51 protein-coding genes, 1 rRNA gene and 2 pseudogenes (1 of these 54 running past the window's edge) are annotated in these 51,535 nt (G+C 35.4%); 11 read left to right on the top strand and 43 right to left on the bottom strand.

The genetic code is table 11. The annotated features are described in order from the left end of the window. Positions 1–128 (bottom strand): 16S ribosomal RNA (locus tag C1724_RS19140); the annotation flags it as partial. Between the two features lie 1,635 nt (positions 129–1,763). Between C1724_RS19140 and C1724_RS19135 the strand changes: the two genes are divergently transcribed. Next, on the top strand, positions 1,764–2,255 hold the full coding sequence (locus C1724_RS19135) for a competence protein ComK (protein ID WP_102348348.1): 492 nt from the start codon (positions 1,764–1,766) through the stop codon (positions 2,253–2,255). 217 nt (positions 2,256–2,472) lie between these two features. Next, on the top strand, positions 2,473–2,742 hold the full coding sequence (locus C1724_RS19130; protein WP_102348347.1) for a helix-turn-helix transcriptional regulator: 270 nt from the start codon (positions 2,473–2,475) through the stop codon (positions 2,740–2,742). 61 nt (positions 2,743–2,803) lie between these two features. On the opposite strand, the gene C1724_RS19125 is transcribed toward C1724_RS19130, so the two are convergent. The 3 genes and pseudogenes from C1724_RS19125 to C1724_RS19120 all read right to left on the bottom strand — a co-directional run bounded on the left by C1724_RS19125 (position 2,804) and on the right by C1724_RS19120 (position 5,124). Continuing rightward, positions 2,804–3,985 (bottom strand): ATP-binding protein, encoded by a 1,182-nt coding sequence (locus tag C1724_RS19125; RefSeq protein ID WP_441296784.1) that lies wholly within the window; start codon positions 3,983–3,985, stop codon positions 2,804–2,806. A 93-nt stretch (positions 3,986–4,078) separates the two neighbouring features. Further along, a pseudogene (locus tag C1724_RS26510) lies at positions 4,079–4,552 on the bottom strand (magnesium chelatase domain-containing protein); the annotation flags it as partial. After that, positions 4,549–5,124: a transposase gene (locus C1724_RS19120; protein WP_102348345.1), complete on the bottom strand. Its 576-nt coding sequence runs from the start codon at positions 5,122–5,124 to the stop codon at positions 4,549–4,551. The gene C1724_RS19120 and the pseudogene C1724_RS26510, both read right to left, overlap by 4 nt. 513 nt (positions 5,125–5,637) lie before the next feature. On the opposite strand from C1724_RS19120, the pseudogene C1724_RS26180 reads away from it, so the two are divergent. Then, positions 5,638–6,065 (top strand): annotated as a pseudogene (locus C1724_RS26180) (transposase); the annotation flags it as partial. 72 nt (positions 6,066–6,137) lie between these two features. Here C1724_RS26180 and C1724_RS19105 read toward each other — a convergent pair. Further along, positions 6,138–6,536: a hypothetical protein gene (locus C1724_RS19105; RefSeq protein ID WP_102348342.1), complete on the bottom strand. Its 399-nt coding sequence runs from the start codon at positions 6,534–6,536 to the stop codon at positions 6,138–6,140. 221 nt (positions 6,537–6,757) lie between these two features. Between C1724_RS19105 and C1724_RS19100 the strand changes: the two genes are divergently transcribed. Further along, entirely contained in the window at positions 6,758–7,519 is a 762-nt protein-coding gene (locus tag C1724_RS19100) for a GIY-YIG nuclease family protein (RefSeq protein WP_180994337.1), read from the top strand. A 509-nt stretch (positions 7,520–8,028) separates the two neighbouring features. Here the strand turns inward: C1724_RS19100 and C1724_RS26465 are convergent. From C1724_RS26465 to C1724_RS19085, 4 genes are read right to left on the bottom strand one after another with little or no spacing between them, the layout of a single operon-like run. Continuing rightward, positions 8,029–8,157 (bottom strand): ATP-binding protein, encoded by a 129-nt coding sequence (locus C1724_RS26465; protein ID WP_102348381.1) that lies wholly within the window; start codon positions 8,155–8,157, stop codon positions 8,029–8,031. A 57-nt stretch (positions 8,158–8,214) separates the two neighbouring features. Then, on the bottom strand, positions 8,215–8,631 hold the full coding sequence (locus C1724_RS19090; RefSeq protein WP_102348340.1) for a magnesium chelatase domain-containing protein: 417 nt from the start codon (positions 8,629–8,631) through the stop codon (positions 8,215–8,217). Next, positions 8,592–8,717 (bottom strand): hypothetical protein, encoded by a 126-nt coding sequence (locus C1724_RS26175; RefSeq protein WP_258000461.1) that lies wholly within the window; start codon positions 8,715–8,717, stop codon positions 8,592–8,594. The genes C1724_RS19090 and C1724_RS26175 overlap by 40 nt, the downstream gene beginning before the upstream one ends. Further along, positions 8,699–9,229, bottom strand: coding sequence for a transposase (locus C1724_RS19085; protein ID WP_258000465.1), 531 nt, complete (start codon positions 9,227–9,229; stop codon positions 8,699–8,701). Before C1724_RS19085 ends, C1724_RS26175 begins: the two co-directional genes overlap by 19 nt. 776 nt (positions 9,230–10,005) lie before the next feature. Here C1724_RS19085 and C1724_RS19080 point away from each other — a divergent pair. Beyond that, positions 10,006–10,236 (top strand): hypothetical protein, encoded by a 231-nt coding sequence (locus C1724_RS19080; RefSeq protein WP_102348338.1) that lies wholly within the window; start codon positions 10,006–10,008, stop codon positions 10,234–10,236. Positions 10,237–10,872: 636 nt separating this feature from the next. Here C1724_RS19080 and C1724_RS19075 read toward each other — a convergent pair. From C1724_RS19075 to C1724_RS19040, 9 genes are all read right to left on the bottom strand, one after another. Next, a complete protein-coding gene (locus tag C1724_RS19075; RefSeq protein WP_258000460.1) occupies positions 10,873–12,975 on the bottom strand; it encodes a virulence-associated E family protein in 2,103 nt (700 codons plus the stop codon). Further along, entirely contained in the window at positions 12,959–13,138 is a 180-nt protein-coding gene (locus C1724_RS19070) for a hypothetical protein (RefSeq protein ID WP_102348337.1), read from the bottom strand. Before C1724_RS19070 ends, C1724_RS19075 begins: the two co-directional genes overlap by 17 nt. Before the next feature lie 23 nt (positions 13,139–13,161). Then, complete coding sequence (locus C1724_RS19065; protein WP_102348336.1) at positions 13,162–15,114, bottom strand: DNA polymerase; 1,953 nt, start codon at positions 15,112–15,114, stop codon at positions 13,162–13,164. Between the two features lie 5 nt (positions 15,115–15,119). Continuing rightward, on the bottom strand, positions 15,120–15,668 hold the full coding sequence (locus tag C1724_RS19060; RefSeq protein WP_102348335.1) for a DUF2815 family protein: 549 nt from the start codon (positions 15,666–15,668) through the stop codon (positions 15,120–15,122). 17 nt (positions 15,669–15,685) lie between these two features. After that, on the bottom strand, positions 15,686–16,873 hold the full coding sequence (locus C1724_RS19055; protein ID WP_102348334.1) for a DUF2800 domain-containing protein: 1,188 nt from the start codon (positions 16,871–16,873) through the stop codon (positions 15,686–15,688). Next, positions 16,870–17,214 (bottom strand): rRNA biogenesis protein rrp5, encoded by a 345-nt coding sequence (locus C1724_RS19050; protein ID WP_102348333.1) that lies wholly within the window; start codon positions 17,212–17,214, stop codon positions 16,870–16,872. The genes C1724_RS19055 and C1724_RS19050 overlap by 4 nt, the downstream gene beginning before the upstream one ends. Further along, positions 17,207–17,365: a hypothetical protein gene (locus C1724_RS25750; RefSeq protein WP_180994336.1), complete on the bottom strand. Its 159-nt coding sequence runs from the start codon at positions 17,363–17,365 to the stop codon at positions 17,207–17,209. Before C1724_RS25750 ends, C1724_RS19050 begins: the two co-directional genes overlap by 8 nt. A gap of 72 nt (positions 17,366–17,437) precedes the next feature. Continuing rightward, complete coding sequence (locus C1724_RS19045; RefSeq protein WP_102348332.1) at positions 17,438–17,875, bottom strand: sigma-70 family RNA polymerase sigma factor; 438 nt, start codon at positions 17,873–17,875, stop codon at positions 17,438–17,440. Between the two features lie 346 nt (positions 17,876–18,221). After that, entirely contained in the window at positions 18,222–18,428 is a 207-nt protein-coding gene (locus C1724_RS19040; protein ID WP_102348331.1) for a hypothetical protein, read from the bottom strand. A gap of 334 nt (positions 18,429–18,762) precedes the next feature. On the opposite strand from C1724_RS19040, the gene C1724_RS19035 reads away from it, so the two are divergent. After that, positions 18,763–19,443, top strand: coding sequence for a helix-turn-helix domain-containing protein (locus tag C1724_RS19035; protein WP_219723279.1), 681 nt, complete (start codon positions 18,763–18,765; stop codon positions 19,441–19,443). Positions 19,444–19,503: 60 nt separating this feature from the next. Here the strand turns inward: C1724_RS19035 and C1724_RS19030 are convergent, their stop codons facing one another. The 23 genes from C1724_RS19030 to C1724_RS18920 all read right to left on the bottom strand — a co-directional run bounded on the left by C1724_RS19030 (position 19,504) and on the right by C1724_RS18920 (position 43,729). After that, positions 19,504–20,532, bottom strand: coding sequence for a GDP-mannose 4,6-dehydratase (locus C1724_RS19030; protein WP_102348330.1), 1,029 nt, complete (start codon positions 20,530–20,532; stop codon positions 19,504–19,506). Further along, complete coding sequence (locus C1724_RS19025) at positions 20,513–21,883, bottom strand: UDP-glucose dehydrogenase family protein (protein WP_102348329.1); 1,371 nt, start codon at positions 21,881–21,883, stop codon at positions 20,513–20,515. Before C1724_RS19025 ends, C1724_RS19030 begins: the two co-directional genes overlap by 20 nt. Positions 21,884–21,913: 30 nt before the next feature. Further along, positions 21,914–22,933 carry a dTDP-glucose 4,6-dehydratase gene (rfbB, locus tag C1724_RS19020; RefSeq protein WP_102348328.1) on the bottom strand — a complete coding sequence of 340 codons (1,020 nt, stop codon included), beginning with the start codon at positions 22,931–22,933 and terminating at the stop codon, positions 21,914–21,916. Beyond that, positions 22,934–23,788: a dTDP-4-dehydrorhamnose reductase gene (gene rfbD, locus C1724_RS19015; RefSeq protein WP_102348327.1), complete on the bottom strand. Its 855-nt coding sequence runs from the start codon at positions 23,786–23,788 to the stop codon at positions 22,934–22,936. 4 nt (positions 23,789–23,792) lie between these two features. Next, positions 23,793–24,353, bottom strand: coding sequence for a dTDP-4-dehydrorhamnose 3,5-epimerase (gene rfbC, locus C1724_RS19010; RefSeq protein ID WP_102348326.1), 561 nt, complete (start codon positions 24,351–24,353; stop codon positions 23,793–23,795). Beyond that, a complete protein-coding gene (rfbA, locus tag C1724_RS19005) occupies positions 24,350–25,252 on the bottom strand; it encodes a glucose-1-phosphate thymidylyltransferase RfbA (protein WP_102348325.1) in 903 nt (300 codons plus the stop codon). Before rfbA ends, rfbC begins: the two co-directional genes overlap by 4 nt. Positions 25,253–25,326: 74 nt before the next feature. After that, positions 25,327–25,773: an adenylyltransferase/cytidyltransferase family protein gene (locus C1724_RS19000; RefSeq protein ID WP_102348324.1), complete on the bottom strand. Its 447-nt coding sequence runs from the start codon at positions 25,771–25,773 to the stop codon at positions 25,327–25,329. A 19-nt stretch (positions 25,774–25,792) separates the two neighbouring features. Beyond that, complete coding sequence (locus C1724_RS18995; RefSeq protein ID WP_102348323.1) at positions 25,793–26,230, bottom strand: HIT family protein; 438 nt, start codon at positions 26,228–26,230, stop codon at positions 25,793–25,795. A 130-nt stretch (positions 26,231–26,360) separates the two neighbouring features. Beyond that, on the bottom strand, positions 26,361–27,779 hold the full coding sequence (locus C1724_RS18990) for a hypothetical protein (protein ID WP_102348322.1): 1,419 nt from the start codon (positions 27,777–27,779) through the stop codon (positions 26,361–26,363). Between the two features lie 239 nt (positions 27,780–28,018). Further along, the gene (locus C1724_RS18985; RefSeq protein WP_102348321.1) at positions 28,019–28,828 is read right to left on the bottom strand and encodes a glycosyltransferase family 2 protein; all 810 of its coding nucleotides are present in this window, start codon (positions 28,826–28,828) and stop codon (positions 28,019–28,021) included. Positions 28,829–28,923: 95 nt separating this feature from the next. Beyond that, entirely contained in the window at positions 28,924–30,048 is a 1,125-nt protein-coding gene (locus C1724_RS18980; RefSeq protein WP_102348320.1) for a CapA family protein, read from the bottom strand. A 15-nt stretch (positions 30,049–30,063) separates the two neighbouring features. Continuing rightward, entirely contained in the window at positions 30,064–30,933 is an 870-nt protein-coding gene (locus tag C1724_RS18975; RefSeq protein ID WP_102348319.1) for an ATP-grasp fold amidoligase family protein, read from the bottom strand. 5 nt (positions 30,934–30,938) lie between these two features. Further along, entirely contained in the window at positions 30,939–32,168 is a 1,230-nt protein-coding gene (locus tag C1724_RS18970; protein WP_102348318.1) for an O-antigen ligase family protein, read from the bottom strand. Between the two features lie 15 nt (positions 32,169–32,183). Next, positions 32,184–33,281, bottom strand: a complete 1,098-nt coding sequence (locus C1724_RS18965) for a glycosyltransferase (protein WP_180994335.1) — start codon at positions 33,279–33,281, stop codon at positions 32,184–32,186. An 86-nt stretch (positions 33,282–33,367) separates the two neighbouring features. Continuing rightward, positions 33,368–34,189, bottom strand: a complete 822-nt coding sequence (locus tag C1724_RS18960) for a LicD family protein (protein WP_102348316.1) — start codon at positions 34,187–34,189, stop codon at positions 33,368–33,370. A 43-nt stretch (positions 34,190–34,232) separates the two neighbouring features. Beyond that, on the bottom strand, positions 34,233–35,066 hold the full coding sequence (locus C1724_RS18955; protein WP_102348315.1) for a hypothetical protein: 834 nt from the start codon (positions 35,064–35,066) through the stop codon (positions 34,233–34,235). Between the two features lie 74 nt (positions 35,067–35,140). Next, a complete protein-coding gene (locus C1724_RS18950; protein ID WP_102348314.1) occupies positions 35,141–36,001 on the bottom strand; it encodes a glycosyltransferase in 861 nt (286 codons plus the stop codon). Positions 36,002–36,018: 17 nt separating this feature from the next. After that, positions 36,019–36,765 (bottom strand): sugar transferase, encoded by a 747-nt coding sequence (locus C1724_RS18945; RefSeq protein WP_308410514.1) that lies wholly within the window; start codon positions 36,763–36,765, stop codon positions 36,019–36,021. A 156-nt stretch (positions 36,766–36,921) separates the two neighbouring features. Then, on the bottom strand, positions 36,922–37,812 hold the full coding sequence (locus C1724_RS18940; protein ID WP_180994334.1) for a beta-1,6-N-acetylglucosaminyltransferase: 891 nt from the start codon (positions 37,810–37,812) through the stop codon (positions 36,922–36,924). 60 nt (positions 37,813–37,872) lie between these two features. Further along, positions 37,873–38,988 (bottom strand): DegT/DnrJ/EryC1/StrS family aminotransferase, encoded by a 1,116-nt coding sequence (locus C1724_RS18935; protein WP_102348378.1) that lies wholly within the window; start codon positions 38,986–38,988, stop codon positions 37,873–37,875. A gap of 926 nt (positions 38,989–39,914) precedes the next feature. Next, entirely contained in the window at positions 39,915–40,370 is a 456-nt protein-coding gene (locus C1724_RS18930) for a type II secretion system protein (RefSeq protein ID WP_258000459.1), read from the bottom strand. Positions 40,371–40,650: 280 nt separating this feature from the next. Beyond that, positions 40,651–41,544, bottom strand: coding sequence for a UTP--glucose-1-phosphate uridylyltransferase GalU (gene galU, locus C1724_RS18925; protein WP_102348312.1), 894 nt, complete (start codon positions 41,542–41,544; stop codon positions 40,651–40,653). A 319-nt stretch (positions 41,545–41,863) separates the two neighbouring features. Beyond that, positions 41,864–43,729 carry a polysaccharide biosynthesis protein gene (locus C1724_RS18920; protein ID WP_102348311.1) on the bottom strand — a complete coding sequence of 622 codons (1,866 nt, stop codon included), beginning with the start codon at positions 43,727–43,729 and terminating at the stop codon, positions 41,864–41,866. Positions 43,730–44,370: 641 nt separating this feature from the next. Here C1724_RS18920 and C1724_RS18915 point away from each other — a divergent pair. From C1724_RS18915 to C1724_RS18900, 4 genes are all read left to right on the top strand, one after another. Then, on the top strand, positions 44,371–45,126 hold the full coding sequence (locus tag C1724_RS18915; protein WP_374703474.1) for a YveK family protein: 756 nt from the start codon (positions 44,371–44,373) through the stop codon (positions 45,124–45,126). Continuing rightward, positions 45,113–45,826: a CpsD/CapB family tyrosine-protein kinase gene (locus C1724_RS18910; protein ID WP_102348310.1), complete on the top strand. Its 714-nt coding sequence runs from the start codon at positions 45,113–45,115 to the stop codon at positions 45,824–45,826. The genes C1724_RS18915 and C1724_RS18910 overlap by 14 nt, the downstream gene beginning before the upstream one ends. A gap of 104 nt (positions 45,827–45,930) precedes the next feature. Continuing rightward, entirely contained in the window at positions 45,931–46,695 is a 765-nt protein-coding gene (locus C1724_RS18905) for a tyrosine-protein phosphatase (protein ID WP_102348309.1), read from the top strand. Between the two features lie 188 nt (positions 46,696–46,883). Beyond that, positions 46,884–49,241: an S-layer homology domain-containing protein gene (locus C1724_RS18900; protein WP_180994333.1), complete on the top strand. Its 2,358-nt coding sequence runs from the start codon at positions 46,884–46,886 to the stop codon at positions 49,239–49,241. Between the two features lie 232 nt (positions 49,242–49,473). On the opposite strand, the gene C1724_RS18895 is transcribed toward C1724_RS18900, so the two are convergent. Beyond that, on the bottom strand, positions 49,474–50,169 hold the full coding sequence (locus tag C1724_RS18895) for a hypothetical protein (protein ID WP_102348307.1): 696 nt from the start codon (positions 50,167–50,169) through the stop codon (positions 49,474–49,476). Positions 50,170–50,625: 456 nt separating this feature from the next. Between C1724_RS18895 and C1724_RS18890 the strand changes: the two genes are divergently transcribed. Then, a complete protein-coding gene (locus tag C1724_RS18890) occupies positions 50,626–51,075 on the top strand; it encodes a hypothetical protein (RefSeq protein ID WP_102348306.1) in 450 nt (149 codons plus the stop codon). A 360-nt stretch (positions 51,076–51,435) separates the two neighbouring features. Here the strand turns inward: C1724_RS18890 and C1724_RS18885 are convergent, their stop codons facing one another. Then, on the bottom strand, positions 51,436–51,535 hold the final stretch of the coding sequence (locus C1724_RS18885) for a DUF4347 domain-containing protein (RefSeq protein WP_102348305.1). Its footprint extends 6,875 nt past the window's final position; 100 of the gene's 6,975 nt are visible here — the last part of the coding sequence; its start codon lies off the right edge, out of view; its stop codon occupies positions 51,436–51,438.

Here is a 51,535-nt window from a genome sequence, read left to right as displayed (position 1 = left end):
GTTGCCCACGTGTTACTCACCCGTCCGCCGCTGAATCAGAGGAGCAAGCTCCTCGTCATCCGCTCGACTTGCATGTATTAGGCACGCCGCCAGCGTTCGTCCTGAGCCAGGATCAAACTCTCCGAAAGAGGTTTGATTGCTCAAACTAATAAACTGACTTGATTGTTGAACTGAGTTCAACTTGTTTTGCACGCTTGACATTTTGTTTAGTTTTCAAAGAACATCATTTTCTTAATCGCTTGTTTCAGCGACAAGAGTTAGTATAACATATCGTTTTCATAGAAGTCAACATCTTTTTTATTTTAAAAAATAGAAGTAATAAAATCGATGCTACCATAAAAAATCCGCATAAGTCATTACACTTATTAAACTAGACCTTGCGAAGCGATGAACTAATCATACAATCTATTTTCGTAGAAGTCAATAGTTTTTATTGATGACTAGATCCCGGTTTTTCAAGGCCGGAATTTGATAATATCAATTATTAACCAATAAAGCAATGTTTTTTTACAGAAATTCATATTATATTCACCTGACTATTACCGAACCTTCCCTCAACCACGTCCTCTCAATCGTTCAAGAACACTTATATCCCTTTAGTGCGCTGTATCTTTTTCTACTAATAATTCATTTATCTCATTTAATTTCTTAGCATGTACTTCATTTTATTTTTCAGAGATTAAATTCCGTATTAGTATTAAATTACTTTGACTAATAGGTACTTTAAATGTTTGAAGATGTTGTTCCTTTAATAGATCCAATTGCTCCAATTCTTCTTTTGTGACCCGCAACGTAATGGTCTTATATAGTATGTCACACCCATGCCGGGCACACATATAAAACCCCTGCCTTATGGCAGGGGAATAATAAAAATGTTGAATCAACCGTCCATCCGCTTTAAGTAGTTGCTAAATTTGTAGCAATCCTCCGTCTAGTAGTCTATGGAAATCATAAGCCACTTATGGTTTCTTTAAAAAGATTTGCATTTATTGTTAGCCTTTAAGTCCACTATAACTTAACTCAAATGTGCTGACGTTGAACTGACACCCATGCCTCTCATAAGCAGCAATTACTTCTTATAACAACGAATAACAAGAAACTCGAGTTAGTTACAGTGCAAAGTATATCATCCTCCAAATTGAAATAGCATGTTCACTGCAACGTATGTCACCTTATCAAACACCCCTCTCTTAATAAGAGTTTCAACAGCTCATCTGTATTATGTAGTTGATAAATTAAGGTAGCCATTCTTGTTCTGCTAGTCTATGAAAATGAAAAGACAAGAGCGATATATAGCACGGTACCCCATTACCCATTCAGGTCAATGGACCTGTCCCTCTGGTTCTCTGACCTACCCATATTCCTAAATCTGCCACAATTTACGTCCTATAGGACGTCTTATGTATTGCTTTTATATATGATAATTGTCGTAGATAGAGTTAAATATTCTATACCCCACAACCAGTTTTCCATGTTCTTTCTAATCCACTTCTATGAGATTTACGTAGTGTAACCAAAACTACTTTCAACTAAGCTTTTTCACAGCTGCTATAAAACTAATTATATTACTAGTTCTGTATCCATTCATTCAGTCTGCTAAGTCCTGTTATTCCAAGACAATTTCCTTTAGACAATACCAATTTATATAACTGAAAGGAGGGGAATGTCTCAATCTACGCCGAAGCGACCTTGTACAGTATACAGCCGTTTAGTTTTTTCACTAGCTGCAATTCATTTATCCAATCCAAGGAGTGTATTTGTCTATGAAAGAAGTTTTAGGTCATTATGAAATTAATAAGAATACAATGGCTTTACTATCTGTTGCACACATAGACTATTCTACAATTGTAATTGAAGTGGAACGTCAATTATTTGTCCGTCAAAGGCCAACTAAAATTGTAAAGGCTGCCTGTCTAGATGGCGGGGCGTCGTTTGACGGGAGACGAGTAGCCGTGACACACCTTACCGGTACAAAGCAAAAAGTTCCGATTCCAATTAAACCGAATGAAAATATCTATGCCTTTCCAACCGTCTCACCTACCGCTTTTGATTGTAACTGGATTTTTTTCAATCATATCAAATACATAAGAACGTTAACCTCTCAAGATAAAACAACACAATCCATGATTGTATTTCAAGATGGACAACACATTACCTTGCACGAATCGGATTATGTATTAAGAAAACAAATGCATCGGACCGCTATGTGTATCCATTGTTTTAATCCTAGTCCGCAGGAGCTTAATAGGTATTAATAGTAACAAAACCAAAATTGATAAGTTCAGCAATCTGTTTCTTTTTTAATAAGATACAGGTTGCTTTATTAATAGAATCCGCTTATTAATTTAGGGATATCTTCTAATTAATAAAATAAATCTAACTGCATTTACAATATATACCATAATGTGTCTTACAGGACGTTTTGCCCTTTTTTAAACGATTAGATAATGGCTTTAAAAAGGGGACTATCACATGAATGACAAGGACTTGTTTAAGGAGATTCTAGGTAAACACTTACATAATATAAGAGTTTCAAAGGGGTTCACACAAGAAGGCCTTGCCAAAGAAGCGGACGCGGATAGTAAAAATATTGGTAGAAATGAACGTGGTGAAAAATTACCGAATAGTTATACTCTATATAAACTACAACACAGTTTAGACTTTAGTGTCGATAAACTCTTTAAAGATATCAAGTTAGAAATGGAATCTATTAAACAAGAAAAATCCGATGATGAGGAATAACCAGTGCGGTTCTCTTGCTCACACCTCGTGCTAATTTCAAGCAGGAGAACCATCCCCCTGCTCACTCCCTTACCCCATGTTTCCTCGTTTCTATTCGATTATCATCTACCGTTCTGTTCATAGACATCGCTTCCCAGACGGCTTCTTCTGTTATGCTTTTACCTCCCTTCAAATCTGATATTGTTCGTGCTAATCGGATAATTTTGATTTGAACACGGTTGCTCCATTTCCTTTTCAGTGTCATTTGATTAAGCGTTTGTTTTATTTTTTCTGAGAGCATGATTGTATTTCTTAACGTCTCATATGAAACTCTACCATTACAGATTTCATGGCCATATCTTTCATATTGACGATTTCTGGCTGCTACTACCCGCTTTCTAATTTCGAGAGACGATTCTCCAGTGTATTGACTATTTTTTTCAAGGTTTACAGATTGTAATGATAGTGAAATATCAAATCGATCACGAATCGGGCCGGATAAGCGGTTTTGATAGGCTTGGATTTGGTTAGGTGAACAACGACAGTAATGGGTATTGGAGCCTGAATATCCACATGGACAAGGATTCATCGCACCTATCAACAAGAAAGCCGCTGGATAGGTTACAGTCGAGCGCACTCGACTGATCGTAACATAGCCGGTTTCAATAGGCTGTCTCAGCATATCTAATGTCTTTTTGGAGAACTCGGCCATTTCATCTAAAAACAAGACCCCATGATGTGCTAACGATATTTCGCCGGGCTTAGGATTTTGCCCACCTCCAATGATCGATACACTTGATGCTGAATGATGGGGACTTCTGAAGGAAGGCATGGAGAGCGTTTCATAATCGATGCCAGCCAATTGATATAAGCTAACCTTTTCTAGCTGCGCTTCATGTGACAAAGGTGGTAGAATAGAGGGAAACGTTTCGGCTAATAAGCTTTTACCACATCCAGGTGGGCCGGTCATAAACAGATGGTGGTCACCCGCTGCTGCAATTTCAAGTGCCCGTTTTGCAAATTGGTGACCGATTATATGGCTAANTCTGAAGGAAGGCATGGAGAGCGTTTCATAATCGATGCCAGCCAATTGATATAAGCTAACCTTTTCTAGCTGCGCTTCATGTGACAAAGGTGGTAGAATAGAGGGAAACGTTTCGGCTAATAAGCTTTTACCACATCCAGGTGGGCCGGTCATAAACAGATGGTGGTCACCCGCTGCTGCAATTTCAAGTGCCCGTTTTGCAAATTGGTGACCGATTATATGGCTAAAATCATGATCATATTCAGGCTCTTCTTCTTGTAATCTTGTTGGAAAAGTAAATTGCAGGATATTTTGCCCAGATAAATGTTGGAGAACTTCATATAAACTGCTAACATAGATAATCTCAAGGCCTTCTATGCGGATTTCCGGTAAGTCTGCATTATAAGGCATGTACAAAAGGGAAAATCCTAATCGTTTAGCTGCCAGAGCTGCAGATAACATCCCTTCAAATGGCAAAATCGATCCATCTAATGATAGCGCACCGATGAAACAGGTTGAGGAAGGTATCTTTGCTTTTATTCCTCCAATGCTTTTTAGGATTCCAATCGCCATCGGCAAATCAAAGAGCGGTCCATTTTTCTTTTGTTCGGCTGGCGAAAGATTTATAACCGTTTTTTGACTAACTAAAGGATAGCCTAACGAGTAAAGCGCAGCGGTTACTCGTTCCTTTGACTCTTTAACAGATGCATCCGGCAAGCCAACAATAATAAACATTTCCATCGCTTCAAGTGTTTGCACTTCTACTTGGACACGATAGCCTTCCACTCCTTTTAGGCCAATGCTCATGATTTTTGTAACCATGTTTCGATCTCCTTGTCTTGTAAAGTTGTTTTCTCTACAAATCGTTTATAGTTTTGAAACTTCGGATCGGGAAAATAATTGAGTGTTCGCTGAAGATATACATACTGATTTTCTAGAAGATTGACATAAACGGGGTAACTGCTCCATTCATATGAAGATAAACACTCAATCATACTCGCTTCCAAAGGATTACGATGAATATAGCGACTGACTTCTAAAAAATAGCGATCATCTTCTATCAATTCTCCACCATATCTCCCTTGAAAAACATGGCCAATGTAGTTGTACTTCTTATTAAAATAAACGGCATATTTGGAATGAAGTTCTTTCATAATGACTTTGATATGATAAGTAGTAGTCTCGAGTTGTAGATGAATGTGATTGGTCATGAGACAGTAGGAGTGTAAAATGAATGGAGACATTTCCTTAACTTCTAGTAGTAGATTTAAATAAGTAAGATAATCTTCCCGGTTATGAAAAAGCGATGTTCGACGATTACCTCTAGCCGTAATGTGATAAATCGCTCCTTGGTACCAAACACGATGTGGCCTGGCCATTCAATCACTCCTATCTATAGGACAATTATAGTGATAGCAAAAATTAAGGTGAAAATAAGTTCCAATGAGAATAATAATGATAGGAATTTACGGATTGCTTATAGGGTCATTTGTAAATATAGAGGATAACGTGGCCATTAATATATGCGTTCTAACAACAGAGTGGACTAGTTCAATTATATCTATTCAACAAAAACTGACAAATTCCTTTATTAAGCAAGATATAAATTTTTTATATTTTATCAGAAAAAGGAAAGAAGCGAGACAACCCACCTCCCCTCACAATATTTAGTTGCTACCTCCTTATAGCAAATTCATATTCTTTCAAACTAAAATGACAACAAAATTAGTCCCAAAACCTTTAATAATAAATGAGACCCAACACCTACATTCTTCTTACGTTAATTTTTACACTTTAGCGGTGATCAGTCACCAAGGCCACAGTTTATCACTTTAACGTTGTACTGTTTTATCAGTCCGGGGGTCAGGCCCCACGCCCCCCTGGACAATCAAAAAAAGGCTTATTTAAGCGCTATTCGTGATCTATTTGATGGATCTATTGTTAGTTATGTTCTAGGCCATTCTAATAATAATTCCCTCGTCTTCGAAACGTTCGACCAAGCGGTAGCGCTTTTAACGAGGAACGTCCACTTATCCATAGTGACCGTGGCTTTCAATACACCTCGCATGGGTTTAAGCAACGGATCGATGAGGCGAAAATGACACAAAATATGTCACGGGTTAGTCGATGCATAGATAATAGTCCAATGGAATCTTTTTGGGTTACGCTCAAATGTGAAAAATATCATTTGCATAAGTACGATACATTTGAGGAGCTCTCCATTGCGATAAATGAGTACATACGTTTCTATAATTATGACAGATATCAAAAACGACTAAACGGCCCTAGTCCTATGGAATATAGGGCTAAAGCCGCTTAAAACATTTTTATTATTTCCACTGTCTACTTGACAGGGAGCAGTTCACCGAGGGTCAGGCACTAGAATTCCAGTTTATTCACAAATACAAATGACATGAATCAAATTTATTAATTCTTCCAAATCGGTTCGGGCTTCTTCAAATAAAGTATAATATCTTTCTTCCGACTTTTCCGAGATCAAAGAACCAGCATCATAGGAATCGGGATCTAAAACACCATTTTCCTCTAATTCACTTAGTTCCACTTCTTTCATTGAAACCAATTTATTGAATGGTGTATCATAATCAATTAATTCCAGTGTACGAGACACACTTTCATCTGACGGTAACTTTTCACATAAAGCATTTAAGGTACTTCTTAACTCTTCAAGATCAGTTTCACCGTATTTCGCTTCGTAGTAATTTCCATTTACTGATTCAAGCTGTATTGTGTGCTTTTCCAATGATTCATATACATCTTTCATTTTTAACATTTCGTTTCCCCCTAAAAAAAGTAGACACGCTCAATACATGGATATGAAACAATATGTCATAATATTACAAACAATATGTTAAATGTTTGGCTTATTTTTTTGTTTCTGTAATCTGTATGTAAGCGACAACTTGGATTCCAATCTAGTATTAAGTTGTCTATAAACACATGTCATATCATTAATTTCTTCTTAATACTATGTTTATAAAGGGGGATGTATATATGAATAGAGAGAAGATCGAGTTTAGGAGAAAACTACTTCATGCGTTACACCAAAAGGCATCACTAATCTTTCATGAAACACATAAGGTTTGCGGTATATATGCTATTTTTAACAAAGTCAATGGAAAGATATACATTGGACAAACCTCTCAAAAAATCTACGCTTATTTAAGATCTGAAAGAGAGAGTAAGCTTCGTTTAGGTGAAATGCATAACTGCAAATTGCAGAATGAATTTAAAGAGTATGGTGCAGATCAGTTCGACTTTTATATTATTGAAAAATTTTTAATCTCGACAGAAAATATGGAGAGACTTCAAAAAACATTAAACTACCTGGAGGTTTTTTATATAGACCAATTTGGTACTACCAATTCAAATTATGGGTATAACATACAAAAAGGTTGGGATGATGAGCATACTTTAGAAGATATTATGAGAGAAGTAAATGTTGCTAGTTCAAAAATTGATTCCTTTGCCTATGGTGAATTCTCCGATAAACGTAAGCTACCATTTCCTATTCCCGCCTCCTATATTAACGAAGAAATTAGTTTTCCAAATGAACACCCTGGCTTAGCATCCTGTATTGACCAATTTATTAAGAAAGACCATAAGGTTGATAACTTTAACGATTACGTTAAGTTATTTTTAGATATATATACTAATCGTCCAAATAGGGAATATATAAGACAATACGAAGATGTTGTACCATTTCTATTGGCGAGACAAGTATTAAGAAAGTTCCCTAATACTCGGATACAATAAGACTGTTGAACAGTGCACTTGTCAATTTCAAGGGTATTATTTAAGTGATTGTATGGTTGCTATCAACTCTTAATCATTATCTGTCCTCACAAGGATTGAACCGATGCACAGGGACGGACCTCATGCTTCCTTTGTTTTGCGAAACTAAAGAAGCATGAGATTTGTCCCCACGATTACAGATTAAAGGGTGACTTTTGTTGAATAATGGAACAATATTGTTTGAGACCCCAACCAAATTAGTTCAAAAATTTGTAAGTCAAATAATTTACAGGAGTTAAGGTTTAAAGGTACAAAAAAATCACGTTAGACTTTCAAGTAATTTGTCAGTTCAACCAGAAGTCCAGTTACTCATATTAGGTAAATTAATGCAGCTTAATGCATGCTCAAGTCTAATCGTATCCTTGTGTGCAGCTTATTCACTAGGGATCAGACTAAATTCCCAGCGAGGACTGGCCCCATAGGTCTATTTTTGAAACTCTAACTTGAGTTTATCTATGTTAATGATTGCCTTAAAAGCCAGAGGGAAACGTTTCGGCTAATAAGCTTTTACCACATCCAGGTGGGCCGGTCATAAACAGATGGTGGTCACCCGCTGCTGCAATTTCAAGTGCCCGTTTTGCAAATTGGTGACCGATTATATGGCTAAAATCATGATCATATTCATGCTCTTCTTGTAATCTTGTTGGAAAAGTAAATTAGAGGATATTTTGCCCAGATAAATGTTGGAGAACTTCATGTAAACTGCTAACGTATATAATCTCAAGGCCTTCTATACGGATCTCCGGTAAGTCTGCATTAAAAGGCATGTACAATAGGGAAAAACCCAATCGTCTTGCAACCAGGGCTGCAGATAACATCCCTTCAAATGGCAGAATCGATCCATCTAATGATAGCGCACCGATGAAACAGGTTGAGGAAGGGATCTTTGCTTTTATTTCTCCAATGCTTTTTAGGATTCCAATCGCCATCGGCAAATCAAAGAGCTGTCCATTTTTCTTTTGTTCGACTGGCGAAAGATTGATAACCGTTTTTTGACTAACTAAAGGATGGCCTAACGAGTAAAGCGCAGCTGTTACTCGTTCTTTTGACTCTTTAACAGATGCATCCGGCAAGCCATCGCTTCAAGTGTTTGCACTTCGACTTGGACACGATAGCCTTCCACTCCTTTTAGGCCAATGCTCATGATTTTTGTAACCATGTTTCAATCTCCTTGTCTTGTAAAGTTGTTTTCTCCACAAATCGTTTATAATTTTGAAACTTCGGATCGGGAAAATAATGGAGTGTTCGCTGAAGATATACATACTGATTTTCTGTAAGATTGACATAAGCGGGGTAACTGCTCCATTCATAAGAAGATAAACACTCAACCATACTCGCTTCCAAAGGATTACGATGAATATAGCGACTGACTTCTAAAAAATAGTGATCATCTTCTATTAATTCTGCACCATATCTCCCTTGAAAAACATGGCCAATGTAGTTGTACTTCTTATTAAAATAAACGGCATATTTGGAATGCAGTTCTTTCATAATGACTTTGATATGGTGAGTAGTCGTTTCAAGTTGTAGATGAATGTGGTTGGTCATGAGACAGTAGGAGTGTAAAATGAATGGAGCCATTTCCTTAACTTCCAGTAGTAGATTTAAATAAGTAAGATAATCTTCTCGGTTATGAAACAGCGATGTTCGACGGTTACCTCTAGCCGTAATGTGGTAAATCGCTCCTTGATACCAAACACGATGTGGCCTGGCTATTCAATCACTCCTATCTATAGGATAATTATTGTGATAGCAGAAATTAAGGTGAAATAAGTTCCAATGAGAAATATAATGGTAGGAAATTTTGCATGCTTATAGGGTCATTTGCAAATATAGAGGATAACGTGGCCATTCATATATGCGTTCTAACAACATAGTGGACTAGTTCAATTATATCTATTCAACAAAAACTGACAAATTCCTTTATTAAAAAAAATAAATTGTTTATATTTTATCAGAAAAAGGAAGGAAGCGAGACAACCAACCACCCTCATAATATTCAGTTGCTACCTCATTATAGCAAATTCATATTCTTTCAAACTAAAATGACAACAAAATTAGTCCCAAAACCTTTAATAAATGAGACCCAGCACCTACATTCTTCTTACGTTCATTTTTACACTTTAGCGGTGATCAGTTACCAAGCCACACTTTATCACATAAACGTTGTACTGTTTTATCAGTCCGGGGGTCAGGCACCAGGACACAAAACCTTTAATAAATGAGACCCAGCACCAACATTCTTCTTGCGTTCATTAAAGTTTTACACTTTAGAGGTGATCAGTCACAAAGGCCACACTTTATCACATTAACGTTGTACTGTTTTATCAGATCGGGGGGGCAGGCACCAATGTCAAGTGGGGGGCCCCATTCTTCCCTCTAAACCATTTATTTTTTTTATTAAATCATATATAATCAGTTTAAATAAATTAAAGTTGGTGGTGTAAATGGAACCTATACGAATTGAAAATGATGATTTAAAAAAGGCAATTCAATCTGGTCAATCATACATCAAAGTGGGAAAAAGAAAATTTTTATTATTGGAAGTGGAAGAAATAAATAACGATGACTATTACGAGATTACTGACCATGAAGAGGAAAAACGGCTAATGTCGGCACTAAATGGAAATAATCCGATTTTATCAGAAGAAGAAATAAAAAAAATGTTAGAGAACTAACATACGGAAATTTTATGCAAAAAATCGGCCATCCACTCCTTTTGATACTAGATCGTTGGAGAGAAAGCATTGAACTTCCGCCAATTGCGTTATATTTAAAAGATACAATACAAACTTATTTTGTAACATCAGTACTTTTCATTTTATATTCCCGGCCGACAGGTTCTCATACGGAAAATGCCTGTTGATCTAAGGATGGTTTTAGTTTCAGTTGGAAAATCAAATCTATATAAAGTTTTTTATCGGGTTACTTCGAAACAAAACGAAATATATTTGATTCGACATCCACATCAAAGATTAATAGACTAGCATTAATTAAAATTTATACAAAAAGAAGTAATCTAAACTGAAAATGATTACTTCTTTTTTTACTTCGCTACAACAAGGCTCCTTTTCTGTTACTCTGTAAAGCTGTAAGCTTTACAGAGCAAAAAAAGACACGGTACCTATCCTGGTGTTTCATATGTCACCATTAGCAACACCCCCTTTCTAAGGGAGTGTCAACCGCCCATTCGCTTTATATAGTTGCTAGATTGATTGTAGCAATTCTTGATATACTAGTCTATGAAAATATTAAATGACAGGTTGACCATACCCCATAATGACTAACTCGTCTTATTATTGTATGCTGCATTTTCACTTTAGTATATTAACGCTGTAACTTTTTATCTTACTGGGGGTCAGGCACCACTGCCCTACAATGTCTTTACTTAAAGCCAAGGTCTCTCCCTTTTCATACAGCACCTTCGCCTCTGCCCAAATTTGATCGACTTCCTCAGCCGTTAAATCATCCCACATGTTTTTCCTTCCACCACCGTTTACTGTGATCGGTAAAAAGCGCCGATTTCCTGTTGGATCATTCAAAAAATCATAATCATTGGTTGTTCCAAAGAATACACACTGTCGCTTGAATGTTTCATTATGTCTCCCATATGCAACTCGGAACGTATCCTCTGACTTGGAAATAAAGTGCTTTACTGCTTCCGTGTCTACTTTCTTCGTGGCCGTCAGCTCCGCCATTTCCAAAATCCACGCTCCTTGAAGCTGTTCATAGGCTTCTTTGCCCTTTACAGTGATTAAGGAGTCCGAGTGCCATTCCTTGCCTATAAGCTTAATAATGTAACTCTTCCCAACACCTTGAGGGCCAACAAGGACCACGCAGTAGTCAAACTTCGTTCCAGGACGATAAATTCTTGTCACTGCTGCAATTAAAATTTTTCGGGTGAAAGTTCGAACGCACTCATTATCCTCAGCACCAAGGTAATCAACCAGTATGGTTTCAATCCGATCCTGGCCATCCCAAACAAGATTATTTAAATAATCTTTAATCGGATGAAATGCATATTTCACTGCCACTTCACTCCAAGCATCCGCAATAACTCCCGCTCCTTTTATGCCATAAACCGAGTAAAGATAGTTTCTTAAACTTGCATCATCCGTATCGGACCAATATTCACCCCGGTCTACACTTCGCCAAGGCAAATCATCCTTAATGACTACCCGATGGACAAAATCGTTCAATGCTATTCGATCCTTTAATGCTGGATCATGCTCAAGAATAAGGATGACATTTGGTGCACTGGAGACGATATTTCCTTTCTGGTCCCTAGTTAGTTCCGTTAGCCACTCCATCTCTTCATCTTCAAAATCATCTGCAGCAAAGCTCAACTGTTCTTTCCCGAGTGTCAGTTTGACCTGCTTGTCCTTTAGTGCTTCTTCCACCATGGCCTTATAGGAAGGCAACCGATTGATTGGTGTTCCCTCTTTCACTGACTCATCAAGGTCTCCAAATACATGAATACGAACCAAATCAAATGCATTACAAAGCCGTCCACCAATAGGGTCAGTTGAATGGTGAGAGTAGGCAAAGTCGCCATCTTCGTAAATCACCAACCCGCCTGCTGTGGAGCCAGCTGAATACGTGTAACGGTTTGGGTCCTCACAAGGGACGTAGATATCACTCAAGTATTTCTCAATGACATCTACGACCGAGTATGTTCGGCAAAAGGCACCGACTACCCCTTCTTTGACTTTCGGGTCTCCTTGCTTATCCGCTAGCTTTTTTCTTTCGTGAACCGTTCTGGAACTTTCCGGCCAATAAGATGAATCCCTCCAATCCGGATATCTTGCAAGCACTTCATCAGGATCAATCCAAGGCTCGTCCAACACTTTAAAGACAAACTCCCCATCCGATGATGTCGACGGCCAGTACATCAGTCGATGCACTTGATATGTGGTATCATCAAAGAAATCTATTCCAAGATCTGCAGCTATCCTTCTTGCAATTGGTACATATTCATCGGCGGTAACTGGTCTGGATAATGGAATGACTAGTCTTAACCTAGGATTCTTTGGATGGTGTTTATGAGTAGAGTACATGGCACAGCCATAGCCAAACATGGTCTCAACAGATGCCCATAAATCACCTTTCACAAAGTCAGCATCAAGGGAAACAATCTGCCGCCAAACCACACCGTCATGTTTTCTTCTGCCTCCCTTTAAGGTTCCACCGACAAAACCACCAACATCTTTAATCTCATCTTGCTTTGATTTAGAAAGCTTCTTGTATTCCTCATATGTTTCGTGTGTTCTAACTGTATTGCTTAACTTCTGAACGACTTCAGCCCAACGCATCTCTCGATTTTTCCAGTTCAGTTCTTTTCGATTTCTTCCGGTTGCAATCGTGAGGTTTCCATCATGTTTTAAACTATGACTTCCTTTTTCACTGAGCTCTTTCACATCTACCAGCCCTCCTTCGTAACACAGTACATAGGCCTTTTTGGGCACCTTCCAAATCACCAGAAAGTGCCTGACCTTTCAATGTCTTCATTGTTTGTTTTGGTAGTACATCTTTGTACCGTTTTAAGTCCATTAAATATTCCACTGTATCTTTGTCAGCCAAACGCCATCGCTCCTGTTCAACTGTTAATCTTTCTTGTAATAGAAGGTTTCAAAGCTATCTGCCCCAAGAGGTAATCCTGGAGCCCACTCTATCGGTTGCCCCATAACTTCTTTGACTTCTTCCATTGACCCAGTTGCGATAGGAACATCAAGAATGACTTCATCGTGGACATGAAAGTTAATTCGATATCCCGCTTTATCTAATCGAAGCATAGCAACAGCTAAGCAATCTCTAGCAACGGCCTGGATAATATTCTCCGTAAGCTTGCCACCGTAAGTAGGAATTCTCCCCCACTGCTTAGAGCCTTGCTCGGTTCCTTCATACGTGAGCTGCTCTTTTCCAAACCGCTCATCTACTCCAATTTTCGGTCTAACATATGCAAGGGAACGACCAGATGGCAACGTAATAAATAAAATCCCTTTAGTGTAATGAAAAGTAAGACCGTACTGCATCTTCACCACTACTTTTTCCTTCACAGCTTTGATTGCTGCTGCTTCTATGCCCCACCAAAGTTTCACGATGTTCGGATTTGCTTCTCGCCAAGCGGAAACTAAATCTGGAAGTTCATCTTCGGTCAAGCCCATTTCTATAGCCCCCATCTGCATCAACGCCCCTTTAGAGCCTCCGTAGCCAAGAGCCAATTCAGCAATCTTCCCTTTTTGCCTAAGCGGACTACCTTTATCAATCGTTTCTATTGGTACTTTAAACATCTGTGCAGCAGAGGCTTCATAAATTTTCCCGTGAGATTGAAACACATCCATCCGCCAACGCTCTCCTGCAAGCCAAGCAATCACCCTAGCTTCAATTGCGGAAAAGTCAGCTACAACAAAACGTTGACCCTTTGATGGAATAAAAGCCGTCCGGATTAACTGCGATAATACATCCGACACACTCTCAAATAGAAGTTCCAATGCTTCGTAGCTTCCTGACTTCAATAGTTCTCTTGCAATCTGTAAATCTTTTAAACTGTTTCTTGGTAGGTTATGAATTTGAACAAGTCTACCAGCCCAGCGTCCAGTGCGGTTCGCCCCGTAAAATTGCAGCAACCCTCTAATCCTTTGGTCAGAACAGATGGAGCGCTTCATTGCTTCATACTTTTTCACTGATGTTTTGGACATTGCTTGTCTTAATTCCAACAGGCGCTTTACTTTGGGTTTTTCCACTTCACTCATCAGTGCTTCGACATTTTTCTTTGCAAGGCTATCAACTTCTACCCCCTGCTTTAACAACCAACCTTTTAACTGCGCTGGACTATTCGGATTCTCGAGTCCTGTTAAACGCACAGCTTCTTCAAAGAGCTTATCCTGAAATGCCTTATCTGCCTTAATGGCATTTTTGACTAAGCTATTATCAATCAGGACTCCTTCATCATTTATCTTTTGGTCCAACTCCCAAAGCTTCTGTTCTACTTTGGGAATTGGAAAGGCATCTAGCTTCTTTCGGATTTGTCTTTCGACCTCAACGTCCTGTTTGCAGTAATCCTTAAAAGTGGCCCATTTATCTAAGTCATGTTCTGGTAGATTACGAGTCCTTCCCTCATTCACTTTGGTAGGTTTACAAGGAACCGAGAAGTAACGAATTAAGGCTTTCCCTTCTCTCATTTTCTGAACTTTTAACTTAAGGCACTTAGCCACCCCATCGAGATATCCAGGTAATCCAAGCATTAAGGCATGAACGGATGAACACCGCCATTGATCCGGCGGCATTGATTTACGAAAGTACTTAGCTAAACAAGTTCGTTCAAAATTAGCATTGTAAGCAGTCTTTAACACTGTTGGATCTGTCATTGCCTTTAAGATGTCAGCTGGTATCTTCTCACCTGAAGCTAAGTCAACAATCTGCACCTCTTCGTCATCATTAAAGGCATAAGCAAATAGGAGAATTTCAAAATCAGACGATTCACAATAGGCATAGACCCCAGATTTAATGAGATCTACACTACTGTAAGTTTCTATATCAATGGATAATAGTTTCATAGACATCAACCTAAGATGTCATCTTCATCGTCGCCACTGTCTTCGGCAAAGTCATCTTCCGCACTACTGCGGCCACCAAGTGGTTCTCCATCATCCGTCTTCATAATGTTTTGAAGCCCAGCGGCAATCCCACGATTTCCATTTACGTTAAATCCATAAAAGGTTAAGCTAACTCTTCCATAACAACCGGAATAAAAATCACTTTGTTCCATTATTGGATTTAAATCAGCATCAACAATTCCTGGTTTTACCTTGCTGTTGGCATTAATGAAATAAGAACCTGCATACGCCTCATCATCTTCACGGTCTACATCACCGTCACGCAATGGTGTTTTCAAATTGGATGGTACCTTACCACCAAACTTGTCCTTGTTTTCTTGAGTAGCTTTTTGAATCGCATCTTTTACTTTCTTGATGGTTTTCTTATCCGATTTCGGGATAATGATACTTAATGAATACTTCAAGTCACTTCCATTAATGCTGACTGCTTGATGAACATTTGCATAACTAAACCGTACTGGGTTTTCCTTTGTGCCAATTGTGATTTTTACCATATCTTATTTCCTCCTCATTATTGAAAATCCACTTCTGGTGAAGCTTTTATTTCTGGTCGCTTATCCTCTTCTGGCACAAGCTTGACCTTGCCCGGCGCTTTTGAAATAAGCGACCCTAGCAACTCTTGAAATGCTTTTTTACCTAACTCTTTTTCTAGAGTAGTAATCGTATTGAGTGATTTCTTATAAATCACATCACTGTCAAATCCAGCAGCAGTAAGTGTATCAACCACTGCATTTTCATCGCTATATTTACGGCTACCTCTACCCTCGACCAGTTTCATCCCTGGCCATTGCTTATTTTCATTCATCGCCATAGCAAATGCATATTCTTGTACATCTTTTGCCCAGCTCATCAGCTGATCAATTGAAGTTAACACTTCCACTACTTCATCATCTGTCAGTAACGGAGGTTTCTGAAAATCCATACAAGCAAGTTTCAGATTTTCTTCTGCCCTCGCTCTGCAAGAGGCCTTCACCTTACAAAAACGGCAATGCTCACCAGCAATAAAATCTCCTTCACCCTTAAAAGCTAGCTCCGCTCTGGGCTTGACCACTTCTTCTGCCCATTCCAGTAGTTCGTCCACCTGCATTTCGTCGGTGGAGATATTGTCTAACCTCGGTTGCACAATCGTCATCAAAATGGAATCGATATCGAAGAGTACACCAAAGTTGTTTATTGCACCCAAAGCGTACAGGCGCATTTGTGGGTTTTCCACTGCAGATACCTTGACCCCTTTGCCGCCTTTAAGGTCAATAACTTCTAGCCGATTTCCGTAGATTAAAATTACATCCCCGGTACCGAAAGCATCTGGAACCCATGGGCTAAAGTCTACTTTTTCCTCAATAAGGATGAGCGGGTCCTTGCTTGTTGCCCTAGCCTCATTTATTTTTTCAGTAACAACATCCACATAAATTTGTACAGCTTGTTCGATTTCTGAGTTATAAAAATCATTTTGTTTCATCTGCTTCAGCTTTCTGTTTAACTGAGCTTTTGTCATCTGTTTTAATTCATAAGACAAATAAAGTTCCGACAGCTCATGCATAAAAGTTCCCTCTCTGGCATAAACACTCGTTTCTTCCTCGTACTGTTCACCGAGTCGAATGCTGGGTGTACAAGCTAACCACTGACTTGCTTTAGAGGCACCTAAACTAGCATGGGCCCGTTCTGAATGATTCACAGATTCAACTCCCGTGTTTTTCATCCAAGTCTCCCCGCTTCTTCTAATAGCTCTGGATACTTTTCAACTGGGATGTCACTTAATTTCTTTGCTCCAAAACTTGTAATTAGCTCTTTCACTTGCGCCTGTTTCCCAACTTGAGAAAGTGCTGCGAGTTTTGCCCTGACATCCTCCAATGTTGGCAGCTTAGCTTTTTGAGGTTGTGTTGTTTTCTTCGGTTCCTTGCTTTCCTTCGCTTCCTTTTTCTCTACAGGGGCTGTGGAATCCGTTTGATTGCTTTCTAATGCAAATACTAATGTTTCAATACTTCCTGCTAGATTTCGTAAGTCCGTCACTACATCAAGTGCAAGTTTCGTTTTACTCATTTGCTTTTTCTCCTTTCTTCTCATTTTGTTCATCAAATTGGCTCAGTCGATTAGCTAGCCTTTTAGAAACAATACTGATAGCCGTAAGAACACCAACCATCTCTTCCTGCATCTCTTTATTTACACCATTCTGCTTTACTTGTGTTGTCATCCCCTTCACCTCCTCACCTTGGATATTGCCCTTCACTTATTAGCCAACGGGAAGGGGGTTTGGTAACCAAAATTACAAAAAATATTTTTTAAGCTTGTCCAACACCTTTTTATGCCGTTTAACCACAGCTACATGAGAGATGTTTTCTTCCTTTGCTACTTCTCTTACTGTTAAATCTTTATAATAAAGAGCCTGAATCAGCTCTTGTTCCTTTTCATTCAGTTCCGCCATCGCTTCCTGAAGGATCAGCAATGTTGCCTTGTCACAAAGAACATCTTCTATCATTTGGTCATCTTCAAAATCACCGCCTAGATCCATCAAACGATTGATTGAATCTTCCTTGCTTGGGATATATTCAACCGTTTCTGCTTCATGATCAACAGCTATCCGTCCAACTTTGATATCCTGTTCGAAGTACCGCTCTCTTCTTTTCATTTTGTAATACTCCTTGTAAATCTCCTCGCTAACACAGACCTGCTCCTTGCCGAATTTGATAAAAAACTCGCTCATTTTCTTTTCCTCCCATGGCCCGGCAAGAGCCATGGGAAAAAAGAGACAAAAAAATAAGCCGGACACAGAACGCCCAAACTGCATTAATTTGCAGGGCGTACTATGTCCGGCTTATAGGTAGTTCACACCACGACTCCATTGCTCGGTACCGATTATTTTTGATTCAATGTGCATTCACTTGCTAGATGATCATTTCTTCTCAAAACATCAGATCATCCGGCATGGGTAATGCATACGATTCCTCGCTCGGTATTATCGTGGTATGAACTTTTGGTAAAAATTAAAAAGGCCCAGGTACATCAGTTTTACTGATTTCCCGGACCTTAAGGTAGAATTAAATTGCAACTCATGGCGAATCGCTATCTCCTTTTCGTCTCGTTATTGGTTTTCCACTAACTTTTTTAAATTCACCTGTTGCGAGTTCAACTTCCCAAACCCGCTTACATCTAGCACACTTTGTTTGTACGGGACCAGCAGCTTCATTCCCTTTATCCAGCAGCCTGTAACCACAAGCAGGACATTCAACTCGCATAACCTTAGCTTCTCTTATCATTTGTATTCCTCCCAACTGTATTGAAGCTTTTTATAATTATTTGTTATTTCAATATTAATATTTTACACAAGAACGTATGTTCTGTATAGTAGGAATACCAATTTTCTGCCTTTCCAAATTATCATTATTCATACCATCCTTTCTGCAATTAACATATATATTGTTGCATATTTGGGAAATGAGGATAAATAAAAAAGTTGTATTGTTAACAATTTCCATTATACTTCGACAGAATAATCACGTCAATCCCAAATATGCAACTTATTTAAAAAGTTGCGCAATTTGTTGCGGCGGCTTATAATATTATTGTAGTAAGAATGTGGAGGGCAATTTTATGAAGAAAAATGAAATGGATAAGACCGATCAAGAAATACTACGAAGACGCTTAAAGGAAAGACGTCTCTTTTTAAATATGACATATCAAGATTTGGCCGAGAAAACTGGCATCAGCAAATCTTCTATACAGCGGTATGAAACGGGAGGAATTAAAAATATTCCATATGATAAGATTTTTGCCTTATCAGAAGCATTAGAGGTAAGACCTGAATATTTTACTGATTTGACTAAAGATTATACTGGAGAATCTGCTTTTGAAGTGAAAGTGATTAACAAAGAGGATAGATCGCAACATCTAGATCATATTAAAGAATTTGAGGAAAGAGCGATCAGATATATAACCCCAAACTTAATTTCACAGGGATATAATATAGAACGGCACAGTCATGGCTCTGTAGGAGATATTGTTGCAACTAAGGGGAAGGAAATATGGCATATTGATTTCCTTTATACGAGAGATGTAAGTAAGTATCCAACTGGAATGGGGATGGGAAGGCAACAGCTTCTACTAAGGTTTGGTAGGCTGGCTGTATATAATAAACCGATTACAAAATACTCGATAGTTATGGATAGACGTGTATTAGCAGAGCAATTCATTCAATTTAAACCTATACATTTAGACATTGAGGCTAGCATTATTATTTTACGAGGAACCGATTATGAAGAATTGCACTTCTAGAAAAAGTTAACAACACAAATAAGCCCGCAAAGCCATTGGGCTCAGCGGGTAATTTTGTAATTAGCCTTTCAGCTTATAATAATCTACATACCAGTCTGCAAACTTTTGCAGACCTTCTTCTATTGAAGTTTTAGGTTTAAAGCCTACAGCTTTCTGCAATTGATCTGTCGAAGCATAAGTTGCAGGTACATCACCTGGTTTAATAGGTTCAAAAATCTTCTCAAATTGGACTTCTTTTCCTAGAGCTTTACTTAAGACCTTTTCTAACGTTTCAATAAACACCATCAACTTCTCCGGACTATTGTTTCCGATGTTAAAGACTTTATGTTGAACATCACCTTCAGGAGGATTACCTAATAATCGTTCAATTCCTTCAACGATGTCATCAATATAAGTAAAGTCCCGGTAAAGATCATTCTCAAAATCACCATTATTAAAGATCTTAATTGGCTCGCCATTAAAATACTTATCTGTAAACCCAAAGTAAGCCATATCTGGTCGACCCATAGGTCCGTAAACAGTGAAGAATCGAAGCCCTGTAGCTGGAATTTTATAAAGATGGCTATACGTATGTGCCATTAATTCATTTGATTTTTTTGTAGATGCATATAATGAAACTGGATTGTCAACAAAATCTGTTTCCTCAAAAGGAACCTTTTTATTAGCTCCATAAACAGAACTAGATGATGCATATACGAGATGATCCACTGGATAATATCTGCAGGCCTCAAGGATATTATAAAAGCCAATGATATTACTTTGAATATAGACATCCGGGTTCTCTATTGAATATCTTACTCCTGCTTGAGCAGCTAGGTTCACTACAACGTTAGGCTTGTACTCTTCAAAGGTCTTTATTATCAAATCCTTGTCTGATATGTCACCTTTAATAAAAGTAAACTTCCCATAAGGCTCCAAATTCCCTAAACGAGTATGTTTAAGGTTCACATCATAGTAATCATTGACGTTATCAATACCAATCACCTGGCAGCCCTGTTCTAGTAATTTTCTAGACAAATAGTATCCAATAAAACCAGCTGCTCCGGTAATCAAATATATTTTACTAAGATCAAGAGTTTTGTAATTCAAGATTCTTCGACTCCTTAACAGCTGCTCTAATTGCAGGTGTTCTTCCAATTGAGTGATACTCTACTCCTGCTTTTTGCATTTCCTCAACACCATAAATGTTTCTACCATCATATACTAATGGTGTTCTCATTAGCTTTTTATAACTCTCAGGCGTTACGGCTTTTATTTCTCCCCATTCGGTAAAGACAAAGCAGACATTCGCACCTTCTAAAGCATGCTCGATGTTGGAAACATAAGTAATGTTACCTTTGCCATTCTTACCCTCTGGATGAATTTTGGCAAAGTTTTCTGCACCAACAGGATCATATGCATAAATATCTGCACCTTGTTCTAATAATAAAGGCACATTCTCAAGAGAAGCTGCCTCTCTTAAATCATCCGTTCCAGGCTTAAAAGTTAATCCTAACACCGCAACTTTAAGACCATTAAATGTAATAAGTCTTTTACTAGCTTTCTTATAAAGCATTGTTTTTTGTTCTTTGTTTACCTCAATAGCCGCTTTAACCGTTTTTAGTTCATAACCGTTCTGTTTAGCAATATACTCAAGCGCTTTTGTATCCTTAGGGAAGCATGATCCACCAAAGCCAATCCCTGCATTTAAAAACTTACTTCCAATACGCTCATCAAAACTCATTCCCTTAGCTACATCCTGTATATCCGCCCCAACCAATTCACAAAGATTAGCTATATCGTTCATATAAGAGATTTTTAATGCAAGGAAGTCATTGGACGCATATTTTATCATTTCTGCCGATCTTCTATTTACTGAAACAATGGGTAAATGAAATGGTTCATATATTTTCGTTAATAATTCCTCAGCCCATTTACTTTCTGTTCCAATAATGATTCTCTCAGCATGAAGAGTATCGTGAACGGCAGATCCTTGTGCTAAGAATTCAGGATTTGATGCCACTTCTACTCTGACATCTTTAACTAAAAAGTCCTGAATAAACTGTTCTACTTTATCATTCGTTCCAACTGGAACTGTTGATTTAACTACTACTAGACAATCTTTTTCTACCGATTCAGCAATTTGTCTAGCAACTGTAGCAATGAATGATAAATTTGCAGAACCATCAGATTGCTCAGGTGTCCCAACACCAATAAAGATTGCATCAGCATCTTTATAGGCTGAATTAAAGTCAGTTGTATACTCAATTCTTCCAGCAGAATAATTTTTTTTCATTAACTCTTCTAAACCTGTTTCATAAATTGGAGATACCCCTGATTTCATTAATTCTACTTTTTTTTCATCTATATCAACACAGGTTACTTGATGGCCCACTTCAGCAAAACAAACACCAGCTACTAAACCAACATAACCTGTTCCAGCTACTGCTATTTTGTACATAGACAGCCTTCCTTTCTTAACAGTAGGGCTTTACATACTGTACTGTTTTTCGAAGTAATTTTGATATTCCCCACTAATAATTTGCTCCCACCATTTTTTGTTATCAAGATACCATTGAATTGTTTGAGCAATACCCGTTTCAAATGTATATGTTGGTTTCCAGCCTAATTCTTCTAGTTTAGTTGGATCAATAGCATATCGTTTATCATGGCCAAGACGATCCTTTACGAACTCTATTAAATCCTCTGATTTACCTAATGTACTAATTATCGCCTTTACCACTTCTAGATTTGTACGCTCGTTATGTCCACCAACATTGTATACTTCACCGTTTAACCCCTCATGCATCACAAGATCAATCGCAGCACAATGATCAATAACATGTAACCAATCACGAATGTTCTTTCCATCACCATATACAGGAACCTTTTGATCATTTAATACACGGGATATTGTTAATGGAATTAACTTTTCAGGAAAGTGATAAGGACCATAGTTATTTGAGCATCGAGTTATATTAATTGGCAAGTCATACGTTTCATGATAAGCACGGACTAATAAATCAGAAGATGCTTTACTTGCACTATATGGACTGTTCGGTTGTAACGGGGTTTCTTCAGTGAAAAATGTTGTCGGGTCGAAATCTAGTTCTCCATAAACTTCATCAGTTGATACATGAATAAATTTTGTTACTCCAACTTGCTTTGAAGCATCTAATAATACTTGAGTTCCAAGTACATTAGTCTGAACGAATACTCCTGGATCTATAATTGAACGGTCGACGTGGCTTTCTGCTGCGAAATGAACTACATAATCAAATTTCTCTTTTTCAAAAAGAGTTATTATTATGTCTCGCTCTGCAATATCTGCTTTTACAAAATGATAGTTTTCCTTTGTTTCAATATCGCGATGTTTTGTTAAATCTCCGGCATATGTTAATAAATCCAAATTATATATATCATAATCAGGATATTTATTAACCATGAATTGGACAAAGTTTCCACCAATGAAACCTGCGCCACCAGTTATAAGTACTTTCTTCTTTGTCATCTATTTCACCTCTTGTGTTAATTGCTTTAAATATCTCTCAACTGAATCCTGCCATTTAGGTAATGGTTTAAAGCCATTATCGATTAGTTTTTGTTTTGACATTCGTGAATTCTTTGGACGTACAGCTCGTGTAGGGTATTCCTCTGTTGAGATAGAATTAACTTTCACTTTAATATTAGCTTGTCTAAATATTTCTTGAGCAAAGTCGGCCCAACTGCAAAAGCCTTCATTGGATGCATGATAAATTCCATATTTATCAGTTTTAATCATTTCAATTAACAATTTGGCCAAATCGGATGTATAAGTTGGTGAACCAACCTGATCACCGACAACATTTAATTCATCACGCGTTTCCCCTAAACGTAGCATTGTCTTAACAAAGTTGTTACCATTGATACCAAAAACCCATGAAATACGTATAATAAACCATTTATTCAATAGTTTTTTTACTACTTCTTCACCTTCTAATTTCGTTCTCCCATAGTGCCCAATCGGACTAGTTTCATCTGATTCCTTGAATGGCGTTTGTCCTTCTCCACTAAACACATAATCTGTGCTAATATACATAAATTTCGCATTAATTTCTTTTGCTGCTTCAGCTAAATTATTTGTACCATTAACATTAACATGCTGACATGTATCTTTATCATCTTCAGCCTTATCAACAGCTGTATATGCTGCGCAATGAATAATTGCTTCTGGTTTCACTTTGTTAACATACTGAAAAACAGCCTCTTTATTCGTTATATCTATATCCTTAGATCCTATTCCGACCATGTTTAAACCTAATTGCAATCCTTGGTGAACAATATCATAGCCAAGTTGACCTGTATATCCAGTTACTAAAATCTTCATAACGCTACTCTCCATATATGAAATTGTTTTCTGCATCTTTAAGTAGTGGTGCCTTTTCATCTTTTGCAGATAATATAGGCTTAACATCCATTGGCCATTCAATTCTAATTGAAGGATCATTCCATATGATACCTCTATCACACTCTGGGGCATAAAGTTCGTCCACTTTATATTGAACTTCAACATCTTCAGTTAAAGTCATAAAACCATGAGCAAATCCTTTTGGAATTAATAATTGCTTTTTATTATCCGCAGTCAATTCTATTCCAAACCAATCTCCAAAGGTTGAACTACCTTTTCGTATATCAACTGCAACATCATATATTGCTCCTTTAGTACATCTAACCAACTTTGTCTGTGCTCTTGGGTTTAATTGATAATGTAATCCTCTAAGAGTACCTTTTGTTGCCGAAAATGACTGATTATCTTGTACAAACCTCAGGTTCATTCCTGTTTCTGAGAACTTTGCCTCACTATAGGATTCCATGAACCATCCTCGGTTATCTCCAAAGACAGTTGGTTCGACAATAATTACACCATTTAAATTTGTTTCAAAGAATTTCAAACTAGCACCTCCTCACGCTTAACCGTTTCTTGCTGTTGATTTGCTAATGTTATTAAATATTGTCCATACTCATTTTTCTTTAAAGGCTCAGCTAGCTTTAATAATTGACTTTTGTCTATATAACCTTTTCTGTAAGCTATTTCTTCTAAACATGCTACTTTTAAACTTTGACGTTTTTCAACTGTTTCTATATAAGTGGATGCTTCAAGCAAAGATTCGTGAGTTCCAGTATCCAGCCATGCAAAACCACGCCCTAATAATTCAACATTAAGATCGTTCAAATCTAAATACGCCTTATTTACATCTGTAATTTCTAATTCTCCTCGGTCTGATGGCTTAATCTGTTTTGCAATATTTACAACTCTGTTATCGTAGAAGTATAGTCCAGTTACAGCGTAAGTTGATTTGGGTTTCTCGGGTTTTTCTTCTATTGAAATTGCTTTACCATATTCGTTAAACTCTACCACTCCAAAACGTTCTGGATCTTTTACATTATAACCAAATACAGTCGCACCATTTTCTCTAGATGCGGCATTCTCTAATAATTTTGTAAAACCATGACCATAAAAAATATTATCTCCTAATATTAAGGCAACACTGTCGTCTCCGATGAAATCCTCACCAATTAAAAAAGCCTGTGCTAATCCATCAGGGCTTTCCTGTACTTTATACTCTAGTTTTAATCCAAATTGAGAACCATTTCCCAATAGCGATTTAAATCGAGGTGTATCTTCTGGTGTTGATATTATTAATATTTCTCTAATTCCTGCTAGCATTAGTGTTGATAACGGATAATAAATCATAGGCTTATCATAAATGGGTAATAATTGTTTACTAGTAACCATAGTCAATGGATAGAGTCGTGTCCCACTACCTCCTGCTAGAATAATACCTTTCATATAATTACTCCTTTCATAATTAAAACTTGTATTTTATATAAAGAAAAACATTTTTAAATGGTCAAAAATACGCCCTATTCTTGGGTTACCGCAACTTCATTATTTAGTATTTTGCTTAATACCTCTCTTAACTGTGTTGATGAAGTACCCTTTGTGTAAGGAAAATACTCAATAGCAACACCTAATGCACTAAATTGTCTTTCAAACTTATTCCATTTTTCCGTACCTTTCCAGTCACTTCCTACAAACATAACATCAAATTTATACTTGTTCCACGCCTCCATTTTGTTCATATTTTCCTGAGAAACTACTTTATCTACATATTTAACACTTTCAACTATAGCCATTCTCTCTTTATGAGGTATAATAGCCATCTTTTTCTTGTACGACACTAATTCGTCGGTCGTCACACCTACTATTAAATAATCACATTGTTCTTTTGCATTTCTCAATATATTAAGGTGACCGATATGAAACATATCAAAAACGCCTGTTGTATAGCCAATTTTGTATTTTTTCAATTTTATTCCCCCTAAGATTTTAAACTTTTAAATTACTTTTTATATAGTTAGAGATCTCAATTAGCTTATCCATATTTAAATTCTCTCCAGCTAAATTCGGTACACCAGGCCATTTTTCATCCACCCAAACTCTTCCGAATTTCTCTAATTCATTTTCATATCGTGGTATTACATGATAATGTACTTGCCGATCAATCATCATAAGCATCAAATAATTTAAAATATCATAGTTAAATGAAAATTTAAGAGAGTGTTCCATTACTCTAATTATATTATTTAAGTCGCAATATTCTTCTGGGGTTAATTCACCCAATGTGGCACATTCCCTTTTTAAAGATAGAACTCCAGCTCCAAGTGTAGCTTGATGTGGTCGTAATGACCAAACCCAATAATCTGTTTGGAAAAGCTTTAGTTCTTTAGTCTTAAATTTATTTTCAAATTCTAATAAAGTACTCATAGAAATACAATCCCCCTTTATAATATTTAAAAATTATATTTTAACAATTTTGCTAAGAAATTATTTATCGAATAGAATTAGAACCAAAGTTTATGATAACTACTTTTACAACAGGATTTTGATATATAATTTAACGAGAAAGCAGTAACTTTAAGTTTAAAATTGTTTTTGAAATATCTCCTCGTTTTATATATATATAAATAATATAAGTAATTAAATAGATAATAAGAGTTAGCCAAGAATTTATAAACCATCCAGATAGTATAAAAACAAATATTATCACTGACTCTAATACCAAATCCCTTTTCAACGAAATTTCTAAGACTTTAGATAAAAATATTTCCGCTAAAACACTACGAATTGCTAAAATAAGAATTATCGAGAAGATTGCCAAATCTAAATTTTTAAACGTGACTGTAGTTACAAAAGTAACTACAATACTTATAGCCAAAGATAGTAAGTTAATTTTTAATATTTGTTTTTCTTTTCTCAAAGTTCTTAAATACGTATTTATGAGTAGAGCCATTTTTCCTTCGTACACACTAATAGGGAAGATTAAAGCCAAATACATCAAACTTTCTCTATATAAAGGCAACCAATTAGATAACACTACCTTAAGTGGATAATAAAAAATGAGAATACCTAACAAGAATATCATCAAGAAATCTCTCATAGTTATATAAATGCTAGGTAATTTATCTTTTTCTGTTCTTCGTAAAATAGGGAACAAAATTATACCTACAGCATTTATAAATAACATCATCAGGTTAGATATACTCAGTGTAAGGGATACCTTTCCAAATGTAGATACATCCCAGGAACGCTCTATTCCAAACCTAACTACTCCTATTATCAGCATGCTTGCTATGTTTGCAAACATTAATTTTATTCCAACACTAATATTCTCTGTTACTTCTCTAAAACTAAAATAAAAAGTTGAAATTTTTCTAAAGACTATATCTTTACAATAATATATTGCAAAGGCAAAGGTTAATAACCTGCCAATTAACTCAATAACTATTAACAACTTAAACTCTCTAACGCCTAATACTAAAAAAACAATAAGCAAAGAACAGAATAAAATTCTACCACTTATTGTAACCATCGCATATTCTTTTATCCTGTTTGTGCCTTGTAAAATAAAAAGTAACATAAATCGCAAGTTAGTAATTATCAGACATAATGAAGTCATTTGAAAAATAAATGCCTTATTTTCATCAGCTAAAAAAATAATGGAAGTGCTAAAGATTATTGCAGCCACTATAAATTGAAAAATAACAAGCATATAGAATTGTGAAAAGAATAACCGCTTATTTAAATCTTTGTATTCATTCCCACCATATCTTAAGTAAATCCCATCATTCCAACCCAAATGTAAAAAACCTACATACGAGGAATAGAATAAATATAATTGCCAATATCCAAAATCTTCTGTTCCAAGTAACTTTGGTACAACTAATACCATTAACACCGATACTAATAATGATACTAAATTAGACATCAATGTATATGAAAAATTCTTCATAAAATTAATTGCTTTATTATTCAAACTAATTTGCCTCACCATTCTAATTAGGTTCTATATGAAAAGTGAAGTTATATACCTCGTTATAAAGAGATTAATAACTTTGTAATGTATATTCATATATTTCTTTAATAAACTCCCCTTATAAAGTTGATAAATATTCCGAAATTTCGCAGCAAAGTAGTGAACACCATAAAATGTGATTACACAAACCATTCGCTATCTAACCTGTTGATATTCAGTGTTCATGACTGGGTAATCATCTAAATAGTTATTAATTTCCGTATCATCCTACTCACTAAAGTTAGATATATATCTCCAGAGTACCTTTTGATTAAATATTTTTCCATTTTTTTTATTTCGTTGTTAATATATTTATATTTATTGAAACATTCTAACGAAGAATTATAAAAGTTTGTCTTGTTAGTATAATTATTGTCATGTAATCGATAGTTTAATAATGGTTTATCAATATATTTAATCTTTTTTTGTTTTCTATTATGAAACAAATCAATAAACAAGTAATAATCATCGGCCCCCATTGTGTTTGTCTCAATAAAATCCTTTAAATTGTCTTTTTTAATTATTACTTGTCCAGGGGTTCTGAAAACATTACCATATTTTATTAAATTTTTAGATGATATAAAATTAACATAAGTATTAAACAGTGAATTGTAGTACACCTTTTTATATTCATCTTTTGTAATGTTATAATTGAATAATATAATATCGTAGTCTTTCTCTATAAATTTATAGGCTTCTTTAAAAAAATCTTTTTCTACCCAGTCATCTTGATCTATAAAGTATATATAACTAAATTTCGATATTTTTTTACCTACATTTCTACTATAAGATATCCCTTTATTAGAGTCATTAGTTATTACTTTTAAGTAAGGACTAAAATCTAAATACTTATCTATATTTTCATCTGGGCTATCATTAACTATTATTATTTCATAATTAATATGACAATTCTCTAGTGATATAAGTAATTTATCTAGTGTACAATCAATATATTTTTCTCCTTTATAATATGGTATAACAATACTTATACCTTCATAACTCTTTCCCATTTTTTTTCTCCTTACCTAAGCAACTTTAATAATTAAAAACTTGTTACCAAGTATCCCATCAACATAGAATATTATATTGTCAGATAGGTCTCGTCTCATTTATTAGAATTCTTTAGCCCTGTCAACATTAACTCCCTATGAGATTCACATTCAATTGCGTTTTGTATAGCAAGGATATTACTTTTACTATATCTATGTTTGGAAAGTCTCCCTTTAAATACAAACCTGTCAATCCGTCCTAACCATTTACCAAATCCTAAAAGTTTCCTGAAATATGCTTCTAAAGCTTTATCAGCAAATATCTGATACTGTTGCTCTATGAAATTATCCTTCAATATTTCTCTTGATCTGTTATAAAAAGATTCAAGAATATCCTGTTCAAACCTGTCAGTAGCTAACCTAATAGTATTTCCTTTTTTTATGATTGGTATATAGTCTACTTGTAGGGCTTCATTAATATTAACTTTTAATAACAAACCCGTATTCCAAAATTCATTATTTAATCCGTCGAATATAAAGTTCCCCTGTCCATATACTATAGTAGATCCTTTATATACTTCTTCACACCCTATACAATGGCTATGTTGACATATAACTAAATCTGCTCCATTTTCGACAATTTTTCTACAAACTTTTTGAAGAATAGGGGATGGATACTGATAATGTTCTTTACCACCATGATATAGAACGATAACTCGATCACATTCCTCCTTTAACTGACGAATATGATCAAAGCTTTCTAGTAGATCAAAAGGATTAGCACCAGGAGTATCTTTAGTCGCTATCGAAAATTCATGTTCGCTGCACGCATATACACCAACTTTAATACCTTTGTGCTCTAATATATAAGGCTTACTTGCTGTGTTTAAATTCTCCCCAACACCAACATAAGGTATATTATTTTTTGTCAAAACCTTTACTGTTGAGTTTAACCCTTCAATGCCATGATCGAGTATGTGATTATTAGCCAATGTTATTAATGAAGGATTAAGGGCTTTAATACCTTTTATCGCACTTGTTGGAGATATAAGATTTGGGCCACATTTATCTATCGGTGTTACTCTATCTGCTAATGGAACTTCTAAGTTAAATATTTTGAAATCAACATCATCCCAAATTGAAAGTAAACTTTCTCCAATTAACTCTGATATGTTACCACTATTAAAAAGGTCGATATTTGATTTTGTTGGTACTAAATCTCCACCAATTATCATTTTCATAAATTATATCCCCTTTTACCCTTTTGGTATGTTTATCCAATTGCCCATTTTTTCACCAAGTGACTCAGGTTCAAATTTCTCAAAACCTGATCCATGATGAAATGTCATTTCACCAAAATAAATTTTTTCATTTATTAAATAAAAGTCGATTCTTACATGCGGGTATCCCTTTGACAACACTCTTGCCAAGCTTATCATTTTTTCTAAACTTTCTGGTTTCTTAATAATTGTATTTTCATCCGTAGGATATTTAATCGAGGCTGGGATATAGTTCCACTCAGTATCATACAGATTTCTTTTATGGCCATTAAAACGATTGTAATCAACTTGAATTATTTTAGGCTCTCCATTAAAACAAAAGAATTTATAATCTTTTAATTCTTTACCTGATTCATCGACCATAAATTTTTCACAAACTATTTTAGGCTTAACGTTTTTGTAGGGCCACTCTCTCCCATACCAAAACCAATTCCTTTTCATCCATTTTTCAAGTTTATATTTTGCTTCTTCTATATTAAGCTTCTTTTTATCCTTACAAATAATATTACTACCTGACCCATGCGTACACTTTAAAACAAAACTACTCGGTAATTTATCCCAATCTATTTCGTCGACACTCTCATACACATCGTGGATTGGAATAAGGTATTCCTCACCTATAGTACCCTTTATATATGATCGTACATTAAATTTATCAACATAATTCGTATACTCGGGTCTTCGATCATATAGTTTCAGCCACTGTAATTTTTCATTAAATGCTATTGGGCTAGATAGGTTAAGCTTTTTACCAGTACTGTACCTGTATTTTAATCTTAGAAAAGTCTTATCAGGTAACAATTTACTGCTGTTATTAAGTACATCCTTTACAATATTTGTGTACATTTCTTCTAACCCCTTTTTAATACGTTATCGATCCTTAATATTCTATCATGGACATTATTCTCCTCTTCAGTGAAGCGCAAAAAGGAATAACTAAGCATAATTAATATTTGAATGTATCCTGTTTGAAAACTAACCAAAGCCATATCAATTAAAAGCAATATAAAAATAGTTGCAAAAGGAAATGCGAACGATTTATTTTTATATATTAATCTTTTAAAAAGCTTTAAGAATAAATAAATAAAAATACTGTAATATAAAAGAAAACCAATAATCCCAAGACTGGTAAGAAGCTCAATATAGTTGTTATGGGAGTATATACCATATCCACTTACGATTGCGTAATTCCCAAGCCCGTACCCTAATAGAGGTTGGTTTGCAAATAACTCAATTCCTCTTAAAACCATCGCTTCCCTAACTTGAGTTTCTGATTCAGATACTGCAGAATTATCACCCAGTAAGGTAACAATTGTTGCCTCGATACGGTTTCCAAACACATTATATATCGGTTCTACATTCATAATTACATTATAAAATATAATAAGAAATATAATTGCAATTGGTAAATATTTAAATAACGTGTAGATATTCTTCTTAAGTCTAAAGAAAGAATAAATCAATATACCACATATGAGAATTAAAAATACTTTACGAGAGCCAGAGAACATCGCAACAGTTGAGAGGATTGAAAATGAAAATAATGCTATTGATAAGTATTTTTTATTGCTTTTGTTTATAAAATAAATTGAACAAAGTGCAGCAAACGATAATTTCAACCCTACATCATTTGCATTATATCCTATAGCTGTACCTATTCTTGTCGTTCCCCATGTTTCAATTGGTGTCTCAATTAAAAGCCTAATAACTAATAAGATTCCTCCAAAGATAAAGCACTTCATTACGAAAATCAATCTACTTTTATGATCTATAAAAGACTCAAGTAAAATCGCAACAATTAATACCTGTAAAGTCCATATAAAATAATAAATTGCTTGTCCTTGGTTTGTTGCCCACAGTACAGATGCGAGTGAGATTGTAAGAAATGTAATAGCCCATAGACTATACTTCGTCAATTTCCTGTTAAATAATAAAAAGCGAAATGACATATAAAAAATAAAAGATATCCTTATGGAATACAAAATGATCTTTTGGTCATTAATTACATAAAATGAGCAAATTACCAATAACACCAGCAAATGACTTATGAACTTGTCTATTGACCTCACAGATACTCTCATAATTACCCCTCAAACTTATTGAATTGCAAAACCAACCATTTTTTTGTACTTATCACTAGAAACTTTAGCTATTTCATCCCAATCATATTTTTGTGAAAGTTCTAAAGCACTTTTACCCTTCATACTTAAATTAGCTTTTTCATTTAATAATTGTTTAAAAGCTTTTATAATGCTAGTTGTATCTGTTTTAGCTGTCCAACCAGCTTCATATAGTGAAATCTCATCTAGCATATTTGCACCTTGTGTTACTAAGCATGGCAAACCATAAGATAATGCTTCTATAAGTCCCATAGGATGACCTTCGAAGCGAGATGTTAATATGAAAAAGTCACTTTCTAAAATGATTTTCTCTTTGTGCTCACCAAAAATTGCATCATATACATGTATGCATTCTTCTAATTCATACTTTTTTATTAGCTGATTTATACTATTTTTTGAACCTTGTTGATCAGGGCCGTAAATATCTATGGTACAATTCGTTGCTTTCATTTCATCTTTTAAAACTGCACAAGCCTCTAACAACAAATCTAATCCTTTCTGATATATATCTAATCTACCAATAAAAACACCTTTTAAATTATCACTTTTTTTAAAGAGCTTCCTTTTCACCTTTTTATGAGTACCATTAGGTATAATTAGAGGATTATTATTCCACTTTTCCCCAGACTCTTTATATTCTTCTTCAGTTAGATATTGTACTGATACAGCATTATTAACAAATTTATTAAAAAATAGGTGGTTAGCAATTCTCTTCTTCAAGTTTTTTGTCTGTTGCGCATCTTTAGTTAACGAACTTCTAGGAATTATCACATATGGTATATTTAAATGTTTTAGCTCCTTACCAATTTTATAGTAATTAATAAAGTAAACCCCTTCAAAAATAACGATATCCGGACAATTGAAAGGTGGTGGAAGCTTGCTAACCTTTATTTCTGGAAATTCTATAATACTGTAGCACTTTACACTACCAACATTATCTTGTCTGTATCCTGGGTCTAAATTATACCAGAATACATTATCAACTTTACTTTGACTTTCAATTTGTGAAGGTACGCTATAAGTTAAACCTGCCGATTTATTACCCGATAAACATGAGATATATACAATATTCACTAAAACACCTCCATTAGTTACATTTTTGATAAGCCTAATTAATCCCCTTTATATTAAGTTCCCAATTATCAACTAGTAATTTTCTACTATAAGTAATTTTCAAAACTGTTTTCAGTATCAAAAGTTTCAGCATGTATAGCAGCCTTCTGTTCCTTTTCTGGTGGTAACTTCATATAATCGCCATACCTTAATTCCAAGTATTTTTTTATGTTTGTAGGACCCATTAATATTGTATTTTCAAAAGAAATATCAACTGGATCTTCAAATAAATTTTTATTGAATATCCCTTGATTAAAATTAGCTTTTGTTATGAAATAACAATAAGAAAAGTCTTTTTCTAAACTATCAAACTTGTAAATAAACTTATAACAACACTTTGAAATGAAATTATTAGGCAGAGCTTTAAGCAGACCAAGTGTTAACTTTTGTATATATGTTTTAGGCTTCCAATTTCTTCGAGAGAGCGCCAAAAGTGTTACATACTTTGATGCATAATACACCGACTTCTGAATTAAGTGGTTATTGGGACACTTATGAAGAATCATAATATCAACATAAATCCCATGATGCATCTCCTTTCGATCTTTATATACCTGCTCGATAAAGGTTGTACCATTCATTCTAACTTTTGCATATTCTAAATAACCATCAACCACATGCCATTCTTGTAACACAAAGTTATCACTGTTTATTTTATTTAATGCTTTCTTAAACTTCGAATAATTCTTAGGTGTCATGAAAATATCAAGGTCATCGTCCCATGGAATGAAACCTCCATGCCTTACAGCACCTAACGCTGTACCTCCCATAATATAATAGATAATATCATTATCCCGACAAACTTTATCAATAAAGATCATTATATCTAATATTTTATTTTGTACATCTTTTATTGTTTGCTGTCCCATTTTCTCAATCCTTTAATTCAAACATTAAAATTTCTAGAGCGTTTTATATTTTCTTTGCTAAGTAATAAAACCGTCCCATTATCTTTTTCATTAATGGCATTTTTAACATAATCTTAGCCGTAAATTTTATATTTTTAAAAATTATATTTTTAAATTTCGCATTTAGTTTACTAGAGTTCCACCTATGTGGATGTGTGCTAATTATTACAGAGTTCTGAGTTCTAATAATTTTCATAACCTTATCCAGATTATCAAGAGGCACATCTTTTTCAGAACTTTTAATCCTATCGTTATTTTCTGGATCAAATATTATTTTCCAACCATAACCCGCATCAGAGATATATTTATAGTTATGGTTAATTCTACTTCTAAAATTCACCATAATCTCATCAATATTGTGATATAATTCTGCAACTTCATTATCTCTAAAAAAGTCGCGGTTTGAATAATATCCATTTCTTTCAATAACGGGATTTCCATGTTGACAAACAGTTTCTATCGCAAAACCATTACCTTGAAATATATCTACATTTCTTTGAAATTCAGCTTTAGCTTTAACTATATCACCTTTGTTACCATCCATAACATCATGATGATACGAAACCTCATGCCCAAGCTCTTGTATCTTCTTTAAAGTCTTAATATGTTTTTTTCTTTTTAAAAGATAGGCCTGTACATAATAAGATCCTTTATGGGAGTATTTGTTTTCAATTTGCGCTAACTTTAATGCCTTTGATGGATTAGTCTCCACATCATGTTTTAAAACCAAAAATGGTTTGTCAGAATTATTTTTTTTTAAATCAGAAGCTGTTTGGCTAATAAACCCCTCATTATATAACTTTTTACAAAATTCATCCCATTGCTTATATATAAACATAATTTATTTCCCTCATAATTATTTTGTTTTTTGACAGGGGATATATCCCTCATGACAAGTTAATTAATCCTTCTTTATTTACTACTAACTACTTGCTTTCTTGCAAATTTTTTAAAAATGAAACCTCTTAATTTATTTGGCATTAATACTTGGAGAACAAATCTAATCATAATATTATTTAATAATGTGATGATATCGGTAATTCCTTGATTATACATATATCTTTGAAGCTTTGCCTCGCTTTTAAAGTACTTTATCCCACCACGTCTCTGATACATCTCCGTACCAACTCTTACATAAACTAAACAATCTGTTATGTTTTTAAATACTGCCCCTTTCTCAAACATACGAATCCAAAGATAATAGTCTTCATTATGAAACCAGTCCTTGTAACCACCAGCATTTAAAACATCTGACAATTTAAACATAACTGTCATTTGATTAAAAGGGCATCTCTTTTTCATATACTCTTTAATTGATGCATCAGTCTGAGGAACTTCTCTTATACCTACAATATTATCAACCGAATCAATAAACTCCTTTATATTTCCCCCTACAACACTTATATCTTTATTTTCTTGGAAACATCTGATTTGCTTCTCAAATCTGTTATAAACACAAATATCATCAGCATCCATTAAAGCAATAATTGCATGTGAACAATTCTCCAAACCAATCCTACGAGCATTCCCATGCCCTACATTTTCCGGGAGGCGAATTACTTTAAAAGATGGTTCACTTTCATATTTCTTTATTACCTTGTTAATTGAATTTGGAATTGGTCCATCTACAACCAGTACTACCTCGTCTGGTCTCAGAGTTTGTTTAAACACACTTTCTAGAGCCTCTCTGAAATGGTATGGATTATCATTATGATATACACACATAGATACTGAAAACCTAATGGCCTCCCCTTTATAATCTATAGGTTTCATCTATTCCCCCCTTCCTCTTATAATTCATAAGATTTTTTACCCGAAATTTCACTACTCTCTTCCATTGCCTTTAAATATTCATTGTAAGTGACCTTATTTTCCCTTAATAAATAATCACCAAAGTCTTCTGCTGTATTCATACCATCTGCACTTATACCATCTCTTTTAAATACTTTAGTAACAGTCATCAATATAATCTTTATATCTCCAATAAATGTAATATTCTCAAGATACTCTATATCCAGAGATAGTTTTCTCTCCCATGTTACACTGTTTCTTCCATTAACTTGTGCCCAACCTGTTAATCCTGGTAATATAACATGCCTCATTCTTTGATTAGGTGTCATAAAAACCATATCTCTTACAAGTTGTGGTCTAGGTCCGACAAACGACATATCACCTTTTAAGATATTAAATAATTCCGGGAGTTCATCCAGTGAAGTACTTCTTATGAATTTACCGAACTTTGTTAAGCGTATTTCATCTGAAAGTAACTTTCCATATTCATCTTTTTCATCGGTCATTGTTCTAAATTTATATAATGTAAATATTCTTTCGTTCAAACCTGGTCTTGTCTGTTTAAATATCACAGGACTACCTAACTTAACCCTAATTAGTATAGCTATAACTAGCAGTGCAGGAGAGAGTAGAATAATGGCCATTAATGCTAATATTACATCAAGGGGTCTTTTAAAATATGTTTTATAGATTCCACTTTTAATATGTTGATGCTTATCTATTTTAAAAACCTTCTTCATCTTCATTGCTTATCATACTCCAAAAAGTCTTATTTAGTTAATTGATTCATTATAAATGATCATATTACATGTGATCTCTTCTCATGAAGAATTGTTACTAGTAATTTAAATACTTAGATCTCTAGTTATATAGGAACGGTGTTGTTACGGTAACCTTACTATTTATACACCCAATATTTTTTTATAGAAATAATCTATTACTTCCTTATCTTCATTAAGGTCAAATTTCCTAGCGAAAAATTTACCTGAAGCTTCTAACTCTTCAATATCTTTCATAGCGAGAGTAGGTGGATGATGATTTCGAGTGAACTTCCCATAATAGGTTAAGCTTTTTGCGACTCCATCACTATAAGTAATTCGATCTTTGTAAGGCGAGTTCATAATAACCGTAGCCCAAAAACCTTCATCTGCGACAAATCCACCCTTATAAATTTCTAAAAACTTAGGATTGTCTTCCACGAATTTAATAACATAATTAACTACTTCTATAGGCATTGCAAACCAAAAATAACATTTGTAAAAAGTAATATTAGATGTGTCATATTCAACTTTCTTTTTACTGAATGGATAGTTCCTCTTAAACAACTCAATTCGAAATCTTCTTAATATCCTTATAGGATCGAACAGATTATTTCTTAGTGTTCTCATTGCCTTCGGCCATTTACGCAAAAGATAAATACGTCTTATAAAATCTTGTTCAAAACTGTCAATAAACACTTCACCTTTATGCTTCTCTAAAAATTCGTTTAAACCCTCACGTATCATCATATCTGAACCAGAAACAGTTAAAACGTACTCATATATGTCTCTTTTAATGATCTCTTTACAAACTAGTAAATGAGCATTTAAAAGGTTATCTGATCCCCAATCTACGCTAATATTATTATTTACAATAATTACTCTTTCATCTTTTAATAGCTGAGATTTAAGGTATTCATATTTTTTATCTACATGGATAAAAACATCCGCATCCTTATCAGATAATAGTTGTTCAATTAATAAATTAGCTTGTTCAGGTTTATTATAAATAAAAATAATTATAGCTTTACGCAAAAAAATAACCTCCTAATAAATTTATAGATAAGGGCTATGAATCAACCTAGATTTTTCAAATCACCTTGCCCAAAGTTTCAATATTATTCCCACTACTCTGGCTAAATCTTCATCAGTCATCTTCGTATCAGAAGGCAAACAAACACCATTTTCAAATAGCTTTTCTGAAACATCCGTGCCAACAAAATCATACTTCTCAAAGTATGGCTGCATATGCATCGGCTTCCAAATTGGTCTTGATTCAATATTTTCTTTTTCAAGAGCCTCCATAATATCGTTTGGTCTTACCTTGCCAGTCAAAGTCATCGAGCTTAACCAGTAATTTGGTTCATCCCATTCATTACTAGGCATAAACTTAACCCCTTCAAATCCACCAAGTTCTTTTTCATAAAACTCAAAAATATATCTCTTCTTCTCAACTCTCTGATCCAACACCTTAAGCTGCCCTCTACCAATCCCAGCAACAACATTACTCATTCTATAATTAAATCCTAATTCACTATGTTGATAATGTCTTGCCTGATCCCGGGATTGAGTGGCCCAAAATCTCGCCTTAGCAATTCTCTCTTCATTATTAGAAACAAGCATTCCACCCCCGGAAGTTGTGATAATCTTGTTTCCATTAAAAGAGAAGATGCCATAGTCACCGAAAGTTCCAGTATGCTTACCTTTATAGTAAGTACCTAGAGACTCAGCAGCATCTTCAATAACCGCTACGTTATGTTTCTTACAAATCTCCATAATTTTGTCCATATCTGCTGACAAACCATATAGATGAACGACCAGTACTGCCTTTACTTCTGGATACTTTTCAAAGGCTTCTTCTAATGCTTTTGGGCTCATATTCCAAGTTTCATAATCACTGTCGATAAATACAGGAATAGCATTTTGATAGATGATTGGATTTGCAGTAGCAGAGAAAGTTAGTGTTGGACAAAATACAATATCCCCTTCTCCGACTCCTGCTGCTTTAAGCGCTAGATGAATAGCAGCTGTTCCTGAAGACAGTGCTGCAGCAGCTTTAGAACCAACCTTCTCAGCAAGCTCTCTTTCAAATCCATTTACGTTTTCACCAAGGGGAGCAATCCAGTTTGTATCAAAAGCTTCCTTAACATATTGCATTTCATAACCTTCATCACTCATATGTGGTGAAGAGAGGAATATTCTTTCTTTCACTTTTGTCGATTCCATTTTCTAGACTTCCTTCCCTAGTTAAGTTAATATTTTAGTAGATTAGGACTCAATTAGAAAATCTACCTTCTAACCAACTACTAAACCACTAAATATGTTATCCACTTCTGATAGTCACCTCGTAAATAATATTCAATATAAGAAATAGATAAAAAAATCAACATATAGTATATTTTGTTGTTTTAAATCGATTTTTAATACTACATATTGTGTATTCTTATCAAATTCCAATACTCACCTCGTAATATCTATTCAATCTACCAATCAAATACGAAATAGATATTCTTATTATTATCACCCTGAACCGAGTTTCTTCCTATTATATAAACCATTCAATCAATCTATAAATCTCACTAAAAATGCCTCAAACCCTTATCCCGCAAGGTTTCCAGCATCTTATCTGATTACGATAGTTGTTCCTTAACTCCATTCAATATCTTTCCATATTTTAGGTTACTAAAAACCCCGTCAAATCAACGTTTTCAGCGCCCATATTTTTACAAACAGCCTTTTTATCTACTCCATAGTGATCCCAATACCAGTATGAACAATAGATAAAATCCATATATTGTATCATTTATTGACTTTTAACTAAAAATCAAACAACATATAGTGGTCATCTATTCACCATTCTGACTTCCCCATTACCATTCAATTTAAATAATCTCTATAATATAAAACAGGGCATCTAACCCCACCTCACACTATGCTTTCGACAACAATTCGTGTCTAAGGTCTATTCAACCCACAGCAAAGCCGAGTGCCTCCGTTGATAAAGGTAAGGAGACATCACCTTAATCCTTAATAATTCCAACTTAAATTCCATAAGGCGATGAATAAACCGAAGGTTTATTTAAAGTCCCACCTTGGAGTAGAAACCTTAAATAACTCGTAGTAAAACTCCGATAACTCTAAAGAAACGGAACACTTCCCTCATCTTCAGTGTCATCAACATCCTCGACATCAATGACAATAGGATGTATACTACACATAACCTCACCATCCACATAACTAAACATACCATCGTCTGGACAAACCTGAGTGCCATAACTAAGCAAAAATTGCCTAAACACCGTTTCAGAGTGTTCCATCCCTTTCAAATGCAGATCCATTTCATACATTTGCTTTACCTGCAAAGTATTCGTATTACATACTCTTACTTTTGATTTTTCAATTAGATCACTAACAACCGGAACGGCTATTGCTGTGAAAATTCCAAATATAACAAACACCGCTAGGACTTCTAGTAAAGTAAAGCCCTTTGAGTTAACTAATTTGAAATTTAATTGTGTCGAATCTTGAAGTTCATTATCGAAAGAGTATATTAACATAACGACCACTTCTTCCTTTGATACTTCAAAACCCATTTATCCCTCGGAATACCCATCAATCTTATTTTCTCTCAAAAAAAATCCCCTTACAAGCTCTCACTCACTTATAAAAGGAATAAAATTGTCATTATTAAAACAATAGACCGAAGGTCTATATCGAGAATTATTACAGTTAGAGATTCTATAGTATTCCCAGATCAAGATCCCTAGGCCGAAGGCCTAGCATCAAAATAACACCTATTATTTCAAAGCTTATTTATACCAATACAAATATTAACGTTAAAAAGTATCAGCACCTCAACAAAATAATAACCGCCTACTGCGTTACCTTCCCCTTCTCAACCACCGTCTCCAAATACTCTAAAATACTTCCCCTCAAATCTTCTCTCTCCAACGCAAACTCAATCGTCGCCTTAATAAACCCAAACTTATCACCAACATCATGACGTTGACCATCAAAATTATACGCCACAACCATTTGCATTTCATTTAACAGCTTAATCGCATCCGTTAACTGAATCTCACCACCAGCCCCCGGCTCCACTTTTTCCAACACATTAAAAATCTCCGGTCTTAATATATAACGACCCATAATTGCATAATTAGATGGCGCTGCAGATAAAGCTGGTTTCTCAACTAAATCATTTATATGAAAAACACCCTTATCAATTTCGCCGCTACTCATAGAGATAATACCATACTTCGAAACATCCTCGTCTGGTACTTGTTGAACACCAATAACAGACGAATTATACCTTTCAAATACATCAATCAACTGCTTAAGACACGGATTCCCAGGAGAATGAACAATATCATCACCTAACAACACCGCAAAAGGTTCATCTCCAATAAATCGACTAGCACAAGCAATCGCATGACCTAATCCTTTAGGTTCCTTTTGCCTGATATAATGAATATTTGCTAGATTACTAATACTTTGCACTTCCTCCAAAATACTTGTCTTACCTTTTTTAGATAAAGTCTCTTCCAACTCATATGACTTATCAAAATGGTCTTCGATCGCACGCTTGCCACGACCAGTAACAATAATAATATCTTCAATCCCCGATGCAACTGCTTCTTCAATAATATATTGAATCGTTGGCTTATCAACGATCGGTAACATCTCTTTTGGCTGCGCCTTTGTTGCAGGTAAAAAACGCGTCCCCATACCAGCAGCTGGAATAATCGCTTTCCTTACTTTCTTCATTATATTCCCACCTTATAAATTAATACTTACTAAACAGACAAGACTCCAAAAGGAGTCTCTACATAAATTTCAATTTCCATAGACTCCGAAGGAGTCGTCAATACTCCTCAAATATCTATACAATTGAATCTATTTTTTACAAACTTCAATAATCACTAACCAAAAGGAGTCTCTCCTTAAATCTGTAATTCTCATGGACTCCGAAAGGAGTCCCCAATAAAATCGCAAACCCCATAAACTCCGAAGGAACTCATCTCCCACCATTTTTCCAATCATCTAAAATACATCTTTAAAACGATGCTGTGTTCACAAATTGGCGTTAGCTATTCACAACCACAGCCAATTTCTTCTCTCTTACCACATCTTCATCCTTAACTCGGTTATTCGCAATATCCTTAATCCTTACACTAACCTCTTCATCGCTCATATTTTCAAACCGCTCAATAAAATCCATCATTATATGCTCTTGTCCACTCGTCGCTTTCCCAATATGAATCTTTGGGAACACCTGCTCAGGATGGACTTCATTTTCATTTAATAGTTCTTCATACATCTTCTCACCAGGACGGATTCCACTAAACTTAATTTTAATTTCATCCTCTGTGAATCCAGATAATCGAATCAAGTTTCTAGCTAAATCCACAATCTTAACAGGCTCACCCATATCAAGCACGAAAATTTCGCCGCCACGAGCCAAAGCGCCTGCTTGGATTACCAATCTTGATGCTTCCGGTATTGTCATAAAATACCGTGTCATCTCCGGATGTGTAACTGTAACTGGTCCACCTTTTTTAATTTGCTGTTGAAAAATCGGTATTACACTGCCGCGGCTGCCAAGTACATTCCCGAATCGAACCGCCACAAACGTCGTGTTACTTTTACGATCAAGATCTTGGATCACCATTTCTGCAAAACGCTTTGTTGAACCCATCACATTCGTAGGATTCACAGCTTTATCTGTCGATACAAGTACAAATGTATGAACACCTGCAGCGTCCGCAGCTTCCGCCACATTTTTTGTTCCGAAAATATTATTTTTAACCGCTTCTTTTGGATTGCGCTCCATTAACGGCACATGCTTATGTGCTGCTGCATGAAAAACAAACGTTGGCTTGTACTTATCCATGACAGCAAAAATTCGCTTTCGATCTTGAACATCTGCAATTTCTGTCGGGAAATCTATAAATGGAAAGTCATTTTTTAATTCAAGTTCAATACTGTAAATACTATTTTCTCCATGACCAAGTAAAACAATTTGCGCTGGATTAAATTGACAAAGCTGACGACATAGCTCTGAGCCAATCGAACCACCGGCTCCTGTCACAACAATCACTTGGTTTTGAATTTTCGCTTCAATTCCTGGAGAATCTAATTTTACAGGCTCGCGACCCAATAAATCTTCAATCGATACATCACGAATATGGTTAACTGAAACATTACCAAGGATTAAATCCTCTATTAGAGGAAGAATTTGAACGTTTTGACAAACACGTTTAGCATCCGTCACAATTTCAGCTACACGACTATGTTTGACAGATGGCATCGCAATAACAATATGCTGAATCTTATTATCCTTAACAACTTGTGGCAACGCATCAACCTTACCTGCAACCGGTATACCTGCAACTTTCAGGTTTTGAAGCTGGGGTGAATCATCAAGATAAGCAACAGGCAATAAACCTGATTGTGAGCTTTCTTTTAATTGTCGCGCCAACATTCGTCCTGCTGAACCCGCGCCAATAATTAGTGTTCGTTTCCGATTTGTTGCAACCTCTTTTGCATATAAAGGCTTAAGCGAAATTTGATATAAGTTATAATAACGCCATGTGAACCGGACACCACCGATCAATATAACATGCATCATCCATGTAACGGTTAAGCCGCGCTCATATACATCTCTATACATCATTTCTTGGATTGTGGCCACCGAAACAATAGATGCGGTCACAACGAAAATTATCCCAAGTAATTCTTCTAAACTAGCATAACGCCATGCACGTCGATACAACCCTAGTATATAAGAAAACAAATGATGTGAAAGAAGTAACAAAAGTGAACTAATCATAACCGTTTCAAAGTTTCGTCCTGCATTCGGATTTAGAAAATAAAAAGAAAGGAAAATCGAGAATGCGACAATGAACGAATCTACAGTCACTAATGCTAGCAATCTAGTTTTGTAAGACATACAACCCCCCCTTTTTTAATTATGTATATAAATCGGATCATCAAAACTCAAATATTTCTTCAATATAATATAGTAATGGTCTGATCTACCTGATTCACTCTATCTATAATATGGTACCTATTACCAAAAATTCCTATATTTCCGAATTATCCATCTAATTTTTATAGTTAATCTTCCCTAATTCTAAAGCTATATATTCTCTCTAATTTTGGTATAAATTAGGTGGTTTGTCAATATGTTTAAGCTTCGTTTGTCCCCTTGTAATAAAATGGCAAAATATTAACAGAATTTTATAATTTATTTGAAATAATAATCCTAAACTCCTATATATCGTAAACAATTTTATATCATCTCTATCGATAATAGATCAAGAAAATATTGTTAGTTATATATTTCTCCAGATTATAGAAAAATGTAAAGTCGTCATTTCAAATGAAATAGAATGTGGTATAATAACAACAGTTTTGCTTTTCATAGGATATTAAATGTGCTCATTTAACCTTGTAGGTATATATAACCACCACTTTTCGATGATTTCTTTTTTTCAAAAGGAAGTTTCTATACCACCTTGGTGATGAACACCAGAGCAACAATGAATGCTCTAATTTTCATATAAAAGAAAAAAAGTTGGAGGAACGTACATGAAAGAAAGCATGGAAGAAATCAGTTTAAAAGAAATATTCCAAACGCTTAAAAAACGTCTATGGTTAATTATATCGCTTGCATGCATTGCTGCTATTGCAAGTGCAATTATAAGTTTCTTTGTGTTAACACCTATCTATCAATCTTCTACTCAAATACTAGTTAACCAAGCCAAAAGTGAACAAGCAATCTATAATGTAAACGACATTCGCACAAATATCGAACTTATTAATACGTATAATGTCATTATTAAAAGCCCAGTTATTTTAGACAAAGTTATCGAAGAATTGGAACTAAACCGTTCATACGGACAATTAAACAGCCAAATTACAGTTGGTAGCGAAAATAACTCTCAAGTCGTTGCGATTACTGTACAAGACCCTGATCCTGTGATGGCTGCCAAAATCGCAAATACAACCGCTACCGTTTTCCAACGCGACATTGTTAATATTATGAACGTTGATAACGTAAGCATTTTAGCCCAAGCAGATGAAGGTGGGAATCCATCACCCATTAAACCGCGACCTACGTTGAACATTGCCATTGCGATCGTTGTAGGCTTAATGGCAGGTGTCGGGCTTGCATTTTTACTAGAGTATCTTGATAACACCATTAAATCTGAACAAGATGTAGAACGAATACTGGATCTTCCTGTATTAGGTACCGTTACAGTTATTGATGTAGAAAAGGAACTAAAAGTCCGTGATCAACAGATTGCATCTGCAAAGATAGGAAGTGAACATGTTGGCTCTTAGACGCAAATCGAAAAAGACTAGTTTCGCAGATAGTAAGCATCGCAGCTTAATCACTCATTACGAAAAAAAGTCACCAATCTCTGAGCAATATCGAACGATTCGTACAAATATTGAATTCGCAGCAGTTGATCAAAACTTAAAAACGATCGTTATCACATCTGCAGGTCCTGCCGAAGGAAAGTCTACGACTGTTGCGAATCTAGCCGTTGTGTTTGCACAACAGGATAAAAAAGTTCTATTAATTGATGCAGACTTACGCAAACCAACTGTACACTATACAATGAAGGTTGATAATACAGTAGGACTAACAAACGTCCTCACAGGTCAAGCCACTCTCGAAGATGCTATTAAAAGCACAGAGGTTGACCATTTAAGTGTATTAACATCAGGTCCTATTCCACCTAACCCTGCTGAAATGTTAGGATCGATAGCGATGAAAAAACTTTTACAAAATTGTGCAGAGCAATTTGATATGATCTTAATTGACTCACCGCCAGTTTTAGCAGTAACCGATGCACATGTTCTTGCAAATATTGCTGATGGCTCTATATTAATAACCAAAAGCGGACAAACTGAATATGAAATGGCCATTAAAGCATCAGACTTGCTACGAAACGCCAAAGCAAAGCTACTAGGTGCCGTTTTAAACCATAAAGAATTAAAGCAAAACCAATATTATTACTACTACGGTAACAAATAAACTACTTGTTCGACAATTTTTCCCTGTTTCTAGATTTTGTAATCCATGGTAAAATAGGATTACTTATTGAGACAGGGATTTTTTTACATAAGGAGGGAAAAGCAGTGATTGATTTACATAGTCATATCCTACCAGGTATAGATGATGGACCCAAAACAATCGAAGAAAGTCTCGAGCTTGCTAAGCACGCTGTAAGCAACGGAATAAAGACCATGTTTGCTACACCTCACCATAAAAACGGTTCCTATGAAAATGCAAAAACCAAAATTCTACAAGAAGTAGAATACTTAAATAAAAGACTACTAGAAGAAGAAATCGAGCTAACTATCTTACCAGGTCAAGAGGTCAGGATATATGGAGAAATACCGGAAGCCTACGATGAGGAAGAAATACTCACATTAAATCACACACCGTATTTGTTCATCGAACTCCCATCAAGTCACGTTCCTAAATATGCAGGTCAAATTCTTTTTGATCTTCAAGTAAAAGGATTAAAGCCAATCATCGTTCATCCCGAACGCAACTCACAAATTATTGAACATTCGGATACACTTTATCATTTAGTTAAAAAAGGGGCTTTAACTCAACTAACCGCCTCGAGTATAACTGGAGATTTTGGAAAGAAAATTCAGAAGTTCTCATTTAATTTGATACAAGCTGGCATGGCCCATTTCATTGCATCAGATACCCACAATGTTACGACCCGTGCCAACAAACTAAGAGACGCCTACGAGGTGATTGAAAAGGAATTTGGAACCGAAACTCGTTTTTACTTCCAAGAAAACGCTGAAATCGTAGCAAACAACCAAACCATCTATGCCGGACCACCCGAACGAATTAAACGAAAAAAGTTTCTTGGAATCTTTTAAACAAGCATCTTTAAGGACAGGATGCTTGTTTTTATTTACACAAATATAGTTGTGCTTAGCATTTAGGTAATAATCACCATTTCCTTGATTTTAGCTTAAATGCATTGTTGCTCCCTTTATTACCGTATATACTTAAAAAGTGTCTAAAAGAGATAAACAGAGCATAGAGGTGATAGGGAGAAATGAGTATGACAAAAAGAAAAGCATTACAATCGACGTTGGCCACTTCAATCGCAGTTAGTGCTGTATTTAGTGTCGCAGCACCCTCTTTAGCATCAGCTGAAGATACAACGCCTCGATATACAAAGCTAGAAAATAATATTAACCTATTAATGCCCAATCTAAGAGACTGGGAGAAACAAAATATTAATACGGTTTTAAGTGAAATAACCGTTATCTCTCCTGTATGGAATGATGTTTTTGCAAACGTTACGTTTGCAGGTGATGCTACTTCTAAAAAAGATGCGATAAAATTAATAACGGTAACTGTAATTGATATGCTTAATGGTGAATTATCTGGAACATCCACTGAATCTGCTGCAGAAAAGTGGACAAACTTTAAGCTTGAGAATAGCACTAATCTAGAAACGCTATTTGGGTCTGATTGGGAACTAACATTAGACCAGCTCTTTGACTTTATCGCTGTGTACTATTCACCTAATCATTTAGAAAACACCATGATTACGATTATGACTAGCAATCTAGATACATCACAAATAACAAACGAAATCTTAGCTGCTGCTAAAACAGCGTATGGTGAAGAAAATTCCGCTGCATTGGATAGTAAAATCCAACAGTCATTAAGCATTTCTTTAGATGATTTCTTTGGTATCTATGAAAATGTTATTTCCGAAACTGATGATGAAAACTTAGTTCAAGATGCCTTAACATCTTCTTTATTCCGTTATAAAGGCGGTAAAATGCAATATGTGAATGGTGACGATACAACTACAGTAGTAAACGCTGTAAATGGCAATACTTTTACAAAAGATAATTCGTCAAAAGACTTTATTGTATCATATGGTGATGATATCGCTAACATCTCTGAGCTATTACAGGTATTAAAGGATTTAAGCATTACGGATTCAAATTTAACGTGGGATATTGAAAATCTTCCAGGTGAGACTACTACATTACCAAGTTTAAATGATAATCAACTGACTTTTAATGAATCTGGCTCATTTATTTTATGTGCCAAAATTCAAGATACAGCAGGCCGAACACATACAGTCATCCAGGAGAAAATTACGATCCAAAATCCACTATCTAATAGTGATAATACCGATAGTAATAGTTCTAATGGAAATAACGCTGGTGGTGTTTCTACACAACCAACCACCCCACCTGACGATGCTACTGGTAATATAGAAAAAGTAACCTTACCTAACGGAGTTGTTAAGGTTGTTGCCAAAGCCGATGAAACAAAAATTGCTGAGTTAATTTCTAAAGGTGAACTTAATGAAAAAGTAGCCATTACGATTAGTAAAGCTCAAAATGAAGTGGCTGAAGCCGTTATTTCAACAAATGCTATTGCAGCACTTGTCGCTTATAATCCGAATACTGTCATTGAGATTGCAACAACTGAAGGTAAATATGAACTTCCTGCGAAAGAAATTAACATTGATTCACTTGCGAATCAACTTGGCGTTTCAGCTGAAAATGTTGAAGTTTCAATTGCAGTGAATGCTGTGGAATATAACGGGGATGCTTTAGCGGATCAAAACCTGCAATCAGTGGCACCTGTTCTTGAATTTACCATTCATGCTCGTTCTGGTGACAAGAGTTTAGAGATTGATAAATTCACACAATATATTAATAGATCTGTTACAGCTTCTAAATCTGTTAATCCTAATCAAATTGTCGCTGTTCGTTTAAATCATGACGGTTCCCTTGCGCCTGTTCCAACATTAGCAAACGGCAAAGATATTACCTTCAAGAGCCGTTCGAATAGTATGTACACTGTAGTAGAAAATGATGTTTCATTTGCGGATATAGAAGGATCATGGGCTAGAAATGATATCACAACTTTAGCTAACAAGCTTATTATTAAAGGCGTAGACGATCAAAACTTTGCACCAAAAGCAGAAACAACTCGTGCGGAGCTTGCGATCCTATTAACTCGTGCACTTGGCCTACAAGGGCAGCAGGCTACAAAAGTAAGCTTTAAGGATGTAAAGGGGAATGAGTGGTTTGCGAAGGATTTAGCGGTCGCTGCTGAAGCTGGCTTAGTTGGTGGTTATGAAGATGGTACGTTTAAGGCAAATCAAACGGTCACACGCCAAGAAGCCGCAGCTATGATCAAGCGCGCTATGGACTATACATCATATGATCCTACGCAATTAAAAACTTTCGTAAGTCCGGCTGACCAATATAGTGATTATAACGAAGTTGGCGACTGGGCAAAAGGTGACGTTGAAATCATCACTCAAGCAGGCATTATGAGCGGTGACGACAAAGGAACCTTCAACCCAACAGACAACACAACAAGAGAACAACTAGCATCCATCCTAAAACGATTCATGACATTCGTTAAATTCACTAACTAGGCCCAGAAAGTACAAAAGTGCCTAATAAGCACAAACCTAATAAGTGCAAAGTGTCCTAATAAGCACAAAGTGACATAATAAGTGCAAGTACAAAGTGGCACTTGTAGTGCAAAGTGACAGGCACTTGTCGGGATTTGTCGAATATTTAAAAAGCCCAACTCCGAAGGTGTTGGGCTTACTGTTACATATGGAAAATGGATCACGACTATCAATTGCTAATACTTTTTATTCACTACATATTTTCCATCGCTTTTGCTATCAATGCATTACGACGTTCCTTTTTTGCCGATTCATACGCCGCACGTACATCTTCCGCTTCACTTGGATCGAAACCGTTCGCTTTCAGTTCGTTTTGAAGAGCTGCAAACACCTTTTCAAATGCTTGATCTGTTTTTGCTTCCAATGACTCACCTGCTGTATTATATTTCGTTAGAAAATAACTAACGGATATTTTCTCGCCATTTGCTTTCTTTTCTTTAAATTCACTAATTGCTCGACTTACTAATGAATTGATTTTGGCATTCGCTTGAGATTCTAAGTTTTCAAAGGATGGACGATATTTTTCTTTTATACTTGCAGCCGTTACTTTTTTAGGCTGTGATTGTTTTATGTCTGATTTTTGTTCTTCAGATTCACCACTGTCTTCACTATCTTCAGTTCCATCTTTTTGCGGATCTTTATCTATAGGCTCCTCAGAAGAAGGTTCAACCTTCTCTTCTGCTGATTCTTGATCTGTTGATGTATGCTCTTCCTGAATCGGACTATCAACCGGTGGCAATTCCACAACATATTCTTCCTCAGCAATTTGAGCAAGCTCCTGATCCTGACTTAAATCATACGTTTTAATTTTCAAAAAGTAGTAAGCAGTACCACCTGCTCCAACAACTAATAGCAAGATTATTGACAGTATAATATAGAGTTTTTTCATAAGTCCCCTCACTTTATAGCAAGCTGTTTACTCACCATTTTAGCATAAATCTACTAAATTGCTAGATTTCTAGGTAAATAGTAATACAACAGTAATATTGTTCATTAATGAATTAAAAATGTTTAATTGTACCATCGTTAAATTAACCATATGATAATTTTAATCCAACCAAATACAGACATCCATAGTGGTACTGCCAACAACATTCCCCAAAACAAACCAATAAAAAAATCTCCGTCTATATTCATACGTATAACCTCTTTTTACTACAGTTATTTCCAATTTAAAAAGACGGTATACGTTAGAACTACATAACTCTCTCAAATAACTAGTTTAGTTTACTAGTATGACTCTATAAATTAACGACACTTGTGGCGCAATGATAGTTAGAATGATACTATTTGATTTGAATATCGATCATTCTAGTCTACAAACAGAAAACAAGGAGTCTGCAATATGATGAAACGATACCTATTATTATTGCTTTTCATTTTTATGATTCTTCCTGGTTGCTCCAATGCTGAATCCACCGAATGGAAAATAACCGATACTTTTTTTGTAAAAGAAGGTGAACACTATATTTCTCTTATTGGTGATAAAAATGTGCTTGGACTCCAAATAGCAGAGCCTTTTTATCAAGACAAAGAACAAGCTGCCAAGTGGGTATTTATTAAAAATCCCGAAAACGCTCTTAATAAAACAATCACTCTGAAAGCCACAAATAAAAGCAGCGATTCTGTAATAGACCCGCTGCTTACTATAGGTGATGTATCGAGTGATGCTGGTATTTCTAACGTTACATCAGCGATATCTACTGTTAAATTTCCCTCAGCCGGCATATGGAAAGTAGATGTGTATATCGAAAACGAACAATATAGTTCACTTGTAGTAGAGGTTAGGAAATAATGCACGTCCTTTCATGATTTTTGAAAATTTCCCGGACATACAATCCGTTATTCACTCAAAAATGGCTATTTTAAAAGTTTCACGGACATATGTTCCGCTAATACAAAGAAATCCATCTATTTCTTGATGATTTTTATTAAATAACGATCTCAATGTCCGGAAAAACCATCAAAGGCCCCTTTTTTAGGCGAATAAGGTACCATATGTCCGCAAATACTCCTACTACCAAGAAAAAGCATACTGTATAAATGAATGATTAGTAGAATTCTTTGATCATACTATTGAATCCTTCCTATCTATGGCAATAAGGCTCCGCGCATATATAGAAAAAACCCTCCACCATGGAGGGTTTTCCGTAAGTTATTTGTTTAAAAGATTCATAATCACTGCTGCTGCTTCGGCTCTCGTTGCTTTTCCTTTTGGATTAAAGGTTTGGTTAGGCAATCCGTTAACGATTTTA

The sequence above is a fragment of the Bacillus sp. Marseille-P3661 genome, from assembly GCF_900240995.1.
Classification (GTDB): Bacteria; Bacillota; Bacilli; order Bacillales; family Bacillaceae_J; genus OESV01.
The sequence above is the reverse complement of the archived record's forward strand: the minus strand, read 5'-3'. Positions and strand labels throughout refer to the sequence as shown.

What these genes read in the sequence shown, in the direction of transcription:
- C1724_RS19135 (WP_102348348.1), top strand. Translation starts at nt 1,764, where the DNA reads ATGAAAGAAGTTTTAGGTCATTATGAAATTAATAAGAATACAATGGCT.
- C1724_RS19130 (WP_102348347.1), top strand. Translation starts at nt 2,473, where the DNA reads ATGAATGACAAGGACTTGTTTAAGGAGATTCTAGGTAAACACTTACAT.
- C1724_RS19120 (WP_102348345.1), bottom strand. Translation starts at nt 5,124, where the DNA reads ATGGCCAGGCCACATCGTGTTTGGTACCAAGGAGCGATTTATCACATT.
- C1724_RS19105 (WP_102348342.1), bottom strand. Translation starts at nt 6,536, where the DNA reads ATGTTAAAAATGAAAGATGTATATGAATCATTGGAAAAGCACACAATA.
- C1724_RS19100 (WP_180994337.1), top strand. Translation starts at nt 6,758, where the DNA reads ATGAATAGAGAGAAGATCGAGTTTAGGAGAAAACTACTTCATGCGTTA.
- C1724_RS26175 (WP_258000461.1), bottom strand. Translation starts at nt 8,717, where the DNA reads ATGGTTACAAAAATCATGAGCATTGGCCTAAAAGGAGTGGAAGGCTAT.
- C1724_RS19080 (WP_102348338.1), top strand. Translation starts at nt 10,006, where the DNA reads ATGGAACCTATACGAATTGAAAATGATGATTTAAAAAAGGCAATTCAA.
- C1724_RS19065 (WP_102348336.1), bottom strand. Translation starts at nt 15,114, where the DNA reads ATGAAACTATTATCCATTGATATAGAAACTTACAGTAGTGTAGATCTC.
- C1724_RS19060 (WP_102348335.1), bottom strand. Translation starts at nt 15,668, where the DNA reads ATGGTAAAAATCACAATTGGCACAAAGGAAAACCCAGTACGGTTTAGT.
- C1724_RS19055 (WP_102348334.1), bottom strand. Translation starts at nt 16,873, where the DNA reads ATGAAAAACACGGGAGTTGAATCTGTGAATCATTCAGAACGGGCCCAT.
- C1724_RS19050 (WP_102348333.1), bottom strand. Translation starts at nt 17,214, where the DNA reads ATGAGTAAAACGAAACTTGCACTTGATGTAGTGACGGACTTACGAAAT.
- C1724_RS25750 (WP_180994336.1), bottom strand. Translation starts at nt 17,365, where the DNA reads ATGACAACACAAGTAAAGCAGAATGGTGTAAATAAAGAGATGCAGGAA.
- C1724_RS19045 (WP_102348332.1), bottom strand. Translation starts at nt 17,875, where the DNA reads ATGAGCGAGTTTTTTATCAAATTCGGCAAGGAGCAGGTCTGTGTTAGC.
- C1724_RS19040 (WP_102348331.1), bottom strand. Translation starts at nt 18,428, where the DNA reads ATGATAAGAGAAGCTAAGGTTATGCGAGTTGAATGTCCTGCTTGTGGT.
- C1724_RS19035 (WP_219723279.1), top strand. Translation starts at nt 18,763, where the DNA reads ATGAAGAAAAATGAAATGGATAAGACCGATCAAGAAATACTACGAAGA.
- C1724_RS19025 (WP_102348329.1), bottom strand. Translation starts at nt 21,883, where the DNA reads ATGTACAAAATAGCAGTAGCTGGAACAGGTTATGTTGGTTTAGTAGCT.
- rfbB (WP_102348328.1), bottom strand. Translation starts at nt 22,933, where the DNA reads ATGACAAAGAAGAAAGTACTTATAACTGGTGGCGCAGGTTTCATTGGT.
- rfbD (WP_102348327.1), bottom strand. Translation starts at nt 23,788, where the DNA reads ATGAAGATTTTAGTAACTGGATATACAGGTCAACTTGGCTATGATATT.
- rfbA (WP_102348325.1), bottom strand. Translation starts at nt 25,252, where the DNA reads ATGAAAGGTATTATTCTAGCAGGAGGTAGTGGGACACGACTCTATCCA.
- C1724_RS18995 (WP_102348323.1), bottom strand. Translation starts at nt 26,230, where the DNA reads ATGAGTACTTTATTAGAATTTGAAAATAAATTTAAGACTAAAGAACTA.
- C1724_RS18985 (WP_102348321.1), bottom strand. Translation starts at nt 28,828, where the DNA reads ATGGGAAAGAGTTATGAAGGTATAAGTATTGTTATACCATATTATAAA.
- C1724_RS18980 (WP_102348320.1), bottom strand. Translation starts at nt 30,048, where the DNA reads ATGAAAATGATAATTGGTGGAGATTTAGTACCAACAAAATCAAATATC.
- C1724_RS18975 (WP_102348319.1), bottom strand. Translation starts at nt 30,933, where the DNA reads ATGTACACAAATATTGTAAAGGATGTACTTAATAACAGCAGTAAATTG.
- C1724_RS18970 (WP_102348318.1), bottom strand. Translation starts at nt 32,168, where the DNA reads ATGAGAGTATCTGTGAGGTCAATAGACAAGTTCATAAGTCATTTGCTG.
- C1724_RS18960 (WP_102348316.1), bottom strand. Translation starts at nt 34,189, where the DNA reads ATGGGACAGCAAACAATAAAAGATGTACAAAATAAAATATTAGATATA.
- C1724_RS18955 (WP_102348315.1), bottom strand. Translation starts at nt 35,066, where the DNA reads ATGTTTATATATAAGCAATGGGATGAATTTTGTAAAAAGTTATATAAT.
- C1724_RS18950 (WP_102348314.1), bottom strand. Translation starts at nt 36,001, where the DNA reads ATGAAACCTATAGATTATAAAGGGGAGGCCATTAGGTTTTCAGTATCT.
- C1724_RS18945 (WP_308410514.1), bottom strand. Translation starts at nt 36,765, where the DNA reads ATGAAGATGAAGAAGGTTTTTAAAATAGATAAGCATCAACATATTAAA.
- C1724_RS18930 (WP_258000459.1), bottom strand. Translation starts at nt 40,370, where the DNA reads ATGGGTTTTGAAGTATCAAAGGAAGAAGTGGTCGTTATGTTAATATAC.
- galU (WP_102348312.1), bottom strand. Translation starts at nt 41,544, where the DNA reads ATGAAGAAAGTAAGGAAAGCGATTATTCCAGCTGCTGGTATGGGGACG.
- C1724_RS18920 (WP_102348311.1), bottom strand. Translation starts at nt 43,729, where the DNA reads ATGTCTTACAAAACTAGATTGCTAGCATTAGTGACTGTAGATTCGTTC.
- C1724_RS18915 (WP_374703474.1), top strand. Translation starts at nt 44,371, where the DNA reads ATGAAAGAAAGCATGGAAGAAATCAGTTTAAAAGAAATATTCCAAACG.
- C1724_RS18910 (WP_102348310.1), top strand. Translation starts at nt 45,113, where the DNA reads ATGTTGGCTCTTAGACGCAAATCGAAAAAGACTAGTTTCGCAGATAGT.
- C1724_RS18900 (WP_180994333.1), top strand. Translation starts at nt 46,884, where the DNA reads ATGACAAAAAGAAAAGCATTACAATCGACGTTGGCCACTTCAATCGCA.
- C1724_RS18895 (WP_102348307.1), bottom strand. Translation starts at nt 50,169, where the DNA reads ATGAAAAAACTCTATATTATACTGTCAATAATCTTGCTATTAGTTGTT.
- C1724_RS18890 (WP_102348306.1), top strand. Translation starts at nt 50,626, where the DNA reads ATGATGAAACGATACCTATTATTATTGCTTTTCATTTTTATGATTCTT.